Origin of the sequence: Bacteroides sp. NSJ-48, from assembly GCF_014287405.1 — a bacterium.
Lineage (GTDB): Bacteria > Bacteroidota > Bacteroidia > Bacteroidales > Bacteroidaceae > Bacteroides > Bacteroides stercoris.
On record NZ_JACOOD010000001.1, the window covers coordinates 115,344 to 173,014 of the forward strand.

At 50.3% G+C, this 57,671-nt stretch carries 43 protein-coding genes and 2 riboswitches (1 of these 45 only partly in view); of the genes, 27 read left to right on the forward strand and 16 right to left on the reverse strand.

The window, feature by feature from the left end; all coding sequences use genetic code 11:
* Positions 1–117: 117 nt before the first annotated feature.
* Positions 118–1,116 carry a site-specific integrase gene (locus H8S52_RS00455; RefSeq protein ID WP_186909159.1) on the reverse strand — a complete coding sequence of 333 codons (999 nt, stop codon included), beginning with the start codon at positions 1,114–1,116 and terminating at the stop codon, positions 118–120.
* 101 nt (positions 1,117–1,217) lie between these two features.
* Here H8S52_RS00455 and H8S52_RS00460 point away from each other — a divergent pair, with 101 nt between their 5' ends.
* The 3 genes from H8S52_RS00460 to H8S52_RS00470 all read left to right on the forward strand — a co-directional run bounded on the left by H8S52_RS00460 (position 1,218) and on the right by H8S52_RS00470 (position 6,290).
* Positions 1,218–2,627 carry a TolC family protein gene (locus H8S52_RS00460; protein ID WP_186909160.1) on the forward strand — a complete coding sequence of 470 codons (1,410 nt, stop codon included), beginning with the start codon at positions 1,218–1,220 and terminating at the stop codon, positions 2,625–2,627.
* Entirely contained in the window at positions 2,624–3,610 is a 987-nt protein-coding gene (locus H8S52_RS00465) for an HlyD family secretion protein (protein ID WP_117984272.1), read from the forward strand. The genes H8S52_RS00460 and H8S52_RS00465 overlap by 4 nt, the downstream gene beginning before the upstream one ends.
* 214 nt (positions 3,611–3,824) lie before the next feature.
* Complete coding sequence (locus tag H8S52_RS00470; RefSeq protein WP_186909161.1) at positions 3,825–6,290, forward strand: ABC transporter permease; 2,466 nt, start codon at positions 3,825–3,827, stop codon at positions 6,288–6,290.
* A 190-nt stretch (positions 6,291–6,480) separates the two neighbouring features.
* On the opposite strand, the gene H8S52_RS00475 is transcribed toward H8S52_RS00470, so the two are convergent.
* Both H8S52_RS00475 and H8S52_RS00480 read right to left on the reverse strand, forming a co-directional pair.
* Positions 6,481–7,050, reverse strand: a complete 570-nt coding sequence (locus H8S52_RS00475; RefSeq protein ID WP_117984274.1) for a cob(I)yrinic acid a,c-diamide adenosyltransferase — start codon at positions 7,048–7,050, stop codon at positions 6,481–6,483.
* A gap of 14 nt (positions 7,051–7,064) precedes the next feature.
* Positions 7,065–8,441, reverse strand: coding sequence for a cobyrinate a,c-diamide synthase (locus H8S52_RS00480; protein ID WP_117984275.1), 1,377 nt, complete (start codon positions 8,439–8,441; stop codon positions 7,065–7,067).
* Between the two features lie 113 nt (positions 8,442–8,554).
* Here H8S52_RS00480 and H8S52_RS00485 point away from each other — a divergent pair, with 113 nt between their 5' ends.
* The 11 genes from H8S52_RS00485 to H8S52_RS00535 all read left to right on the forward strand — a co-directional run bounded on the left by H8S52_RS00485 (position 8,555) and on the right by H8S52_RS00535 (position 25,749).
* Positions 8,555–9,985: an RNase adapter RapZ gene (locus tag H8S52_RS00485; RefSeq protein WP_117984276.1), complete on the forward strand. Its 1,431-nt coding sequence runs from the start codon at positions 8,555–8,557 to the stop codon at positions 9,983–9,985.
* 24 nt (positions 9,986–10,009) lie between these two features.
* Positions 10,010–10,744 (forward strand): nucleotidyltransferase family protein, encoded by a 735-nt coding sequence (locus H8S52_RS00490; protein ID WP_117906421.1) that lies wholly within the window; start codon positions 10,010–10,012, stop codon positions 10,742–10,744.
* A 67-nt stretch (positions 10,745–10,811) separates the two neighbouring features.
* Positions 10,812–11,016: riboswitch (cobalamin riboswitch) on the forward strand.
* A gap of 135 nt (positions 11,017–11,151) precedes the next feature.
* Positions 11,152–13,224, forward strand: coding sequence for a TonB-dependent siderophore receptor (locus tag H8S52_RS00495; RefSeq protein ID WP_186909162.1), 2,073 nt, complete (start codon positions 11,152–11,154; stop codon positions 13,222–13,224).
* Positions 13,225–13,264: 40 nt separating this feature from the next.
* Positions 13,265–14,464, forward strand: a complete 1,200-nt coding sequence (locus tag H8S52_RS00500; protein ID WP_186909163.1) for a sirohydrochlorin cobaltochelatase — start codon at positions 13,265–13,267, stop codon at positions 14,462–14,464.
* Between the two features lie 419 nt (positions 14,465–14,883).
* Positions 14,884–15,170, forward strand: a riboswitch (cobalamin riboswitch).
* Between the two features lie 51 nt (positions 15,171–15,221).
* Complete coding sequence (locus tag H8S52_RS00505) at positions 15,222–17,456, forward strand: TonB-dependent receptor (RefSeq protein WP_186909164.1); 2,235 nt, start codon at positions 15,222–15,224, stop codon at positions 17,454–17,456.
* Positions 17,457–17,499: 43 nt separating this feature from the next.
* The gene (locus tag H8S52_RS00510; RefSeq protein ID WP_186909165.1) at positions 17,500–18,450 is read left to right on the forward strand and encodes a sirohydrochlorin cobaltochelatase; all 951 of its coding nucleotides are present in this window, start codon (positions 17,500–17,502) and stop codon (positions 18,448–18,450) included.
* 110 nt (positions 18,451–18,560) lie between these two features.
* Entirely contained in the window at positions 18,561–19,985 is a 1,425-nt protein-coding gene (gene cobJ, locus H8S52_RS00515; protein WP_186909166.1) for a precorrin-3B C(17)-methyltransferase, read from the forward strand.
* A 42-nt stretch (positions 19,986–20,027) separates the two neighbouring features.
* Positions 20,028–21,260, forward strand: coding sequence for a precorrin-6y C5,15-methyltransferase (decarboxylating) subunit CbiE (gene cbiE, locus H8S52_RS00520; RefSeq protein WP_186909167.1), 1,233 nt, complete (start codon positions 20,028–20,030; stop codon positions 21,258–21,260).
* 65 nt (positions 21,261–21,325) lie between these two features.
* Complete coding sequence (cobM, locus tag H8S52_RS00525; RefSeq protein ID WP_186909189.1) at positions 21,326–23,179, forward strand: precorrin-4 C(11)-methyltransferase; 1,854 nt, start codon at positions 21,326–21,328, stop codon at positions 23,177–23,179.
* A 3-nt stretch (positions 23,180–23,182) separates the two neighbouring features.
* Positions 23,183–25,078, forward strand: a complete 1,896-nt coding sequence (gene cbiD / locus H8S52_RS00530) for a cobalt-precorrin-5B (C(1))-methyltransferase CbiD (protein WP_186909168.1) — start codon at positions 23,183–23,185, stop codon at positions 25,076–25,078.
* On the forward strand, positions 25,075–25,749 hold the full coding sequence (locus H8S52_RS00535) for an outer membrane beta-barrel protein (RefSeq protein WP_117941365.1): 675 nt from the start codon (positions 25,075–25,077) through the stop codon (positions 25,747–25,749). Before cbiD ends, H8S52_RS00535 begins: the two co-directional genes overlap by 4 nt.
* Positions 25,750–25,790: 41 nt before the next feature.
* Here the strand turns inward: H8S52_RS00535 and H8S52_RS00540 are convergent, their stop codons facing one another.
* From H8S52_RS00540 to H8S52_RS00565, 6 genes are all read right to left on the reverse strand, one after another.
* The gene (locus tag H8S52_RS00540; RefSeq protein ID WP_117984285.1) at positions 25,791–26,807 is read right to left on the reverse strand and encodes an ABC transporter ATP-binding protein; all 1,017 of its coding nucleotides are present in this window, start codon (positions 26,805–26,807) and stop codon (positions 25,791–25,793) included.
* A 38-nt stretch (positions 26,808–26,845) separates the two neighbouring features.
* Positions 26,846–27,910 carry an iron ABC transporter permease gene (locus H8S52_RS00545; protein ID WP_022104796.1) on the reverse strand — a complete coding sequence of 355 codons (1,065 nt, stop codon included), beginning with the start codon at positions 27,908–27,910 and terminating at the stop codon, positions 26,846–26,848.
* A complete protein-coding gene (locus tag H8S52_RS00550) occupies positions 27,910–29,076 on the reverse strand; it encodes an ABC transporter substrate-binding protein (RefSeq protein WP_060385983.1) in 1,167 nt (388 codons plus the stop codon). Before H8S52_RS00550 ends, H8S52_RS00545 begins: the two co-directional genes overlap by 1 nt.
* An 89-nt stretch (positions 29,077–29,165) precedes the next feature.
* On the reverse strand, positions 29,166–30,521 hold the full coding sequence (locus H8S52_RS00555) for an FAD-dependent oxidoreductase (protein ID WP_118939647.1): 1,356 nt from the start codon (positions 30,519–30,521) through the stop codon (positions 29,166–29,168).
* Between the two features lie 4 nt (positions 30,522–30,525).
* Positions 30,526–31,116, reverse strand: coding sequence for a DUF417 family protein (locus tag H8S52_RS00560; RefSeq protein WP_005653317.1), 591 nt, complete (start codon positions 31,114–31,116; stop codon positions 30,526–30,528).
* A gap of 88 nt (positions 31,117–31,204) precedes the next feature.
* The gene (locus H8S52_RS00565) at positions 31,205–32,062 is read right to left on the reverse strand and encodes a helix-turn-helix domain-containing protein (RefSeq protein WP_117984291.1); all 858 of its coding nucleotides are present in this window, start codon (positions 32,060–32,062) and stop codon (positions 31,205–31,207) included.
* Between the two features lie 90 nt (positions 32,063–32,152).
* Here H8S52_RS00565 and H8S52_RS00570 point away from each other — a divergent pair, with 90 nt between their 5' ends.
* The 8 genes from H8S52_RS00570 (at position 32,153) to nudC (ending at position 42,152) form a co-directional block, all read left to right on the forward strand.
* Complete coding sequence (locus H8S52_RS00570; RefSeq protein ID WP_117984293.1) at positions 32,153–32,860, forward strand: precorrin-2 C(20)-methyltransferase; 708 nt, start codon at positions 32,153–32,155, stop codon at positions 32,858–32,860.
* Between the two features lie 91 nt (positions 32,861–32,951).
* Entirely contained in the window at positions 32,952–33,347 is a 396-nt protein-coding gene (locus tag H8S52_RS00575; RefSeq protein ID WP_016662096.1) for a DUF1573 domain-containing protein, read from the forward strand.
* 117 nt (positions 33,348–33,464) lie between these two features.
* Positions 33,465–35,456 (forward strand): OPT family oligopeptide transporter, encoded by a 1,992-nt coding sequence (locus H8S52_RS00580; RefSeq protein ID WP_060385986.1) that lies wholly within the window; start codon positions 33,465–33,467, stop codon positions 35,454–35,456.
* Positions 35,457–35,505: 49 nt separating this feature from the next.
* Positions 35,506–36,375: an alpha/beta hydrolase gene (locus H8S52_RS00585; protein ID WP_117984295.1), complete on the forward strand. Its 870-nt coding sequence runs from the start codon at positions 35,506–35,508 to the stop codon at positions 36,373–36,375.
* Positions 36,376–36,440: 65 nt separating this feature from the next.
* Positions 36,441–39,656, forward strand: coding sequence for a glycoside hydrolase family 2 TIM barrel-domain containing protein (locus H8S52_RS00590; RefSeq protein WP_117984297.1), 3,216 nt, complete (start codon positions 36,441–36,443; stop codon positions 39,654–39,656).
* Positions 39,657–39,668: 12 nt separating this feature from the next.
* Complete coding sequence (locus H8S52_RS00595) at positions 39,669–40,496, forward strand: N-acetylmuramoyl-L-alanine amidase-like domain-containing protein (RefSeq protein ID WP_255469941.1); 828 nt, start codon at positions 39,669–39,671, stop codon at positions 40,494–40,496.
* Between the two features lie 224 nt (positions 40,497–40,720).
* Positions 40,721–41,341, forward strand: coding sequence for an HU family DNA-binding protein (locus H8S52_RS00600; protein WP_117665388.1), 621 nt, complete (start codon positions 40,721–40,723; stop codon positions 41,339–41,341).
* Positions 41,342–41,348: 7 nt separating this feature from the next.
* On the forward strand, positions 41,349–42,152 hold the full coding sequence (nudC, locus tag H8S52_RS00605) for an NAD(+) diphosphatase (protein ID WP_005653326.1): 804 nt from the start codon (positions 41,349–41,351) through the stop codon (positions 42,150–42,152).
* Positions 42,153–42,476: 324 nt separating this feature from the next.
* Here nudC and H8S52_RS00610 read toward each other — a convergent pair whose 3' ends face one another.
* The 3 genes from H8S52_RS00610 to H8S52_RS00620 form a co-directional block, all read right to left on the reverse strand.
* A complete protein-coding gene (locus H8S52_RS00610; protein WP_117984299.1) occupies positions 42,477–44,219 on the reverse strand; it encodes a phospho-sugar mutase in 1,743 nt (580 codons plus the stop codon).
* Between the two features lie 82 nt (positions 44,220–44,301).
* Positions 44,302–45,939: a C69 family dipeptidase gene (locus tag H8S52_RS00615; RefSeq protein ID WP_117984301.1), complete on the reverse strand. Its 1,638-nt coding sequence runs from the start codon at positions 45,937–45,939 to the stop codon at positions 44,302–44,304.
* Between the two features lie 51 nt (positions 45,940–45,990).
* The gene (locus H8S52_RS00620) at positions 45,991–47,694 is read right to left on the reverse strand and encodes a M23 family metallopeptidase (RefSeq protein WP_117984303.1); all 1,704 of its coding nucleotides are present in this window, start codon (positions 47,692–47,694) and stop codon (positions 45,991–45,993) included.
* A 187-nt stretch (positions 47,695–47,881) separates the two neighbouring features.
* Here H8S52_RS00620 and ald point away from each other — a divergent pair, with 187 nt between their 5' ends.
* A complete protein-coding gene (ald, locus tag H8S52_RS00625) occupies positions 47,882–48,988 on the forward strand; it encodes an alanine dehydrogenase (RefSeq protein ID WP_117984305.1) in 1,107 nt (368 codons plus the stop codon).
* A gap of 112 nt (positions 48,989–49,100) precedes the next feature.
* On the opposite strand, the gene H8S52_RS00630 is transcribed toward ald, so the two are convergent.
* A complete protein-coding gene (locus tag H8S52_RS00630) occupies positions 49,101–50,318 on the reverse strand; it encodes an MFS transporter (protein WP_117984307.1) in 1,218 nt (405 codons plus the stop codon).
* Positions 50,319–50,554: 236 nt separating this feature from the next.
* On the opposite strand from H8S52_RS00630, the gene H8S52_RS00635 reads away from it, so the two are divergent.
* The 4 genes from H8S52_RS00635 (at position 50,555) to gadC (ending at position 55,670) form a co-directional block, all read left to right on the forward strand.
* On the forward strand, positions 50,555–51,991 hold the full coding sequence (locus H8S52_RS00635; RefSeq protein WP_005653335.1) for a glutamate decarboxylase: 1,437 nt from the start codon (positions 50,555–50,557) through the stop codon (positions 51,989–51,991).
* A gap of 137 nt (positions 51,992–52,128) precedes the next feature.
* On the forward strand, positions 52,129–53,094 hold the full coding sequence (gene glsA, locus H8S52_RS00640) for a glutaminase A (RefSeq protein WP_117955082.1): 966 nt from the start codon (positions 52,129–52,131) through the stop codon (positions 53,092–53,094).
* Between the two features lie 119 nt (positions 53,095–53,213).
* Entirely contained in the window at positions 53,214–53,951 is a 738-nt protein-coding gene (locus H8S52_RS00645) for a potassium channel family protein (protein WP_186909169.1), read from the forward strand.
* Between the two features lie 102 nt (positions 53,952–54,053).
* On the forward strand, positions 54,054–55,670 hold the full coding sequence (gene gadC / locus H8S52_RS00650; protein WP_186909170.1) for a putative glutamine/gamma-aminobutyrate antiporter GadC: 1,617 nt from the start codon (positions 54,054–54,056) through the stop codon (positions 55,668–55,670).
* A gap of 100 nt (positions 55,671–55,770) precedes the next feature.
* Here gadC and H8S52_RS00655 read toward each other — a convergent pair whose 3' ends face one another.
* The 3 genes from H8S52_RS00655 to H8S52_RS00665 all read right to left on the reverse strand — a co-directional run.
* A complete protein-coding gene (locus tag H8S52_RS00655) occupies positions 55,771–56,736 on the reverse strand; it encodes a nitronate monooxygenase family protein (protein ID WP_186909171.1) in 966 nt (321 codons plus the stop codon).
* A gap of 78 nt (positions 56,737–56,814) precedes the next feature.
* On the reverse strand, positions 56,815–57,486 hold the full coding sequence (locus H8S52_RS00660; protein ID WP_186909172.1) for a DUF4858 domain-containing protein: 672 nt from the start codon (positions 57,484–57,486) through the stop codon (positions 56,815–56,817).
* 38 nt (positions 57,487–57,524) lie between these two features.
* On the reverse strand, positions 57,525–57,671 hold the final stretch of the coding sequence (locus tag H8S52_RS00665; protein ID WP_287710773.1) for a DUF4943 family protein. Its footprint extends 351 nt past the window's final position; 147 of the gene's 498 nt are visible here — the last part of the coding sequence; its start codon lies beyond the right edge, outside the window; the stop codon is at positions 57,525–57,527.

Sequence of the window (57,671 nt, forward strand, 5' to 3'; positions counted from 1 at the left end):
TTTCGGGACTAAATACAAGATTTAATTAAACTTTCTCTAACAATTGATTGGCATTTGGTAAAAATTAGCATATATTTACGACGTAAACGATACCGTTACTTGATAAGTAATTCCGGCTTATAATCCTGCCCTATACCCTGTTTCATTTTTCCATTTACATTTTCTAACGGAAGCTATCAGTTGCCTGTTTGCCTTATCGACCAGCTCATTGCCGAAAGGCTTGAGATAGGTTTCCGTCACCCGCAGGGACGAATGCCCCAAAGCCTGACTAATAATTCCTACCGGTTGTCCGCTATGGAAAGCAAGTGTAGCCCATGTGTGTCGGGCCGTGTATGAGCTGACCCGTACACCGGGCAGCAAACGGCTCATCACCTGCTCCAGTTTGCGATTGAAATGCCGAAGGGCATCCTGATAATTGCGGTACGACAGCCAGCCGTCCCGTATCCCCGCATCGAGTATTGGGAAAAGGTAGGGCGAAGCGGAATGCCTGTCGGCGTACTTCGCTATCAGCGCAAGAGCCTCACGGGGAATGCGTACCGTTATCGGCTTGTCCGTCTTATGGCGGCTATAGGTTATCCTGCCATCCTGCATATCGCGCTTGCGCAAATGGGCAAGGTCTATGAAAGGCATGCCGCGGAGCAAGAACATCAGCAGGAAATAAGCAAGTACCGCCTGCTGCTGCGGAGAAAGACCGGAAAGGTCGGCTGCCAGCAACTGTTCCATCTGGCGGGCAGTGAGCGCACGCTTGGTCTGCGACACCACACCGGTATAGACATCATCGAAGAGTCGCGGATTGTGTTCCGCCGTGCCGGGCGGCATCCAACGGTTGTAAACGGCACGCAAAGTACGCATGTAGGTGGATATGGTGTTCTGCGTCAGTTTACGGAACAGCATCCACTGTTCGTACTCTTTCAGGCGACCGGGTGTGAAGACTTCCTCCATCAGCATGGAGCACTCCTCCTCCCCGCTGCAGGAGAAGCGGATGAAGGAACGGAGCGTACAGGCATAAATATGTACTGCCGGCGGCTTCCTGTCACGCCTTAGTTCTTCAATCACTCTCATCATGTAGGCAGACAAATCCGTTGTGCCCACATCTTTTGTTTCTACTTCATTCATAAATCTGCTTTATTAGTTTTTTACGCAATATACGAACGAACAATCTTTCGCAAAGAGTGTTTGAAAGACTATTATTCCAACCTAAACGAAAAACTTAATATATGAAACAAATCTTACTCATCATCTTCTTGGGAGCAAGTGTTTCCGCAACAGCGCAAATCCTCTCCCTGAGCTTCGATGATGCCCTTCGGCAGATGCAGCAGGGAAACCGCAGCCTGAAGATAGCCGACAAGGGCATCGAAGCCGCACGGACGGAACGTGACAAGCTAAACGCCCTTTGGTATCCGAGCCTGCAAGGTGCGGGCACATTCGTACACCTGTCCGAAAAGATAGAAGTGAAGCAACCGCTCTCGCAATTTACCGACCCTGCCAAAGACTTTGTCCACAACCTCGTACCGGACGACCAATTTATCAGCAGTATCCTCGACCAGATAGGCAGCCACACCCTCGCCTTTCCGCTCGCACCCCGCAACCTCAGCACGGTAGGCCTGACCGCCGAATGGATTGTGTTTTCCGGCGGAAAGCGCATCCGTGCCGGCAAGATAGGAAATGCAATGATTGACATCGCCCGCGAGAACCGCGAACAGACAGACGCCACGCAGCGTGTCCTCTTGGCGGAAAGCTATTTCGGACTGCGCCTGGCACAAGAAGTGGTGCGTGTACGCCAAGACACCTACAACAGCCTGAAACGTCATTATGAAAATGCCTTGAAACTGGAAGCCGCCGGAATGATAGACAAAGCCGGACGCCTCTTTGCGCAAGTGAACATGGACGAAGCGCAACGCTCGCTGGAAGCCTCACAAAAGGAAGCAGCCGTTCTGCAAAACGCTTTGCGAACATTGCTCAACATAAGGGATACTTGCAGCATACAACCCGTTTCCCCGCTTTTCATAAACGCCGTGCTACCTGCAAAAGAGGAGTTCCTGCAAACCATGCAAACCGAGAACTATACCGTCAACCAATTGCAGTTGCAATCGCATATAGCCAAACAACAGCTCCGTATCGAACAGAGCGGCTACCTGCCGGACATCGCCGTATTCGGCAAGCAGACGCTATATGCCCACGGCATCCAAAGCAACCTCATCCCCCGCACCATGATAGGAGTAGGATTCACCTGGAATCTCTTTGACGGTCTGGCACGGGAGAAACGGATACGCCAATCCAAGATAGCCCAACAGACCCTCTCCATAGGGCAGGAAAAAGCCAAAGACGATTTAAGTATGGGTATCGACAAACTCTACACGCAGATGCAGAAAGCACAAGATAACGTTCGTGCCCTGAACACAACCATCGAACTGAGCGAAGAGTTAGTGCGCATCCGCAAGAAATCGTTCACCGAGGGCATGGCAACAAGTACCGAAGTAATAGATTCAGAAACGATGCTGGCAACCGTACGCGTGGCCCGACTGGCAGCCTATTACGAGTATGACGTGGCGTTGATGAATCTGCTGGCGCTTTGCGGCACACCGGAAGAATTCGGAAAACTTAGTAAATTGAGAATTAAAAAATGAATATCAGCAACAAAAACATCAGCATCGCATTCATCGTCGTATTAATCGTTACCGTAGGAGTATCGGTTATCGGAATGTCACTTATGAGCCGGCAGCCAATGGTGCTGCAAGGGCAGGTAGAAGCCACGGAGATACGCATCAGCGGAAAACTGCCGGGGCGTGTAGATTCTTTCCTCGTACAAGAGGGAGATTGGGTAAAAGCGGGTGACACGCTCGTTGTCATCAACAGTCCCACTATCGAAGCCAAATACCGTCAGGTAAATGCTTTGGAACAAGTGGCGCAGGAACAGAACAAAAAGATTGATGCCGGAACGCGCAGGCAGATTATCGCCACAGCCTTGCAGCTTTGGAATAAGACGCAAAGCGACCTGACGCTTGCCCAAACCACCTATCAGCGCATCCTCACCCTTTATAAGGACAGCGTAGTTACTTCGCAACGAAAGGACGAAGTAGAAGCCATGTACAAAGCCGCACAAGCTGCCGAACGCGCGGCATACCAGCAATATCAAATGGCTGTGGACGGCGCGCAAAGCGAAGACCGCGCAGCCGCACGTAGCCTTGTAGATGCCGCACGCAGCACGGTGGATGAAGTTTCCGCCCTTCTTGTGGACTCCAGGCTCACTGCTCCCGAAGACGGACAGATAGCCACTATCTTCCCCAAGCGCGGCGAGCTGGTGGCTCCGGGCACGCCTATCATGAGCCTGGTGGTGATGAGCGATGCACACGTAGTCCTGAACATCCGGGAAGACCTGATGCCACAGTTCAAAATGGGCGGCACTTTCAAAGCGGACATTCCTGCCCTCGGCAAGAAAGACATAGAGTTCCGCATCTATTACATCAGTCCGCTGGGAAGTTTCGCCACTTGGAAATCGACCAAGCAGACAGGCAGTTACGATATGCAGACGTTCGAGATACATGCACGACCTGTACAAGCGGTGGAAGGGCTTAGACCGGGAATGTCGGCAATCGTAAATAAAGTATAAAAAGGAAAGAAGGGAAACCGGACATTTTTTTTTAGACATAAGAACAAAAGAACATATTCTTGATTATAACATATGCTAATGTTTTCTTATTTGTTCTTTTGTTCTTATGTCTAAAAAATCCGTCATCACCCTATTTGAAAAAAGTCTGTCATTACCCAAATAGATACCGTTCAGAGTTGAAGTGCCAATCATCTCACCATACAAATTTCCTATTATGAATTTATTATATAATGTCCTTTTCCGCGAATATCACCGTATCACCTCACGCCGTCTCTATTTCGGCGTGTGCATCCTCCTGCCCTTGTTCTGCCTGTTCTTTATGGCTACCATTTTCGGAAACGGACAGATGGAGAATATTCCTATCGGCATTGTAGACCAAGATAATACGGCAGCCTCACGTACCATAGCACGGCGCATTGCCGCCACACCTACTTTCCGGGTTACGGAGCACTTTACGGACGAAGCCTCTGCACGGCAGGCATTGCAACGGAAGGAGATATACGGCTACTTGTCCATCCCGCCGCAGTTTGAGCAGAAAACAGTCAGCGGGACGGGTGCAACGCTGACTTACTATTACCATTACGCCCTTCTTTCGGTAGGAAGCGAACTGATGGCAGCATTTGAAACCACACTCGCCCCCGTAGCACTGTCGCCCATCGTTGTACAGGCTGAAGCATTGGGTGTGGGGCAGGAACAGATACAGACGTTCCTTCTTCCGGTGGAAGCCAATACGCATCCGCTTTATAATCCGGATATGGATTACTCTATCTATCTGAGCCAGCCGTTTTTCTTCGTTCTGTTCCAGATACTGATTCTACTTGTAACGGTGTATGCCATAGGCAGCGAATTCAAGTTCGGGACAACGCAAGAATGGATGGGAGCTGCCACACCCGCAGGAAAAGACCCGGCCAATCTGCGGAATGCCGATATGCTGACTGCCGTCGCAGGAAAGCTGTTACCCTACACCGTTATGTTCTCCGTTATAGGCATACTGGCAAACTACGTGTTGTTCGGACTGATGAACATACCGTTTCAAGGCAGCTTGTGGCTGATGAACATCGTAACGATACTGTTTATCATGGCTACGCAGGCATTGGCGGTGCTGATATTCTCTATCTTTCCCAAGATAGCCTATATCATCAGCGTGGTGTCAATGGTAGGCTCTTTGGGAGCTACACTGTCGGGAGTGACATTTCCGGTAACAGCAATGTATGCACCGATGCATGCGGCGTCCTACCTGTTTCCGGTACGGCACTTCACCGAAGCGGCACAGGCTATGATTTATTTCGATGCGGGGTTTGCTTATTTCTGGCAATCGGTGGCTGTACTACTGGTATTCCTGCTGCTGGCCATACTGATTCTGCCTTTATTGAAGTGGTGGATACTGAGGATGAAGGAAAGCGAAGAAACTCTCCATATCGGAGACAAAGCATTGTCCGGCATTGCAGCGACCGATATACAGTCCGGTATATCATCCGGTACATCGCCCGGCACGGAAGCATCCCTGAGCAATGTCATCCGCCACGAATGGAAAGCCATTGCCACCAATCCCGCCATCCTGTTGGTGCTGGCAGGAGGAATCTTCCTTTATGGCTTACTCTACAACTATATGTATGCTCCCAACCTGGTACGCAAAGCACCAGTTGCCGTAGTAGACCTCTCCCACTCCGCACTCAGCCGGGAGTACGTACGATGGCTGGATGCCGCCCCGCAGACTTCGGTCTATGCCCAAACGCCCAATATCCTCGAAGCCCGCAAGTGGATGAAAAAAGGCGAGGTTACCGGTATACTCTACATCCCTTCCGACTTCGAGACGCGTGTAGCGCGCGGCGAGACTTCCGTATTCACCCTGTATGCCGCCACGGACGCATTCCTCAACTTCAAGGGATTGCAAGAAGCAAGCTCGCGCGTGATGCTTGCCGTAAACGATGCCCACCGGCGTGCCGGAACAGTATTCCTGCCGCCGCAAGGTCTGTTGGCCGTTGCGTCGTCCACTCCCGTCAGCGTATCGGGAACGGCCCTTTACAATTATACCGAAGGATACGGTTCTTACCTGATTCCCGCCGTAATGATTGTCATCATCTTCCAGACAATGCTGATGGTGATTGCCATGCTTACCGGTGAAGAAGCGGAACAGCGGCGGAAAGGCATTTACAGCATGAGAGCCCGTTCCCTGAAAAATATGCTGTGCATCGTATCGGGAAGAACCTTCGTATATGTAATGCTGTATGTTGTGTTCTCCATGTTCCTATTGGGACTGCTGCCGCATATTTTCAGCATTCCCAATATAGGAAGCGGTTGGGACATTGTCACTATGATGATTCCTTTCCTGCTTGCCACGAGTTTCTTTGCACTTGCCGTGTCCCGCTGGTTTACCGACTCCGAAGCCCCACTGCTGATGATAGCCTTCTTTTCTGTGGGTTACATCTTCCTTTCCGGCGTGTCTTACCCGCTGGAACTGATGCCCTGGTACTGGCAAGCGGCGCATTACGTCTTCCCTGTGGCCCCCGCAGTACTCGCTTTCGTAAAATTAAATTCAATGGGCGGCAGCCTTGCCGACATCTGGCCTCAGATGCTGACGCTGTGGATACAAGTAATCATATACGGTGCGTGGGCGGTGTACACTACAAGGAGAGTCTATAAACGAAGTAACATAAAGACAGGTGATATAGAGGCATAAAAAAAGGCTATCTATCCCAGACAGCCAATCTTCTTGTTAACCTTAAATCTAATACTATGAAAAACACATTGCAAATATACGGACATTTCGGGAATCTCCAAATTATCGGAGGGCTGTAGTCCTACTTATAACATGGTTTAATAGGAATACGCTGTTGTTAACAAATCAGCACCCGGGAATTAAGAAAAACTTACAGTCTTTTCCTCTTATAAGTAAATTCCTGCCATTTCTCTTCCGGCCAATCCTGCCGCTGCATCTCCGTACGCGCCATGACAAAGAAGAGATCTGACAGACGGTTCACAAAACGCAAAATATCCTCATTCAGCAGAGCTTGGCGATGCAACGTCCATAAGCGTCGCTCGGCACGCCTTGCCACTGTGCGGGCAAAATGCAGTTGCGCAGAAACAGGCGTACCGCCCGGCAGAAGAAAATAGCCGTTCTCCTTCAGTCCGGCAGTCATGGCATCCATTTCCTGTTCGCAGCGTACGGTCAGTTCGGCAGCAGAAAGAAAATTGGGGTTCAACACGCCATCGGGCGTAGCTACATGGCTCATCACTACCATCAGTTCTCTTTGAATGGTATGCAGCAGTTCCTGCCAATTGTCTTCGGCAGGAAGCATGGAACGTACGATTCCTATTACGGCATTCAGTTCGTCCAGACAGCCGTTTGCCTCGATGCGAATATCATCTTTGGGAACACGCGCTCCGCCATGAATGCCGGTGGTTCCTTTGTCTCCCATACGGGTATATACTTTTTTCATCTTTCAGCGTATGCTTATTCAAATAACCTCATTATATCCGTTTCACCCCAATAAAGATGCGTGTAACTTGCTATCGTATTCTTGTAGCGGAATACGGGCGTGTTCACCGGTTGCCCTTTGGCATTATACACCTGCACGACGGTAGGCGGCATATACAGCTCTTTCTTACTGTCATCGGGAGCCGTCCCCGACTTGCCGAACTGCGTATAATGAAACTCGTGCCCCCGCAAACGCTGCCCCTTATAGTCGAAGCTGCGATACCCCAATGTCAGTTTTCGATATTCACTCTCATTGGAGATATAAAAAGGAAACACACCCGCCATTCTGTCGAACCCGCTGCCGCCACTCTCATGCTCCCGTTTGTCATAACCTATGGCATACGATAGGTAAATCATCCCGCCGCACTCCGCCAGCGTCTTTCCGCCGCGCTCTATATACTCCCGAACGGATTCTTTTACCTGACGGGCTCCGGCAAGCGTCACGGAATGTTTTTCTGGATACCCGCCCGGCAAGTACAACAAATCGGTGTCCTGCGCTATGGGGACATCCTTTTCCGGATCGAAGAAAGAGACATTGCCCATTCCGCGCAACATCTCCAGATGTTCTTCATAAATGAAAGAGAAAGACTCCTCGTTACGTGCCACCAAGATACGCAGGTTGCCCGGTTTCCTACCGCCGACAAACTCCTTATCCCTTTCCCGCGTTTCCCGCAACGGAACCGCCGTCTTCGCCAGCAGCAGTTTCCAATCCACGCATTGCTCCAATAACCTTGTCAGAGTACCGATGGCATCCGTGCCTTTGGATCGACTGAAATCAAGTCCCAAATAACGTGATTCCTGCTCCAGCACTTTCTCCTTTGGAAGATACCCCAGACAGGTTATGCCTATCTCGGCACACACTTCCCTGAGCATTTCATAATGGCGGGGCGACCCTACACGATTGAATATCACCCCCGCAATCCGTACATCCGGACGAAAATGGATGAATCCCGACAGCAAAGGAGCCATTGAATAAGCGGCAGACTTGGCATCCACCACCAGCACGACTGGAAGTTGCAACAACTGAGCTATCTCCGCCGAAGAGCCCCGGTCGCGATCATATCCGTCAAACATTCCCATCATCCCTTCCACAATGCAGACATCCGCAGAAACGGCATGACGTGCATAGAGTTCACACACATGTTCACCGGAAGCCATAAATGTATCCAGATTAATGGATGCACGTCCGCATACAGCCGCATGATATTTGGTATCGATATAATCCGGACCGCATTTAAAAGGCTGTACCGCCAATCCTTTTTGTGTCAGCAAAGCCATTAGTCCGCGGCTTACGGTGGTCTTTCCACTACCCGATGTGGGGGCTGCTATGAGAAACTGAGAAACGTGACGCATGTTATTTAGGTATAAGGTATGAAGTATAAAAGGGTTGTTATGGATTTTGTCGGACAAAGGTAATAATATATCCGGTAAAAGTCTTATCTTAGCTGCCAAATATAAAAAACGCTATGATAACCGAAGAACTTAAAAAACTTTACATCACACATACCGGGCACGAACCCGAATCCATCGACGAACTTCCCTCTTCCGGCTCAAACCGCCGCTATTTCCGCCTCAAAGGTACGCCTACGCTGATAGGGGTAAGCGGCGAATCCGTTGAGGAAAACCGTGCCTTTCTCTATATGGCAGAGCATTTCCGCGGAAAAGGATTGCCCGTGCCCGAAGTGTTTATCCGTTCCGAAGACGATATTTACTATTTGCAGGAAGATTTGGGAGATACGCTTCTGTTCAACGCCATCGAAAAAGGACGCAAGACAAGCGTATTCGATGAAGAGGAGAAGCAATTGCTTCGTAAGACCATGCGCCTGCTACCCGCCGTGCAATTTGCCGGAGCCGACGGCATGGACTTCTCCTACTGCTACCCGCAGGCTGAGTTCAACAGCCGTAGCATTCTGTGGGATTTGAACTACTTCAAGTATTGTTTCCTCAAGGCAACGGGCATGGACTTTCAGGAAGACCGCCTGGAAGATGATTTCCAGAAAATGGCAGACGTGCTTCTCCGCAGCAGTTCCGCTACTTTCATGTATCGCGACTTCCAAAGCCGCAACGTGATGATTAAGGATGGCGAACCCTGGCTTATCGACTTTCAGGGCGGACGTAAAGGGCCTGTCTACTACGACGTGGCTTCGTTCCTGTGGCAAGCCAAGGCCAATTATCCCGACAGCCTGCGCCAAGAACTTCTGAAAGAATACATCGAAGCCCTGCGCAAATACCAGCCGGTGGATGAGAGCTATTTCTATGCCCAACTCCGTCATTTCGTACTGTTCCGCACCATGCAGGTATTGGGCGCATACGGCTTCCGCGGTTACTTCGAGAAGAAGCCCCACTTCATCCAAAGCGTGCCTTTCGCCATTGAAAACCTGCGCCAGCTGTTGCAGGAGCCTTACCCCGAATATCCGTATCTCTGTAAAGTTCTGCACAGGCTGACCGAACTGAAACAATTCACCGACGACCTGCAAAAGCGTCGTCTGGTAGTAAAAGTCACCAGTTTCGCCTATAAAAAAGGTATCCCCGAAGATTCTTCCGGCAACGGCGGCGGTTTCGTATTCGACTGCCGTGCCGTAAACAACCCTGGCAAATACGAACGTTACAAGCCTTTCACCGGCCTCGACGAGCCCGTTGTCCGCTTCCTTGAAGAGGATGGGGAAATCGCCGTATTCCTCGAACACGTATATGGTCTGGTAGATGCATCCGTGAAACGGTATATGGAACGGGGATTTACCAACCTGTCCGTATGTTTCGGCTGTACAGGCGGCCAACACCGCTCCGTATATTCGGCCCAACACCTTGCCGAACACCTCAACAAGAAGTTCGGCGTACAAGTGAACCTGATACACAGAGAACAGAACATAGAACAGAATTTTAGCGCGAAACAGTAATACCGCCCGTCATCCTATTATTTTATGAAAGCAATGATATTTGCCGCCGGACTGGGAACCCGCCTTCGTCCGCTGACAGACCACACCCCCAAAGCACTCATCTCCGTAGCCGGAAAACCGATGCTGGAACGGGTGATTTTACGGCTGAAAGAAGCCGGATTCAATGACATTACGGTCAATATCCACCACTTTGGAGAACAGATTATCGAGTTTCTCCGCGCCAATAACGATTTCGGCATCACTATCCACCTCAGTGACGAACGGGATATGCTGCTCGACACCGGTGGCGGGATAAAGAAAGCGCGTCCGTTCCTGGACGGCAACGAACCGTTCCTGGTGCACAATGCCGACATCCTTTCCGACATCAATCTTGCAGAGCTTTACCGGCATCATCGGGAAAGCAATGCAGAGGCTACACTGCTCGTCAGTCAACGGCAGACATCACGCTACCTGCTGCTGGACGATGCCAACCGCCTGCACGGCTGGATAAACAAATCCACCGGTGAAACCAAGCCCGAAGGATTCTCTTTCCAAGAAAGGCAATACAAGGAAATGGCTTTCGGTGGCATTCACGTCATATCCCCTTCCCTTTTCCGCTATATGGAAAGGGGACAATGGGAAGGGAAGTTCTCCATTATTCCTTTTTATCTATCCGTGTGCGAAACGGTCTGCATACAGGGCTATCCGCTTCAGGACCTCCGTTGGTTCGACATCGGCAAGCCGGAAACACTTGCAAAAGCAGAGGAATACTACCGATAGAAAGACAAAATGAAGAAAAAAGAAAATAATCAAGAAGAAAAAGCTGAATAATATATAAAAAGTATTTATCTTTATCCCCGGAATTGGCAATCGGGAAGGCATATCTGCCTGCCGATGCAAGGGAATCCGGTGCAAAACCGGAGCTGTACCTGCAGCTGTAATCCTCAATAAAAGATGTTTGTATCCGCAAAAGCCACTGTCGCGGCAACGCGATGGGAAGGCAATACAAGCAGAGGAGAGCCAGAATACCTACCAACTTCCATAACTTGAGCACTGAGCTTCCAGGATTAGAAGCGATGTCCCCTATACTGATACGATAGGATTCCTATTTTACTCTTTCGGGCCATTACCTTTCGCACACAGAAGCGAAGTGCCGTTTTGTTTTATCAACGAAAAATCGGTAGACGATGAAGCACAAGTATTGGCTTGAAACGGTACTGCTGTGCGGTGTGATGCAATCCGCCCCGGCACAAAGTATCCTTAAAAACAAAGATGAGAAAGAACTCTCGTTACTGCTCAACGAAGTAGTGGTAACAGGTACGGGAACCGAGCACTACCTGAAAGACGCCCCCGTACAGACAGAGGTGCTCATGGGAAAAGCGCTGGAGCAATATCAGGCGCGCAACATAGACGACCTTCTCAGCGGGCTCAGCCCTTCCCTCACCTTCCATGACGGCGACATGGGCAGCCATATCCAGCTCAACGGGCTGAACAACGACTATATCCTCATCATGATAAACGGCAAGCGCATGAACGGGGACATCGGCGGACAAAACGACCTCAACCAACTGAATCCCGCCAACATAGAGCGCATCGAAATCGTGAAAGGCGCCGCTTCTTCGCTTTACGGCAGCGATGCCATTGCCGGAGTCATCAATATCATTACCAAACGGAGCAGAGAGAAAATGGAACTCACCAGCACCACCCGTGTGGGCGAGCATGGCGATGTACGGCAAAGCGCCAGCTTCGGCTTCGGCTACGGCAAACTGAAATCGGTGACCGGTATCAACTTCCGGCACACCGACGGCTGGCGCAATACGGATATGCAATGGGATCAGAACCAACTGAAGCCCGGTTCCACCATGCTTACCGTAAACCGTTCCAGCAACTACACTCTTTCCGAGAATCTGGAATGGCAGGTAAGCAGAAAACTGAACCTCACCGCCGAAGGAACGTACTACGAACGTTGGGTGATGCGTACGCACGGCCCGTGGAAGTACCTGCCCAACGACTTCTACTACCGCAACTATACTTTTGCCGCCGGAAGCAGGTACAAGCTGAACGGGCGCAACTACCTCACCGCCGACCTCTCTTACGGTCGCTACGGTTACTTCTACGACTATAAGTTGAAAGACATCACCGACTACTTCAAAGACGGCGACCGCATCACCTACTACCCCGGCCAGCGTATCAAGCAGAGCATACAGCAACAAGTGCTGGCGCAGGTAAAAGGTATCTTTTACTTCGGCGACCGGCACATCCTCAATACCGGCATAGAGTACCAATACAACCGTCTGGAATCGCCCCACCACATAGCAGGCGACATCGCTTCCGTCTATACGCTCGCCGCCTATGCGCAGGAAGAGTGGACTGCCACAAGCAACCTTATACTGACTGCCGGCGTACGCGGCACGCAACACAAGGAAACCGGACTGAACCTCAGCCCCAAAGTGTCCGCACTCTACAAAGCCGGCAACTTCAACCTGCGCGCTTCTTATGCCATGGGCTTCAAGGCGCCTACCATCAAAGAGCTTTATTATGAACACACAGGCAGCATCGGCGGCAGCTCCCTCACCGCCTATCATGGCAATACAGACCTCAAGGCGCAAACCTCACAATACACTTCTATCAGCGTGGAGTATGCAGGAAGCAGGTTCCAGGCGAGCCTGACTGGATATGCCAACTTCATCCGCAACATGATAGAGCTGGTAGAGATAAAAGTCACCCCCGAAGAAAAGCTCCTCGAAATAGAGAAAAGCAAGAAATACACCAACCTCACGAAAGCCCGCATCTATGGCATGGACTTCACCTTCAACTACCGCCCCACGAAAGACATCATGCTGGGCGGTGGGTACAGCTATGCCGATCCGAAAGCGCAGTATGCTGCCGATACGGGCGATAACTACATGAAGTACCTCTACATCGACGCCACATCCAACCATAATGCCACGCTCAACGCCACCTGGCAGCACACGTGGCGCTGTTACCGCCTCGGCTTGGGAGTGTACGGCCGATACCAGTCGACCCGCCACTACGTCAACGACAACGATGCCGACGGCTTCCAGACATGGCGCATCAACACCGCCCATACCCTGATGAAGATGCGGCACTGGACGCTGACAATGAACATAGGTGTAGACAACCTCTTCAACTACGTAGACCGCACTCCTTTCGGACGTAACCGGGCTACCAGCACGCCGGGAAGGAATTTCTACGCATCGGCGCTTATAAAGTTCAAGAACGGGGGCGGGGCAAAATAGAGAAAAACATCTTTTTTATTAATCAATTTACAAACAAAGTATGAAAAATTTCAAGTTTTATCTGGTGGCGGCTCTCGTAGCAGCCACAACTTGCACAGGATTCACCTCCTGTAGCGATGACGACGATGCGGAAAGTACCGTAAACCCTGCAACCAGGGTAGTAGCCGAAACCAAGAAGTATGACACCGCCATCCTACTCTGTACTTTCGGAAGCACTTATAATGAGTCATTGGACGTTTACAACGAAATCATCGCCGACTTCCGGAAGCAGTTCCCTCAAACAGACATCTATATGTCTTTCACCTCACGTACCTGCATCGGCCGTGCAGAGGCTTCTACCGGCGAAGCGCGCTACAAACTGGACCAATGGCTGAAAGCCATCGGCGATGCAGGATATACACGCGTAGCCGTACAGTCGCTTCACGTCATTCCCGGCGAGGAATACCTCTCTCTGATGAATACCGATATCAAGAAAAACTTTATGATTGACTGGTATCCGCACATCGATGTGCTGAAAGGCGCCAACCTGCTCTCTACCGATAATGATACGGACGAAGTGGCACAAGTTCTTTACAACCACTACAAAGACAAACTGGCCGAAAAGAAGAACATCGTTCTCCTGATGGGGCACGGTAACCCTGATGTGAACTACAATGCCAACACCAAATACTCCGAAGTCCAAACCGCCTTGCATGCTCTTGCCACAAACAAGAATATCTTCGTAGGTACTGTAGACTATGGAGAAATGCTTTTCTGGCCGAAAGAAGAGGAAGAGAAAGCGGCAGATCGCATCCCGGTAGTACCTGCCGCCCAAATGATAACCGACTATCCCGGCTGCATCTACTCGCAAGTGATGAAGTACTGCCAGGACAATAACCTGGAGCCGAATGAAGTAAACGTGTACCTCGCTCCTTTCATGTCCATCGCCGGCGACCATGCCCACAACGACCTATGGGGCATCGAAGCGATAGCCGAGAACAAAGGCTTGGATAAAGTGGAACTCAATACCAACGAGTACAGTTGGCGCGAACGTTTGGAGAAAGCAGGTTTCAAGGTAGACAGAACATTTGAAGCCCATCCCGTAGGCCAGGCCGATGCCGATCACGGTATCAAAGACGGCTGCGGTATCAAGGCTCTGGGCAGCTATCCCGAAATCCGCGCCATCTGGGTGAATCACCTGAAAGAGCAATGGGATGCCGATGCCTGGGAAAACGGTGAAGGGTATCAGCCCGAAGCGTAACATTTATCCTCCATTTTTTTAATTCAATAAAGGAACAAAGGAGAGGAAAGGCTGAGACAGAAAAAACATGCGGGTATTTCTCATTTTTCAGAAAGCTATTACATATTACACTAATAATTAAACTAAAAGCACAAAGAACACCCAAACATTTTAAGATTCATTTTAGGGGTCACTTCCTTATCGACCCCTAAAATGAATCTTTTACCTAAAGACATTCAGATAAAAATAACCGACAGTACACCTCTTGTTATCCGTCTTATAAGCTGGAAATATTCATCCCATGAGACCGGGCAAACCATTCCGCGAGATGAAAAAAATCCATCCCGCAAAACAAAGCAAATCCGTAATGCAAAGCAAATCACTCCGTAAGACCGGTTGCATTATCCCGCCCTTTCCTTTATCAATTAAAAATAAACCGCTATATTTGTCACCGCTTAGGTGATACACTCCGTTGTTCCAACGAGTTGTATAAAAGGGAATCCGGTGCGAAACCGGAACAGTGCCCGCTACTGTAAAGTCACTTTGCTCCGCCTGCTTGTTGCAGAAACGGAGCATACGGAAAACATTTTTCAAAACAATGCCACTGTCTTACAGACGGCTGTTGGTGAGAGCGAACATCAGTTTGAGCCATCGCAGACCGGAGACGGGAAGGTGTGGTTTTCCGCAGGGCTGAGTCAGGAAACCTGCCTGAGCAATTACACAGTCAACGCCTTCCCGGGGTCAGGAAGACAAGTATTAATCTTACATTTTTCAATAAATGAAAACCAACTATTTATTGGCAGCCATACTGTGCTGTCTGACACCCCTGCTCCATGCCCAAACCGCATTGAGCGGAAAGGTGGTGAGCGCCGACACGAACGAGCCTCTTGCAGGGGTAAATATCCGCGTAGACAACAGTCTGACGGGATGCACCACCAACGGAAAAGGAGAATTTATCATCGACAATCTGCCCGACGGACAACACACGCTGCGCTTCTCCTACATCGGCTTCACCCCCAAAAAATACACCGCGGACGGACAAGGAGAAAACATCCTTGTAAAGCTGAAAGAGAGTTACAGCAACCTCAGCCAGGTGGTAGTGACCGGAACCGGTACGCACCGCCGCATGACGGACAGCCCCGTTCCCGTATCCGTAATCACAGCCAAAGAAATAGGCAGCGCCAACGTATCTACGCTGGAAGAAGCGCTGGTGAAGCTAACGCCCAATATCTCTTCCTACACCAACGGCATGGGCACTACCATGAGCCTGAACGGCATCAACGAGGACTACATACTGATATTGGAAAACGGCAGACGTCTGGCCGGTGAAGACCGCTACACACGCATCAACGTGGCCAATATCAAGCGCATCGAGATACTGAACGGCGCGGCATCCGCCCTGTACGGAAGCGATGCCATAGGCGGTGTTATCAACATCATCACGGACGACGCCCGAAACACCGTGAACGTATCCAGCTACACTCACTACTCCGGTGAGGGACGACTGACGGAGAGCGTCAATGCCGATGTCAATGCAGGCAAGTTCTCCTCTTATACTTCCTACCAGCGCCGTCAGGCAGGAAGCTGGCAGAACAACAACATTGACGAGAACGGCTACGAAACGGGACGCCCTACTTCCGTAGGCTTCTACTCCAACACCGTAAACCAGCGTTTCGTATTCAATGCCACAGACAAACTGTCGTTCTACGCGCGCGGTACTTATTATGATAACAAAACCCGCCGTCCGCAGGACGCCACCTACTATGCCAAAAGCAAAGGCCAGTTCGTGCAGAAAGATGCCTATACCTACAATCTGAAACACGAGACCTATACCTATGGCGCCGGCATGAAGTACATGATAAACCGTTCGGCTTACATCGATGCAGAGTTCTATTCGGACAATTACTCGTCGGACTATATGTACTTCAAGAAGTCGGGCAGCTATCTGCCGGGCGACCGGGTGACCCGCAAACAAGTGCGATACTACAACGGAAACATCAAGGGTATTTTCCGTCTGGGCAGCCGCAACAAACTGTCTGCCGGCGTAGAATACGTAAACGAGGGGCTGGAGAGCGAATCGGACAACATCGACTCCCGCCACATGTACACCCTCGCTTTCTACGCACAGGATGAAATAAAGCTGCCCCTGAACCTGCAAGCCGTACTGGGCATACGCTACATCTACAACGAGAACTTCAAGAACTACGCCACCCCAAACGTGTCGCTGATGTACAAACTCGGCGGACTGAACCTGCGCGCCGCCTACGCGGCAGGCTTCCGCACGCCTACCTTGTCGCAACTTTACGCCACCGACGAATCCAAGACCAGCAACCGCTACACCACGGGTAACGCCGACTTGAAGCCTGAAAAGAACAACTTCTACTCACTGAATGCAGAATACAACTACCGCCGGATTTCCGTGTCCGTCACCGGATTCATTAACGACATCCGCGACATGATAAACTATCGCACCCTCTCCGACCAAGAGATACACGACATGGGGCTGGACGACAAGCACGCCGCTTTCGACGAGATACGCCAGCGCGACAACGTGGACAAAGCCAAAACCAAAGGCCTCAGTCTGAATGCGAGCCTGAATCTGGGTGCAGGCTTCAGGGCAGGCGGCGGATACACGTACATGAACACCGAAGCCAAGCAGTTGCAAGCCGACGGCAGCTACAAAGTGTCGCCCATAGACAAAAGCATCAGGCACATGGGAAACATCAACGGCCAGTGGGAACATACCTGGAGCTTCTACCGCTTGAACGTAAACGTACATGGACACCTGCAAGGCGAACGCTACTCGCAAACATACGGCTACGCCCCCAAATTCCAGCAATGGGACTTGAATACCCGCCACACCTTCAACCTGCAATCCGTGGTTCTGGAACCGGGCGTAGGTATCGAGAATATCTTCGACAAGAAAGATGACCGCCCCTGGAACAATAACTTCTCTACGCTCAGCCCGGGACGCTCGGTATACGTGAGTTTGTCGGTACGGTTTAAGAAATAAGAAAACAGCAATCATTTTTACAAAACAGTAATTACTTTTATTTATGAAAACATCTCTCCTTTCCCTGCTTCTTGCCATTTCTCTTTTCTGCTCCGCTCACGAAGGGGGAAACTTCGTGCCGAGCGATATGCTTGCAAGCATGAAACCTGGCGAAAAGGCCGCATTGCTTATGGTACACTTCGGCACGACGCACGATGATACACGCGCGCAGACAATTGACGCCATCAATGCCCAAGCACGCAAGACTTTTCCCGACCTGGAATTTCGCGAAGCTTATACTTCGCGCATCATTATACGCCGCCTTAAGGCGCGCGGCGTTGTCAAAAATACCCCGCTGGATGCGCTACTCCAACTACGTGGAGAGGGTTATACACACATTATCGTGCAAAGTACCAATATCATTGACGGTGTGGAAATGGAGTCGCTCCGCCGTGATGTGGAAAGCGTACTGCCTTTCTTCAAGGAGATACGCGTAGGTACTCCCCTACTCTATTCAGTGGAAGATGCGGAAAAAGTAACTGATATTTTAGGACAACGCCTCAATGCTTCGGTGCAGCAGAGTGCAAAGAAAAAGGGTAAAGAACACTTTGTATTGGTAGGGCATGGCACTTATACGCCTGGTACTGCTACATACAGTCAGATGGACTATATGCTGAAAGTAGCCGGATTCGGTAACTTCCATGTGGGGACCATCGAAGGCTATCCCACCTTTGAAACCATGTTGGCACAACTGAAAGCGGCCAAAGCAAAGAGTGTGACACTCGTTCCTTTTATGTTTGTAGCCGGTGACCACGCCAAAAACGATATTGCCGGAGAATGGCGGGAGATGCTTGAAAAAGAAGGTTATACCGTTCATGTGCGCATGGAAGGTTTAGGGCAAATCCCTGAAATACAAAAGATATTCGTAGACCATATCCGTTTCGGACTGAAGCACCGCACACAGGGCATCATGGAAAAGAAAGCGGCATATGCGGCAGGGGAAAAAAACGAGTGAGAAAGTCACCTTTTCATGCCATAATGTGATAAATAGAATGTATCTTTGTGAACTGCAAGCGTAACACTTACCATGCTCTGCAGAACAGACAGCAATAAGTCAGATAGCGAATGAAACAACCCAAAATAATCGTCGCCGGCATCGGTCCGGGCAATGAGCAAGACATAACACCCGCTGTTGTTGCCGCTTTACAGGAAGCGGATGCAGTGGTGGGCTATAAATACTATTTCCGCTTTGTCACTCCGTACCTGCGCCCCGGTACGGAATGTATAGATACAGGGATGAAACGCGAACGTATCCGCGCCGAGCAAGCTTTCGAGCTGGCGGAGCAGGGAAAAACGGTGTGCGTCATCAGTTCGGGCGATGCAGGGATTTACGGTATGACGCCGCTTGTGTATGAAATGAAGCGGGAGCGGAACAGCAACGCAGAGATTATTTCCCTACCCGGTATCAGCGCATTCCAGAAAGCGGCTTCCCTGCTGGGAGCTCCTGTGGGACATGACTTCTGCGTTATCTCCCTCTCAGACCTGATGACCCCGTGGGAACGTATCGAGAAACGTATCATTGCCGCAGCCGCAGCCGATTTCGTGACAGCCGTCTACAATCCCAAAAGTGAAGGCCGTTATTGGCAACTTTACCGGCTGAAAGAGTTGTTCCTGCAAGAAGGACGTTCACCACAGACCCCCGTAGGCTATGTACGCCAGGCAGGGCGTCCCGAACAGGAAGTGCACATAACGACGCTGGAAGAGTTCGACCCCGAAAAGACGGATATGTTTACCGTAGTACTGATAGGCAACTCGCAATCGTACGAATGGAACGGTACGATGATTACTCCGCGGGGATATTACCGGGAAGAGGTTGCGACCGGGAATACCCAGTATGGAGCTAGTAAAGGGCAGGACATCATGATACGGAGCTTCCGCACCATCGAGAAAGAGCTCAGGAACCGGGACATTCCCCTCGACCATAAATGGGCGTTGCTACACGCCATCCACACCACCGCAGATTTTGAAATGGAAAAGCTGTTGCACACAGACGAAAAAGCAGTGGAAACACTATATCAAGGTATCATCGGGAAACGCATACGGACCATCGTTACAGACGTGACAATGGCTGCCAGCGGCATTCGTAAAGGAGCTTTGGAACGTTTGGGCGTAAAGGTGAAATGCTATCTCGGCGATCCCCGTACCGCAGCAATGGCAACGGAGAAAGGCATCACCCGCACACAAGCGGGCACACGCCTTGCCGTTGAAGACCATCCAGACGCCCTTTTTGTATTCGGCAACGCTCCGACAGCGTTAATGGAACTATGCGATCTTATACGCAAAGGGAAAGCGCATCCGGCTGGGATTATCGCCGCTCCGGTGGGCTTCGTACACGTACAGGAGTCCAAGCATATGACAAAGCCTTTCACCGCCATCCCGAAAATAATTGTAGAAGGACGCAAAGGCGGAAGCAACCTTGCTGCAACATTAGTAAACGCCGTTTTGTGCTACAATGATGCGGAACAGTTACGACCGGGACGGGACGTGTGAAACAACGATTAAGAATTAACGATTAGTGGTAAGCGAATGGTTATGCAACGAAAATTTATCATTATAGGAACGGACGATAACCGGACGCCTTTCTTTCCGCCGGAAGTGTTGGAACACATACGGCACGGGAAAGTATTTTCGGGGGGAGTGCGGCACAAAGAGATTGTCGGAAACTTGTTGCCGGATGATGCGGAATGGATTTCCATTACCGTACCATTGAACAACGTATTCTCACAATATGAGAAAGTGTTCAGCAGTGACGGATACGGACAAACGGATACCGTCCCCCGGCAAATTATCGTTTTCGCTTCGGGCGACCCGCTGTTCTTCGGCTTTGCCAATACGGTGAAACGGAAATTGCCGGATGCTGAAATCAAGCTATACCCCTCTTTCAATTCTCTCCAAACATTAGCACACCGCCTCGTAATGCCTTATGACGATATGCGAACCGTTTCGCTGACGGGACGTCCCTGGCATGAATTCGACCGCGCCCTGATTGAACGCGCTCCCAAGATAGGCATCCTTACCGACCGGGAACATACGCCCGCCACAATCGCAGCCCGCATGCTGGAATACGGATACGACTGTTACACCATGTATGTAGGCGAGCATCTCGGCAACCCCGAAAAAGAACGCATCCGCCACATGACACTACAGGAAGCAACGCAAGGCGGATTCGAGCATCCCAACAATCTGTTGCTTTGCGCCACCTCTTTTCCCGAAGCCCGCCCTTTTGGTATCCCCGACGAACAATTCGCACATTTGGACGGACGTACCCGTATGATAACCAAAGCACCTATCCGCCTGCTTACGTTACAAGCGCTGGAATTGAACCGCCGCCGTGTATTCTGGGATATCGGTTTCTGCACCGGGTCGGTTTCCATTGAAGCCCGGCTGCAATTCCCTCACCTCACGGTCGTTTCCTTTGAGGTACGTGCCGAGGGCGAAGAACTGATGAACATCAACAGCCGCCGCTTCGGTACGCCGGGCATTACGGCAATCACAGGCGATTTCCTGCAAACGGCTACCGATACTCTCCCCCGTCCCGATGCCGTCTTCATAGGCGGGCACGGCGGACATCTGCCGGAAATGCTGATGAAGATAAAGGAAGCGTTACAACCCGGCGGCTGTATCGTTTTTAACTCCGTATCGGCAGACAGTAAAAAAGCATTCATGGAAGGAGCCGGAGCAGCCGGCCTGATACTGCATCCGTCAGCACACATCGCACTGAATGATTATAACCCTATTGAAATCATGAAAGCAACACTTTCATAAAATAGCAAGACAAGATATATCCATTATAAAAACAAATAACCTGTATGAAAACAGAAACGTCCCACATAAAGACGGCCATCATGCTCGTTTCGGAAACCGGAATGGCTTCCGCCCGGCTGTTGCTCAAAGAATTTCCCGAAGCGGAGATTTTCACTCCCCGCTATGAAAGCGGATGTATGCACATCGAATCGACCGGCAGTTTCACTGTCAAGAATTTCAATCGTTACGACGCGTTTATCTTTATCGGAGCCTTGGGCATCTGCGTACGCTCCATCGCCCCTTGCGTGAAGGACAAGTACACAGACCCTGCCGTAATTTGCGTGGACAGCATAGGTAAGCATGCCATTTCCGTCCTTTCCGGACATATCGGCGAAGCCAACGAACTGACCGAAGCAGTGGCCGGTGCATTGGGAGCTGAGCCCGTGATAACCACTCAAAGCGACCTTACCGGACTGTGGGCATTGGACAAACTGCCCCAACGCTTCGACTGGTCTCCGACCATCTGTGTGAGCCCTTCCACCCACCTGCTGGCAGGGCTTACCCAAACTCCCGATGACCAGATGAAGACGTGCATGAACGAGGCTATCAGCCTTTTTGTTACCGGACAGCCCACCGCATTGCTATTGGAAATCCGCGACAAAGGAACCGACTGGATGGAAGCGAACCTTCCCCCTCACGTAGAGGTGTTCTATCAGATGAAAGACATCAAATTATCCCGCTTCAAGCTGGTACTGATCGTCTCTCCGCGGATACATTACATAAAGGACATACCATCCATCTGCTATGTGCCGCGCGTGGTGCACGTCGGCATCGGACTTGCCCGGCAGGCAAGCCCCACGAGAAAAGTTGTAAAAGGCATTATAGAAAAGCTGGAAGAGTACAACATCTCCCCGCAATCCATCATAACCATATCTACGATTAACGTCAAGCGTGACGAACCGGTAGTGAAATCGCTCCAAAAGGAATACGAAGTCTTCTTTTATACGGCCGAAGAACTGGCGACAATGGATGTGCCCCACCCCAGCAAAACAGTGATGAAGCACATGGGTACGCCCAGTGTAAGTGAGGCAGCCGCATTGCTGTCCTCCGGAAATAACCAACTGATAATGCCGAAACGCAAAGGCGAGAACTATACGGTAGCCGCCACCCTGGACATCTGCGCCCAGCGCCGGGGGCACATCGAGATTGTAGGTGCAGGTCCCGGCGACCCTGACCTTATCTCCGTGCGAGGACGGGCGATGCTGGAAAAGGCAGACCTCATCCTCTATGCAGGCAGCCTCGTGCCCCGCGAACTGACACTTTGCGCCAAACCGGGCGCAACAGTCCGCAGCTCCGCTTCCATGGATTTGGAAGAACAGTTTGCACTGATGAAAGAGTTCTACGACCAAGGAAAGTTCATCGTACGCCTGCATACGGGTGACCCCTGCATCTATGGTGCGATACAGGAACAGATGAACTACTTCGACCGATACGGCATGAGTTATCATATCACTCCGGGCATATCTTCTTTCCAGGCAGCAGCGGCGGCTTTAAAGTCGCAGTTCACCATCCCGGAGAAAGTACAGAGCATCATACTGACCCGCGGTGAAGGACGGACACCCATGCCCGAACGGGAAAAATTACATCTCATGGCACGCTCGCAAAGCACCATGTGCATCTTCCTTAGCGCAAGCATTGCAGAACAAGTGCAGGCGGAACTTCTGCAGGAGTATCCCGAAACAACCCCCGTAGCCGTATGCTATCACCTCACCTGGCCGGACGAACGCATCTTCCGGGGAGAGCTGAAAGACCTTGCACGGATAGTAAAAGAAAATAACCTGACCCTGACAACCATGATTGTCGTAGGCGAGGCTATCGGCAATCGCAAAGGACTGTCGCGACTGTATGCACACGAATTCAAACACTTATTCAGAAAATAAAAAATGATATTAGTATTAGGCGGTACAACCGAAGGACGCATAGCCGTCCAAACACTTGAGGAAGCTGGAAAGCCCTTCTATTATTCAACCAAGGGCAATGAACAAGAAGTTCCTCTGCATAACGGCATCCGCCTGCAAGGTGGCATGGATAAAGATAGTCTGGAGTCTTTCTGCCGTAAAGAGAACATCTCGCTGCTGATAGACGCAGCGCACCCTTTTGCCGAAGAGCTGCACAGGAACGTCAGTGAAACTGCTGACATACTTCAGATTCCGGTCATCCGTTATGAACGCATTTACCCCCGTATAGAGAATAATGAAGGCATTGTATGGTGCGACAATTATGAAGACGCTATCCGCCAAATTAAAAAGGAAGAAGTCTATATAATACTGGCACTGACGGGAGTAAACAGCATAAGCAAACTGAAAGCGCTATGGATGGAAAGCAGCCGTTGCTATTTCCGTATTCTCGACCGTGAAAGTTCGCGCGAATCAGCGAGAAACCAGGGATTCCCCGAAGAATATTTACGTTACTACCATACCGGAGAAGACGAACGCCTATTGATGCAGCAAATACGCCCCGAAGCTGTCATCCTCAAAGAGAGCGGTGCTTCCGGCGGATTTTCCGAAAAACTAAAAGCAGCTCAGGAACTGGGCATTCGCATCTTTGTAATAAAGCGCCCGCCGCTTCACCCCAACTTCTTGTCCGTAAACGGGAAATACGGCCTACGTAGAACGGTAGAGCAATACTATCCCGGCTTCTACCCCCTGCGCAGCGGACTCACTACGGGAACATGCGCAGCAGCCGCAGCTGCGGCTGCGATATGGGATATATTCAACATTCAGGGAACTCCCCGTCCCCCGGAGTTTGCAGTAATCCTACCCAACGGAGAATTGATAGATGTTCCTGTAGAGCCGCAGCAGAGATATCCCCGTTCCAGTTCCATAAACAACAATTGGATAGTGGAGTCGGAAGCCAGCGTCATAAAAGACGCCGGAGATGACCCCGACATTACCAATGGAATGCGGATAAAGGCGGATATCATTCTTCCGATCGATATAGATGAAAACAACGATGAAACATCGCAAAAAGATTTTAATATCATCATTGCCGGCGGAGAAGGAATAGGCATCGTCACCATGCCGGGATTAGGATTGGAATTGGGAGCGCCTGCCATTAACCCCACGCCACGCAAGATGATAGAAGACAATGTAAGGATGTACCTCGACTACGTCGGCATGCCTAAAATGAGCGACCCCATTGTTGTGACCATCTCCGTACCCGGCGGAGAGGAAATAGCCAAGCGTACTTTCAATCCGCGTCTGGGCATAGAAGGGGGAATATCCATCATCGGCACATCAGGCATTGTAAAGCCGTTTTCCAGCGAAGCTTTTATAAGTTCCATCCGAAAGTCGATGGAAGTGGCATGCGCCACAGGCAGCCCGCGTATAGTTATCAGCTCCGGAGCAAAGAGCGAACGGTACATCAAGGCTTATTATCCCGAACTGCCAGCACAGGCCTTTGTCCATTACGGCAACTTCATCGGCGAAACGCTGAAGATTGCCGATAAGCTGAAACTACCCCGTGTCACGCTGGGAGTAATGATAGGCAAAGCCGTGAAACTGGCGGAAGGTCACCTCGATACCCATAGCAAGAAAGTGACGATGAACAAGGAGTTCATTCAGGACATAGCGCACCGGACAGGATGCAACGAAGATGTATTGACCGCTATCCGGAATATGAATCTGGCACGGGAACTATGGGATATTATCCCTGTGGAAAAACTGGAGACATTCTCCAAACTGCTGACAGAGCATTGCAAACAATGCTGCGCTCCCCTGCTGCCCGATGGAGAACTTACGATTTTATTAATCAGCGAAGACGGAAAAATATATGTATGAAAAAGGCATTGATGATAATGTACATGGCGGTTGCCGCATCGACCGCACAAGCACAATCTCCTCTCTCCTTTTATGCAGAGGCGGGAATCGGAACTTCCCGCCTCTACGGAAAGCACTCTTGCTGTGATACGCGAATAGCCTGCAAAGCGGGAATAGGCGCGAAATACGCACTGAACAAGACCTGGGTCTTACAATCTGCTTTAGAGTTTGTATCCATAGGCGGCAAGGATGATATGGACTATGTGAAGAACGCCAAGATGAACGAGCTATACTTGCAGATACCTGTCAGAATAGCTGCAAGGTTGCCGTTGGGAAAAGATTACCATGCCTCGCTGAATGCTGGTCCGTACATTGCATGCGGCGTGGGCGGGAAGACATCCGGCAGCATCCCGTATTATCACGACACCGGTTCTTCCGACGGGAACCGGCTTTTCAAGATAGATACTTTCGGCAACATATTGGAGAATAATGCCGGAAACAGGCGGCTGGACGGCGGTATCATCGTGGGAATCGCATTCGAATACCGCAGGCTCATTATCGGTGCAGAGGCACAAGTGGGATTGGTAAAGATCAACCAGCAACTAAGGCAGGTAATAGACACGGAAGAATTCCATAATTACCTGCCACGAAACTTTGCTTCATTCTTCACCGTAGGATATAAGTTCCGATAAAGGAATGCTGCCCGTAGGGTTCGTGCCCGACACTTTCTTACTCAAAATGAGATTGCGTGGAGCTTCGCCAATAAATCCCCGATGCTGGTGAGACATATCGGTTCTTCACCGGGACGATGCAGGACAAAAGCGCCGCCGCCTTTCAAATCGCCCGTTTCGATGTAGGTTTCCGACTCCACGTTGCGGTTGGCAAGGATGCCGTTACGCTGCAATGCCTTACGCACCATGGCGTATCTCTGCCCATGCCCTGACAAACGTATCTGCGTGGTATATTCATTATCTACACGGAACAATCCGGTTTCCAAATCAAACACGATACCTTTACGGGCGAAAAAGCTGCTAAGGCTGCCGTTCAGAGCAAGGTCCTCGGGAGTACCGATGGTGACGCCGTTCGCCTTGTCCATGAGCCAGATTTTGTCGGCTATCTGCAAAGCCAGTTCGAGGTCGTGCGTAGAGAGGAAAATGGTCTTGTCCGTCTGGCGGCTGAGGTGGTGCAGCAGTTGCATCATTTCCACTTTGCTGGGAAAATCGAGAAAGGCCGTAGGTTCATCCAGATAAATCACGGGGGTTTCCTGGGCAAGCGCTTTGGCTATCATGACTTTCTGGCGCTCACCGTCACTTAACGTATGTACCATCCGATGCGCAAGGTGAGGAATACCTACCAGAGCAACGGCTCGCTCCACCACCTGCCTGTCCTCTTTGGTAAGCGTACCCCAAAAGCCCGTATAGGGACTGCGTCCCAATCCTATCAATTCCGTAACGGACATATTGCGGATGTCGCATTTCTCTGTCAGCACTACGCTGATAACGCGCGACAGTTGCTTGTCGGTATAGGACTCAATCTCTTTGCCTTGAATACGTATCTCTCCGCCCAGTTTGGGTTGGAAAGCGGACAGGGTGCGGAGCAGTGTGGACTTACCCACTCCGTTAGCACCCAGCAGGCAGGTCAACTCGCCACTGTTGATGCCTGCACAGATGCCGTCCGCCACTACCTTCACATCACTCTTACCGGGATAGCCGATAGAAAGATTCTCGATATGTATAGTCTCGTTCTTCAATGTTATATGTAATATTAGAGTTCAATATACTTGATATTTTATTCGTTCAACTCCCCTTTTCTCTTTCTGAAAAGCACGGATGCAACCACCGGCGCACCTACCAGCGCAGTCACCGAATTAACGGGCAACGCTCCTTCGAATCCCGGCATGCGGGCTATCAGGTTACACACCAACGCCAAGGCTGCACCTACCAGCAAGGTAGCGGGCATCAATATGCGATGGTCGGATGTGTGAAAGATGGCACGACATAAATGAGGCACTGCCAACCCGATAAACATAATAGGGCCGCAGTAGGCGGTAACAATGGCCACCAGCACTCCGGAACAGGATATGACGAGCAGGCGCGCCCGTTTGATATTCAATCCTAAGTTACGTGCATAACCGTCGCCCAACAACAACAGGTTCATGGTCTTTATCAGCAGGAACGACAAGGGCAGCAACACCGCCATGATACAGACAAACAGCAGCATCTGGTCACCGGAGACACGTGCAAAACTGCCCAGCCCCCAGATAACGTACGCCCGTATATCCTCTTCCACACTGAAATATTTCAATACGCCGATAACGGCACTTGCCACATAACCTATCATCACACCGATAATGAGCAGCGTTACATTCCCCTTTACTTTTTGGGAGACGTAGACAATCAGCGCCATGACCGACAATGCCCCGATAATGGCAGCCACGGACAACGCCACCTCTCCCATATACCCCAAACGGCTCAGTGCCACACCGCCCATAGCACCGGACAGCAGTACCACACAAGCCACTCCCAGGCTCGCTCCCGAACTGATGCCCAGCACCGAAGGTCCTGCCAGCGGATTACGGAACACCGTCTGCATCTGCAAACCGCTGACCGAAAGCCCCGCTCCCGCCACCAATGCCGTCAAGGCCTGCGGCACACGGCTTTTCCAAAGGATATTGCTCCAGATAACTTCCTGGTTGCTCATCGTATCGGGATTGGAAGCCGCTCCTGTCCCCCACAGCAATTCCCATATCTTGCCAAACGGGATATGGACGGAACCCAGCAGCAGGTTCAGCAAAAAGAGCAGGAAGATGGATGCCAGTATAAGGAGCATCAACGGCAATGCAGGTCTTTTCATTAGTTCAGTCGCTCGTAATAAGTGGGTTTATAATCGGGCAGCAGGTCGGGATGAAAAGCATGAATCAAATCTTCCAATACTACCTCAGGCTGCATGGGCATACTCTCATAGAAGGGTTTCTCACGCATATTGCAATAGATTACCCCTTTCTCGCGAAAAGCGCGAAAGTCGGCATAACGAGGGTCCAAAGACTTCAAGGCATCGTAAGAGAATGTTCCGTCGTAACTGTTGACGATGCGCCAATAGTCGGCACTCTCCGCCCTACTGTACACCGTCTCGAAATCCAGTGTCACACCGCCCGAACGCGGATCGTCTTTCAGGAAATAGTCTGCACCGGCATCCCGGAACAGTTCGGCAAGGAAACTCTTTCCGCCTACCGCATACCAGTTGCCGCCACGCATTTCACCGCTGAACACCACAGGACGCTTTTTTACACCGGCAGCCAGTTCTTTCAGCTCGTTATACCGCTTCTCTATCCCGGCAAAACGGGCATTCGCCTCTGCTTCCCGACCGATGAACATACCGATGAACTTTATCCATTCAGCCTGCCCCAACGGAGTCATTTCCTTATATCCCAAGTGCGGCACCAGCGGAATGCCTGTTTCGCGCATGGCGTCATATCCGCCCCGTTTGAAAGGAGAGATAAAGATAACATCGGGATTAATGCTCATAATCACCTCGTTATCGAAGTTCCCCTCAATCCCGATTTTGGATGTCTTGCCCGCCTTCAGACGCCCGTTCATCTCCTTATTGAAAAGATGGCGGGTACTGGTAATGCCCACCACATAATCGCAGGCATCCAACCGGATGAAGTTGGACAGTTGCAGGGAAGTCATGCAGATAACATGCTTCACCGGAGTTTCTATCACGGTATAATCGGCAGGAATACCGGCAGGCTTCGTACCCCTCGGAACCAAAGCATACCGAAAGGTATTCCCCTCTTCTTTTTGAGGGTCGTGTATGTCCACCAGACGCACATTCCCCGGCAGATGTTTCACTGCATAGCCTTTGGCGTAGACGGGAATAACGGCTGTTGCGGTATCCGCAACGGAAACCGCAACAGCCGCAGTATCGGAATTGCCGGATGCTTGCCGGGACTTTGTACCGCACGAAGTCATAGACACTGCACACGCAAATACAAGACCCATGAGAGGTAATCTGATCATGATTGTTCGGTTTTATATTTCAGGGCACAATATTCGGCAATTTTGAGGAGATACGCAAACTCTTCCCGAACAAATCGTTATAAAAGAAACTACAAGTTCATCAAATCGTTCAATGCCTCGCTCATGCTAGGATGTGTGAAGATGAAATCACGCAGGAAAGTATACTCCTGCCTCATCTTCATAGCCATCGCCACCAAATTAATTACTTCACTCGACTCCGGGCCAAACAGAGTGCAACCCACTATTTTATCGGTATCGGCATCCACTATCACCTTGAACAACCCGTCCGTATTGCCCAATGTACGGGCACGGGGAATGGCGGAGACGGGGAGTTTGTTTACCTTAATGTTCAAACCTTTCTCACGTGCTTCGGTCTCACTCATACCGATACGTGAAAGCGGCGGATCTATAAACACCGAATAGCTCACCGGCTCACGGTCGGACACCTTACGCTCTCCCGCTCCAAACAGGTCTTCGCGGAGAATACGGTAATCGTCCAACGAAATATAAGTAAATTGCAGTCCGCCTTTCACATCACCGATAGCACGGATATTGGGATTGGTAGTCTGCAAATGCTCGTTCACGATAATAGCACCACGTTCGTTCACCTCTACTCCTGCCTCAGGCAGATTCAATCCCGCAGTATTGGGACGACGTCCGGTAGCCAAAAGAATAGCATCCGCGTCCAATTGCAGAATCTTGCCTGTCACGGCATCCTGATAGACAACCACCATACCTTCCACGGACTGCACACGGGCATTCAGGCAGAAAGTGATGCCTTTCTTTTCCAACACTTCCTGCACGCTGGCAGCAATGTCACGGTCTTCACGGGCTATCAGTTCGGAATAGCTTTCCAACACTGTCACCTGCGATCCGAAAGAAGCGTACATCGAAGCGAACTCCAAGCCGATATACCCGCCGCCTACGATAACAAGATGCTTAGGAAGTTCCGCCAGTTCCATAATGGAAGTGCTGGTGTATACTTTCGGATTGTCCTTTACTCCCCCGATAGGCGGAATGATGGTTTCAGCTCCCGTATTGACAAATATCTGCTGGGCTTGAAGCTGAATCGTTTCTTCCGCCATACGTACTTCCACCACATCAGGACCGACAAAAGAACCTGTACCCGTATATACCGTTATATTAGGATTGTCTGACAGATTGCGGTAATTCTTCTGACGCAGGAAAGAAGTAACTTCCTCTTTCCGTGCAACAGACTGGCGGTAGTATGCCTGCTTCTGTTCCCAGGACGCACTCGTATCTGCCAACTCTGCCGAATGTATCAGTGTCTTGGTCGGAATACATCCGATATTGATACACGTACCGCCGTACATCTTATCCGAACGTTCTATCATAGCAACAGTAAAGTTCCGTTCGGCCAGCCCGGCAGCGAGTGTCTTGCCTCCTTTTCCAAAGCCGATAATAATAGCATCATACTTTTTCATAGTCTTATTTTTCCAATTGGTTCAATACCCTTTTTGCACTGTCCGCCAGCACCACGATAGCTCCGGCAAGGATGGCGGTATCCTTTATCACCAGTCGTCCGGCCCCTGTCAGCAAAGGGAAGCCATGCTCTCCGCTTCCCAAATCGGGAACCCACACTTCAGGAGTAGTGACAAGGAACGAAAGCGTACCGACAGTCATTATGACGGCCAGTGCAGCCCCTGCCAATCCGATTTTCGGAAAGAATATCCCCAGAAAAGTAAGGATGCCGATTGCCATAATCAGTATGCCAAGACCGCGGGAGAAGCCGTAGGTATTGTTCTCTACATGCCACCGGTGCTTGGCTTCGTCAAACTCTCCCTCTTTCAGCTTGTATTCCTTGTATTCCGGTGCAGGCTTATCGTAGAAGAAACTCATAAAAGGACTGTTTGCCACGAACGGAACGATTCCTTCGGCTTCGTAGTTCCAGAATTTCAAGCCGCCTATCCATACAAATATCACAAGAATGGCCACGCGGATGAGGTTGATACCCAACTTTTGGGAAGAAGCGGCCAGCGTCAGTGCCGCAAGGAACAGTTTTTGCAATTTCGTTTTCATATTTTTGTTGTTTTAGGTTCACCGCAGAGACACTCGGGTGAAATGTTTTTGCAAAGATCCCTGTTTCCTGCCGGTTGTGGAATGGCAATTATTCCGTAACAGTTGGCAATTCTTCCCGATGTGCTTGTTTCCGATACTCCGACACACTCTCTCCCGTCACTTTCTTGAAGAAGCGGCTGAATGCAGCCAAGTCCTCAAAGCCCAGAATGGCGCTGATTTCCTTAGCGCTCTTCCGTGTGTACAGCAGCAGGCGTCTGGCTTCCGCACCTATCCGTTCGTGAATGATGCGAAGCGGAGAAGGCAGTCCGCAGGCAGAAAACAAGTTGGAAAGCGTCTTAGGCGAACGGCAAAGCATATCGGCATAGTCCTGCACCTGTTTCTTTTCACGGAAATACTGGTCTACCAGCACATAGAACCGACGGACAACATCGAAAGTCCTCTCATTCTCCTGCCCCACACCAAACCTTGCACGTGCTATGCGCGTACAGGTGATGATGAAACGTTTCAGTACAATCCGCAACATCTCTTCCTGAAGATTGTCATTAATGGCGGACTCCTGACGGAAGATGCGGACTATATCATGCAGGTTGGACGATTGCTCCTCGGACAGCTTCAGCCGCATCACCCGGGACGAACCGTAGAACAGAAAGCCGTTGCAGGACACCTCATTGTCATGTCCGTAGATGCAGTAGAAGTTACTGTTGAAAACAAAGGTCAGGAACTCACCTGCCACCTCTTTGATAGTCAGATGATGCAGCGGGGTAAGCGTGACAATCTCGTCTTTCGCCAGCTTCATGGGTATATGGTCTACCTCGATGGCGAGCGTGCCGCTCTGTACCCAGAGAAACTTATACAGAGTCTTGTCGCGTTGCAGCGGCTTGTTTTCGTGAAAGCGGGATGTCATTGCGATATTGCCGTTCAAACGCGTATTCAGTTGGTAGTCCATAGGCTTCCATTATTTGTAAGGGTAACAAAGATAGCGAATATCTTGCTTACTATTGATTATTTCCCGATTTTTGCACATAAAAAAAACAGAATGTCCCCTATTCAATTCGTATCCCTCGGCCCCGGTGAAGCCGAACTCATCACCCTGAAAGGACTGAAAGCCCTGCAAAATGCCGACTGTATCTTCTGTCCCGAAACACCCGTCCGCGACGGTCATTCCCTGTCACGCGCCGCCGACATCATGCTTCGGCTCGACATACCCGCCAACCGTATCCGCCGCTTCTCCCTGCCCATGAGCAAGCAACGGACCGATGCCCTCAACGCCTACGACCAAGTGTATGCCGCCGCCCTTTCCCTGCATCACGCCGGCAAGAAAGTGGCTATCGTGGCAGAGGGCGATGCAGGCTTCTACTCCTCTGTACATTATATATATGAGAAACTGCAAGCCGCCGGCATCCCCGTAGAACAGATTGCCGGCATCCCCGCTTTCATCGCTGCCGGAGCACGGGGCGGATTGCACATCGCCAGCCAGGAAGAGAGGCTGACCGTAATTCCCGGCATCACCACCGTCGAAGAGATAGAACGGCTGATACAATCGCAGAACACGGTAGTCATCATGAAACTGTCGCAGTGCACCGATGAAGTGCACCGTTGCATCCGCCTTCATCCCGAATACGATTACCGCTATTTCGAGAACGTAGGCACTCCGCAGGAAAAATACATCAGTGACGGGCAGCAGCTTGAAACACTCCGCTTCCCTTATTTCTCCCTGCTTATCATCCGTCACAATGGCTTCTGACGCCGATTTAATACAATTTCGCACAGAGTACGAGTGATTTTTGCAGAAATGGCTTACCTTTGCACCTTGTGTAATTAAAAAAGATAAAGACATGAAGAAACTTGCTTTTTATATGTTGATGCTGGTTATGAGCATCGGTTATGCCTATGCACAAGGCGGGGCAGACATTAAATTCGACAAGACCACCCATAACTTCGGAACATTCTCCGAAAACAATCCGGTGGTAAGCTGCACGTTTACATTCACCAATGTGGGAGACGCTCCGCTGGTAATCCACCAGGCAGTGGCATCTTGCGGATGCACAGTGCCCGAATACACGCAAGAGCCGGTGATGCCCGGAAAGACCGGAACCATCAAAATTACCTACAACGGTACAGGCAAATACCCCGGACACTTCAAGAAGTCCATTACGCTGCGCACCAACGCCAAGACCGAAATGATGCGTCTGTTCGTTGAAGGCGACATGACTGCCAAAGACGCCAAATAAACGTTTTTATGATACAGAAAAAAGGAGAATTTTTCAATTCTCCTTTTTTTTTGCTTTCTTTGAAGTCTATAATGGAATACATATCGCAATCATAACAATAAAAATAAAACAGCTATTATGAAACAAGAAGAAGAGAAAGCAATCGGCGTACCGGAAAACGCGTTCCGCGAACTGAAGCCGGGAGAGGTCTACAATCCCCTGATGAGTCCCGACAAGAAATACCCCGAAGTAAACCTGTGGTCGGTACTGTGGGGTATCGCCATGGCGGTACTGTTTTCGGCAGCGGCAGCCTATCTGGGGCTGAAAGTGGGACAGGTATTCGAAGCCGCCATCCCCATCGCCATTATCGCTGTCGGCGTGTCCGGTGCAGCCAAGCGTAAAAACGCTCTGGGCGAAAACGTCATCATCCAGTCCATCGGAGCCAGCTCCGGAGTAATTGTGGCAGGCGCAATCTTTACCCTGCCCGCACTGTATATCCTACAGGAAAGCTATCCGCAGGAAATCACCGTAACATTTGCACAAGTATTCATCAGTTCGCTGCTGGGCGGCGTACTGGGTATCCTTTTCCTTATCCCGTTCCGTAAATATTTTGTAAGTGACATGCACGGCAAATATCCTTTCCCCGAGGCCACCGCAACGACGCAGGTGCTTGTATCGGGAGAAAAAGGCGGCAGTCAGGCAAAACCGTTGCTGACGGCGGGTATTATCGGCGGTCTGTACGACTTCATCGTTGCCACTTTCGGTTGGTGGAACGAAAACTTCACCACCCGTGTATGCGGCTTCGGCGAAATGCTGGCAGAAAAAGCCAAGCTGGTGTTCAAGGTAAACACCGGAGCTGCCGTACTGGGTCTGGGCTATATCGTCGGACTGAAATACGCCTCTATCATCTGTGCCGGCTCGCTTGCCGTATGGTGGATTATCATCCCCGGCATGTCCCTTATCTGGGGCGACAGCGTGCTGAACCAATGGAATCCGGAGATTACCGCCACCGTAGGTGCCATGTCTCCCGAAGAAATCTTCAAGTACTATGCCAAGAGCATCGGTATCGGCGGCATTGCAATGGCGGGTATCATCGGCATCATCAAGTCATGGGGCATCATCAAGAGTGCCGTAGGGCTGGCTGCCAAGGAAATGGGCGGCAAGGCTGATGCGGAAACCAACGTGAAGCGTACACAACGCGACCTTTCCATGAAGATTATCGCTATCGGTTCTATCGTGACGCTGATACTGGTTACGCTGTTCTTCTACTTCGATGTGATGCAGGGCAACCTGATGCACACGGTAGTGGCTATCCTGCTCGTTGCGGGCATCTCGTTCCTCTTCACCACCGTAGCAGCCAATGCCATTGCCATTGTGGGAACCAATCCGGTATCGGGCATGACGCTGATGACGCTTATCCTTGCATCGGTAGTAATGGTGGCGGTAGGCCTGAAAGGTCCCGGCGGAATGGTGGCAGCGCTGGTTATGGGCGGTGTGGTTTGTACGGCACTGTCCATGGCGGGCGGTTTCATCACCGACCTTAAGATTGGTTACTGGCTGGGAAGCACTCCCGTGAAACAGGAGACGTGGAAGTTCCTCGGAACAATCGTTTCGGCAGCTACCGTAGGCGGTGTGATGATTATCCTGAACAAGACATACGGATTTACCAGCGGACAACTGGCTGCTCCGCAGGCCAACGCAATGGCGGCGGTTATCGAACCGCTGATGAACGGTGTAGGTGCACCGTGGCTGCTTTACGGCATCGGTGCGGTGCTGGCCATCGTGCTGAATGCCTGCAAGATTCCTGCACTGGCTTTTGCACTGGGCATGTTCATCCCGTTGGAGCTGAACGTTCCGCTGGTAGTGGGCGGTGCCGTAAACTGGTACGTAACCAGCCGCAGTAAAGATGCAGCTCTCAATGCCGAACGTGGCGAGAAAGGTACGCTGCTGGCGTCCGGCTTCATTGCCGGCGGTGCGCTGATGGGTGTGGTAAGCGCGGCAATGCGCTTCGGCGGTGTCAATATGGTGAACGACGCATGGCTCAGCAATACATGGTCTGAAGTGCTGGCGCTGGGCGCTTATGCCATCCTGATATTCTACCTCGTAAAGGCTTCGATGAAAACGAAATAAGCTGCGGGGACACTGAAACAAATTCAGATAATACAAAACAATATTCACCATGAGAAAGATTCTATTTCTATCCCTTCTGTTTGCCGCAACGATGTTGTCCGCACAGAGTCCCGTCGAACTGCCGTTGTGGCCCGACGGAGCTCCCAATACAAACGGGCTGACCGGTGAGCAGGAAGATTTGAAAGGCGGCCGCGTTGCCAACGTGACCCATCCTTCCATAACCGTTTACCGTCCGGCAAAGCCCAACGGTATGGCTGTCATTATGTGCCCCGGCGGCGGATACGCCCGTCTTGCCATGAACCACGAAGGGCACGACATGGCGGCCTGGTTCACGACGCAAGGCATCACGTATGCGGTACTGAAGTACCGCATGCCGAACGGGCACAACGAGGTTCCCCTGTCGGATGCCGAGCAAGCCATCCGCCTGGTACGCAAACATGCCGGAGAATGGGGTGTCAACCCCGGCCGTATCGGTATCATGGGAGCATCCGCAGGCGGACATCTGGCAGCTTCCCTTGCCACGTTATACGGCAGCGACGCTACCCGTCCCGACTTCCAGATACTGTTCTATCCCGTCATCTCCATGCTGAAAGGCGTGACCCACAGCGGTTCCCGCCAAAACCTTATCGGAGAGACTCCTTCGGCCGAACTGGAACAGAAATACTCGCTCGAAAGGCAGGTATCTCCCAAAACGCCGCAGGCCTTCATCATGCTGTCGGCAGATGACGCAACCGTACTGCCCATCAACGGCATCGGTTACTTCCTCGCCCTGCGCGAACAGAAAGTGCCTGCCACACTGCACGTCTATCCCACCGGCGGTCATGGCTGGGGCTTCCGCGACAGCTTCACCTACAAGCGCCAATGGACCGGCGAGCTGGAAAAATGGCTGAGAGAAGGGCTGACCTTTCCGGAGAAGTAACACTTCCGTAGCAGCTATTTACACCAATCATCATTAACCCGTTCAAACCTTAAAACTTACTTACCATGAAAATACACGGACTATTGCTTGCCGCTGCCTTTCTTCCTGTCGCCCTTGCGGCGCAGGAAGACCGGTATGCGCAAATTACCAATCCCAAACTCACAAGTATCAACAAAGAGCAGCCCCGCAGCACCTTCACTTCTTACACAAACGAGGCGGATGCCGTTGTCAACGACCGTAAGAACGGAACATTCCGCATCTCCCTCAACGGCAAGTGGAAATTCAACTATGTGGAGAACTTCGCCGACCGTCCTACCGACTTTATGGATGCCCGTACGGACGTAGGCAAATGGCCGGACATCAACGTTCCCGGCAATTGGGAGCTGCAAGGTTTCGGCACGCCTATCTACGTCAACCAGCCGTACGAGTTCTGCTCTCCCGGCTATGCCCCCTATTGGGACAAACCCAACCCGCCCTACGTTCCCAAAGAGTGGAATCCTACGGGAACCTACCGCCGTACCTTCACCCTGCCTGCCGACTGGGACAACAAAGAAGTCTTCCTGAGCGCCGACGGAGTGCGCGGAGCGGCATTCTACTACCTCAACGGCAAGTTTGCAGGCATGAGCAAAGATTCCAAGACTCCCGCACGCTTCAACGTCACTTCCCTTGCCCGCAGAGGCGAGAACGTGATTGCCATACAGGTGCACCGCTTCTCCGACGGCAATTATCTGGAGTGCCAGGACTTCTGGCGCATCAGTGGCATCGAACGGGACATCTACATGTATGCCCAGCCGCAAATACACTTGACGGACTTCAAGGCGGAGACTCCCCTGGACGGAGATTACCGCAACGGAATCCTGAAGCTGAAAGTGAAGTTTGCCAACGAAACCGGCAAAGAGACTCCGTTCCTCGTAAGCTATCGTTTGCTGGACAGCAAAGACAAGCAGATTGCCCAATCCTCGACCCGTATAAGCTACGGTCAGACGGAAGTGGAATTCACCCCAAAGACAATCAAAGAACCGTTGCAGTGGACAGCCGAGACGCCTAACCTCTACACGCTCGTCATCAGCCTGAAACATACCAACGGTGACGTTATCGAGGCCACCGGTTGCAAAGTAGGGTTCCGCACCGTAGAGATAAAAGACAAGCAACTGATGGTAAACGGCAGGCCTATCCTCGTAAAAGGCGTCAACTATCACGAGCATAATGAATACACCGGCCATTACGTTCCCGAAGAGCTTATGCTGAAAGATTTCGAACTTTGGAAGCGGTACAACATAAACACTATCCGTACCTGCCACTACCCGCAGCAGGAACGTTTCTATGAGCTGTGCGACCAATATGGCTTCTACGTCATAGACGAAGCCAATATCGAGAGCCACGGAATGGGCTACAACCTGAACGTAGGCGGCACGCTGGGTAATAACCCGCTGTTTACAAAAGCGCATATGGACCGTACCATGAACATGTACGAGCGCGACAAGAACCATCCCTGCATCATCACCTGGTCGCTTGGCAACGAAGCGGGAAACGGCCTGAACTTCTACGTCACCTACAATACGCTGAAAGCATTGGACAGCCGTCCCGTACAATACGAACGCGCCCTGCTGGAATGGAATACGGACATCTTCTGCCCCATGTACCACAGTCCCGCCCGTATCGAGAAATACGCACAGAACCCCGAAATGACCCGCCCGCTCATCCTCTGCGAATATGCCCATGCCATGGGCAACAGCCTCGGCAATTTCCAGGATTACTGGAACATCATCGAGAAATACCCCATCCTGCAAGGCGGTTGTATTTGGGACTGGGTAGACCAGGGACTTGCCGCCAAGACCGCTGACGGCCGTAAATACTGGGCATACGGTGGCGACTACGGCGAGTACGGCACCCCGTCCGACGGCGACTTCTGTATCAACGGCATAGTATATCCCGACCGCAGCGTCAAGCCGCAGACCGAGGAAATGGGAAAGGTGTATCAGAACATCAAGTTCTTCGATTTCGACCCGGCAGCCTCTGTCGTAAAGATACGCAATGATTTCTCCTTCACCAATCTCGACAAATACGACTTCCATTACATCATCCGCCATCACGGCAAAGAGGTTTACAAAGGCCAAATCAAAGACATCAAGGCCGAACCGGGACAGACCGTCACCAGTCCGTTCCTCAACGGCATTCCCGCCACCAACAGTTCGACCGGAGACGTACGCATAGAGTTCTATGCCGCTATCCGTACTCCCGAACCGTTCCTTCCGGCGGGTACGGTCATTGCCCGTGAGCAGACCTATGTGCATACTTTCCATAAGGAAGATGCCCCGAAACAGGCATTCGCCGGTTCGGAAGAAGACGACCGGCAAGTTGTTTTCTCCGGTCCGCACTTCAAGGCAACCTTCGACAAGCAAAGCGGCCTGCTGGTATCTTACCGATACAAGAAGCAGGAGTACATCCATAACGGGCAAGGTCCCCGCCCCTTCTTCTGGCGCGCCCCCACCGACAATGACTACGGAGCCAAATTTCCTGTACGTTTGAAAGCGTGGAAAGAGGCCAGCTATCAGGAGCCGAAAGCCGAAAGCTTCAACGTAGTGCGTGACAAAGATACTACGGCGGTAAAAGTGACCTACCGCTTCCCGCAGACCGATGCCCGCTGGGATATAACGTATAAGGTATACAGCAACGGCATTATCAAGGTAGACAACCATTTCGTTGCAGAGAACACCCAAACACCGATGATACCGCGTGTGGGACTGCGTATGCAGCTACCCGCCCGCATCACCTCGCTGACCTACTACGGCCGGGGTCCTAAAGAGAATTACCGCGACCGCCGCACCTCACAGTTCATCGGCGAATACACATCGGGTATCCAAGATATGTACGAGCCTTATGTCCGTCCGCAAGAAAACAACCACCGCACGGACATCTATTGGTGCACCCTCACCAGCAAAGCAAAAGAAGGTCTGCTGTTTGTTGCCGACCGCACTTTCGAAATGAACGTATCCAACTATCCGCTGGAAAGCCTGGATAGCGGTGACTCTATCGAGAACGGCTCTCCCCGTACCGAAAAGACCAATCACCGCCATCTCACCGACCCGCAACCGGAACCCTCCGTAGACCTCTTCATAGACTACCGCATGATGGGCGTAGGCGGTGACGACAGTTGGGGAGCTTTGGCGCACGAACCTTATCTGATACGCCCCGGCAAGCAGAATGCCATCAGCTACGGTTTCGCGATTGTACCGTTCGACAAGGGAACGGATTTCAAGAGTTTGATATATAGATATTAAAGCTGTCCAGCTATGAAGACTTTACCCGGCATACCCCAGATTTTATTTAACAGGTTCTACAGTATATTCCGTACTTTACCTTGTATCTTCTGTACTTTGGCAATGGCATCGTCCGTTTCCGCACAGGAAACGGACAATGCCATGCTGAAATACGGTTTGAATTTCCTCAAGACTCCCTACGTGGCACATACGCTGGAAGTAAATGAAGAAGAGAAACTCGTAGTCAACTTCGACGAAGTGGATTGCACCACTTTTGTGGAGTATGTGCTCGCCCTGGCACTTTCTCCCGTCAAGAATGGCACGATAGACAATGCCGACTACGCACGCACCCTGCAAAGCATCCGCTATCGCGACGGCAAAATCAACGGTTACACTTCCCGCCTGCACTACATTGCCGATTGGGTGAACAACGGTGTCAGACATGGTTTCATGGAAGACATAACCGCTGCCAACAGCCCCGATACGGTAAGGCTGTCCCTCAACTTCATGTCTACGCACCCCAAAGCATACAAACACCTGGAGTCTTCTCCCGAAAACATCAGCAAGATTGAAGAAATAGAAAAGTCACTCTCCGGACAACTGTTCCATTATATCCCCAAAAACAAACTGCCCGATGAAGGATTCGGGTGGATAAAGGATGGCGATATCATAGCCATTACCACCAACATTCCCGGGCTGGATGTTGTCCACCTGGGACTTGCCTGCTATGAAAAGGGAGTATTGAAACTGCTCCATGCCTCCTCTACGCAGAAAATGGTAGTCGTCTCCCAAGAGCCATTGGCACAGATGCTGAAAAGGAATAAGAAGTTTACAGGAATCAGAGTGTTAAGAATAAAATAATACTCTCCCAATAACTGTTATCCTATCATTAAAAACTATATCTTTGCATAGTAAGGACTTTCCGTCCGACATCTGTCTTTCTTTCGTCCGACAGATGTCGGACGAAAATTACACACCTGTCGGACGAAAGAGAAACTGCTATCGGACGATTACTTCTTAGTAAGAAAAAAACAACTCATTGCAGGGATGGAAATTATTCATTGCAGTGGCAAAACAATTTATTCATGAGTGCATACTATGACCTTTACGAAACTCCCTCTCCTAACGGAAGCGAGGAAAAAAAATCTCTCCATGCCCGTATATGTCCTAAAGAAACTTATACCCAAAAAGAGTTTGTAGAACACGTTGCTATGTTTCAGCATCTGCCCAAAAACATTATAGGGGCGGCACTGGACGCTTGCATCGACGAACTGTGCGACCTGCTTGCCAACGGCAACATTGTAGAACTCGGAGAGTTGGGATTTTTCAGCACTTCATTGAAATGCACTCAGGATACCGATGATGAGAAAAAGAAAATCAGGTCCGAATCTGTCCGTTTTCAAAACGTGCATTTGCGTATCAGCAACACATTCCGCAAGAAAATCAGACAGAGAATGAAACTGGAAAGGACACATTCTCCGACTAAGAAATCGAAGAAAACGGAAACGACAGAAGAAACAAGGAAAGAAAGGCTGATGCTGTTCCTGCAGGAGAATGTTTGCATCACCAAAAACGAATATATTCACCTGACCGGGCTGACAAGGCATGCAGCCATCGATGAACTGAACAAATTCATCCGGCAAGGTATCCTGCGGCGCCGGGGCATAAGCCGCTCCACAGTTTATATAAATAATATTCAGCATTAACAGAAGAATGGAAACTACGGAAATGGAACAATCCATGCAGTGGTTCGTCTTTTTCAAAGACCAACTGCTGCTGAAGAAAGAGTACACAACAAACGGAGAGAACAAATACGGTATACCTTATGGAGTAACCCCTCCTGTAACACCCGCAGCGGGATGCAAAATACACGAGGTAACTCTGACCGGCGGAAAGAAAGTAAAGGCTTGCGCACTTGGACAGCCTGTACCCGAAACCGAAGAATGGGTAATGACAGGCTTGCGCGCTTCTTACGACTACCTGCCATTGGCAGATTATCAGGCAGCGGGAAAAGCATTCCAAATACTCTATTGGGACAGCCACAGCCGTTTCTGTCCCGTATGCGGCACTCCTATGGAACAGCAGACTCCTATCATGAAGAAATGCCCGGAGTGCGGCAATGAGATGTATCCTCCCGTTTCTACGGCTATCATCGTGCTGATACGGAAAGGCAAAGAAATATTGCTGGTACATGCGCGCAACTTCCGCGGCACGTTCCACGGGCTGGTAGCCGGCTTCCTCGAAACGGGCGAAACATTGGAACAATGCGTAGAGCGGGAAGTTATGGAAGAAACGGGGCTAAGGGTGAAAAACATCACTTATTTCGGCAGCCAGCCCTGGCCTTATCCCAGCGGATTAATGGTAGGATTCATAGCCGACTATGAAAGCGGGGAAATCAAACTGCAAGCCGATGAACTCAGCTCCGGCGCATTCTATTCCAAAGACAACCTGCCGGAAATACCCCGGAAACTAAGCATTGCAAGAAAACTGATTGACTGGTGGCTGGAGAATAATTGAAAGGACGGATTAATAATTAAAGGAAAAGACAAAAAAACAGATTGCGGAAAACACGCACTCGCAAACGAACAACTACGAATGAAACGACTCTCATTCACATCAACCAATCGGCGTGCAACCGCAATCTGTAGTACTATCTGTTAACTGTAGGCTACTGTTGCATATAAGAACAGCATTTAACGGGAATTGATTTGCCAACCGGTATAAAGAATATAAAAGAAACTTAATACATTCCGGCATATCACCTACTTACTGCTACAAAAATAAAAGGTGCAAGCAGCATCCTGCCACCCGCACCTTTCCATATATGAAAATCAAACAGTCTTAGATACCGAGTGATTTGCGCACTGCCTCCACTTTCTTTTCAGCCTCGGCATTTGCGCTGGCATAGCACTTAGGACATCCCATTTCGCCTTTCACCTCGATATAGAACTTAATTTTAGGTTCCGTACCCGAGGGACGAACGGAAATCTTCGTACCGTCTTCCGTAAAGTACTGAAGCACGTTGGATGTTTCGGGCATATCCAAAGCGGTTACATTGCCTTTGGCATCGGTAGCCTTCAGCGTTTTGTAGTCCTTAGTCAAAGAAACGGCAGAGCCACCGATTTCTTTCGGCGGGTTGGCGCGGAAATTATCCATCATAGCCTTGATTTCATCGGCGCCGCTCTTACCCGGCTTCACTACGTTGACGGTAGTTTCTTTGGAGAAACCGTACTCTACGTAGATGTCCATCAGGATGTCATACAGCGTCTTGCCCTGGTCTTTGGCCCATGCACAGATTTCCGCCAACAATGAACAAGCGGAAACGGCATCTTTATCGCGAACGAAGTCTTCGGCAAGGAAGCCGTAGCTTTCTTCACCGCCGCCGATGTATTGTTGCTTGCCTTCGCGCAGACGGATTTCACGTGCAATCCACTTGAAACCGGTATAGCAGTCGAGCATCTCAATCTTGTTCTTATCGGCAACGGCCTTGATAAGTTCGGTAGTCACAATGGTCTTTACGATAAAGTCCGTAGGCTGCATCTTGCCGGTTGCGATACGGTTCTTGATAATATAGTACAGGAAGAGCAGGCAAGTCTGGTTACCGTTAATCAGCACCCATTCGCCTTTGTCGTCCTTGCAAGCCATACCTACGCGGTCGGCATCCGGGTCGCTTGCCATCACGATGTCGGCGTCTATCTTCTTGGCAAGTTCGATTGCCATGGAAAGCGCTTCCGCGTTTTCGGGATTCGGAGAAACCACTGTCGGGAAGTCACCGCTCTTCACCATCTGTTCGGGCACGCAGTGTATATTCTCAAAGCCCCATTCTTTCAGAGAAGCGGGGATGAGCGTTCTGCCCGCGCCGTGAAGCGGAGTGTAAACGATGCTGAGGTCTTTCTGACGCTTGATTACTTCCGGGTCGATAGAAAGGGTATGAACCTTATCCAGATATACCTTGTCTACATCTTCACCGATAATCTGAATCAAATCTTTGTTGCCCTTGAACTTGATGTCCTCAACGGTAACCTTGTTTACTTCATCAATAATGGCTGTGTCGTGCGGAGCAAGTACCTGTGCACCATCATCCCAATAAGCCTTGTAGCCGTTGTATTCTTTCGGGTTGTGGCTTGCAGTCAGGTTGATACCGCTTTGGCAACCGAAGTGGCGGATAGCGAAGGAAACTTCCGGAGTAGGACGCAAATCGTCGAAGAGATAAACCTTGATACCGTTTGCCGAGAAAATATCGGCAGAGATTTCGGCGAACTTGCGGCTGTTGTTACGGCAGTCGTGACCCACCACAACGGAGATTTGCCCTTTGTCCTTGAAGCATTTGTTCAGATAGTTTGCCAATCCCTGGGTAGCCGCACCTACCGTATAGATATTCATGCGGTTGCTGCCTGCGCCCATGATACCGCGCAGACCACCCGTTCCGAATTCCAGGTCTTTATAAAAGCACTCTATCAGTTCGGTTTTATCTGGATTTTCCAACATTCGTTTCACTTCAGCCTGAGTTTCGGCATCGTATGCCGGGGTAAGCCATTTTTCGGCTTTCTCAGTCACCTGTTTAATCAGCTCTTGATTTTCCATAAGACTTTTTTTATATATTAAAGGTTAATACTTCATTTTCTGTTCTGTCACAAATGTAAAAGAATAAGTTTGAATATCCTAATCAATCGGGCATTTTATAGCGGTCGCCCGTTTGTTTTACATATTCTTCCAGAAATTCCTTCGGATAACCCGGACGTTCCACGCCGGCAGGCTGGCCTATGGCATTGCGCTCAAACTTTCCGTCTTTCATCTTGCGGACAACCCCGTCGTTGTATTTCACGATGATGAACTCGCCCAAACGTTTCCAGGTGTCGAAAGTACTCTGCGCCGTCATATTGGTATAGTTTGTCAGGAATGCTTTCGCTTTGGCAGGGTCTTTCTCCAAAAGTTTGGCGGCGGCAGACTCGATACCTTCCTGCGCATCGTTGAAAGTGTTTTCGAGTTCGGCCTGCGTGGCACGCACATCGCCAATCATAAGGTCGTAACGGGGATATACCATGTTGGCAACCCAGTTGAAAATCCAGAAAGAAGAGTTCCAGGAGAATGTGATGTAGTCCGCACCGTCTGCACGCGAATAGCATACGGGAACCTTATCCGTACAGCAGTATACGGGAGTGAACACGGTCATGTTGGCATCGTCCGTACCGAACCACAGTACGCCGCCTATGGCATCGGGCAAGGTGGAGCGCATCTGCGCCACGAACACGAAACCGCTCTGCTGGGTGGAAATGGGGCGTTCGTTGAAATATTCCTTGTCGCCTACCTTGAAGGAAAGGGGCGAAAGGCGGTAAGGGGTGTGATACGGTCCGGCGCCGAAATCTTTGCTGATGTCGAGAGGAGTACCTTCGTAATGGTCGCGCATGGCATTCTTTACATCCTGTACGGAGATTTTACGGTCGGGCTTCACGAAAAGCGGCATCGGTGTATCGGTATCGCCTAATATATAAGGTAAGAACTCGTTGCCTCGGGCGGTAAACATATTGAAATAGCTCCATACGCGGGCTTCGCAATAACGGCGAGCGCCAAAATCAAGCGGCGCATAGGCCTTAGCAAAGCTGAAGTCCTTGTTTACTCCGTCGAAATAACCTTTCTCGCGGGCAAAGGAAATGACATCGGGAGAGTACATGCAGTTGTTCTTGTCGCTCATATCGAACTGGTGGATACGGCTTTGGTTGGCATGTGCGGAGATGCAATCATCGGGCACGCGGACAGCCACCCACACAGCGCCACGCACACCGGGACCCTTGCCTATCATCTCCATAATCCAGATTTCGTTGGGATCGGCAATCGTGAAAGACTCGCCGCTGCTGTAATAACCGTATTCCTGTACGAGTTCCGTCATTATCTTGATGGCTTCGCGGGCGGTACGGGAACGTTGCAGACCGAGATAAATAAGACTTCCGTAATCGATGATGCCGGTAGTATCCACCAGTTCGGGACGGCCGCCGAAGGTTGTCTCACCGATAGTAAGCTGGAATTCATTCATATTACCGATGACGTTGTAGGTCTGGCGCGCCTGTTCTATCCGGCCAAGGTACTTGCCGGTGTCCCACTCGTGCACATCAATCCATGTACCCTTTTTGTGCATGCCTGCGGGATAATGATATAACTCGCCGAACAATCCATAGGAGTCGGCAGAATAGGAAACAATTGTAGAACCGTCTGCAGAAGCGTTCTTGCCCACAATGAGGTTGGTACAGGCAAATGCGTTTACCACAGTTGCCACCGCTAACGCGACGGAGAGAGTTAATCTTTTCATACTTCTGTTATTATATGGTTTATTTGATAATGCAATGTCACAGGTGAAAAGTTACCATACAAAATGAAACTCTTCGGTAGTCCGGTTGCCACGGCCGTCGGTTACGGTCATTTCCACAGTGTGCCTGCCACCTTTCTTTACATGCTTCGGGTCGAGTTCGCAGACCAGATTGCCACTGATGGAATTGGGCTTGCCGAACAGAGCGTATTTCCCGTCTATCGTTCCGCGGTAACTGTTTATTCCGGTTTCTTTATCCTTGGCCTTGAGGGTGATACGGCCCGTACGCCCCCACTGTCCGGGGTTGAGCGGAATTATCTCCGGCGGCACGGTATCTACCGCTACCGTATAAGTGCCCAGGTCGCGGATACGGACTTTCATGAAACCGTCCTCGTAAGTGCCGCCTATACTGTATTTTCCGCCCCGCGCCGTAACGCCGGCTACATAATACTTCGATTTATCTTCCAGACGGTCGCGCCGCAAGCCGATGCGCATCTCGCACGCTCCGTGCAGAGGGACACGCTTATTGTGCAACTGATAAGTAAAAGCCACATCCCCGCTATCGGCACGTACGGAATAGTCCAGCCAAACGTCATCGTACAACATTCCACGCGGTACAACCAATTCCAGGCCGGGTTCCTGCAGATAGTTGGTCCTGTCCCACTTAAAAGCATACTTCTCGCGATGTTCCACAGGGTGAATTTCGGTGTTCTTTCCTTGTACGGTGAAACGGACTTTCGAGGTGTTGCCTAACGCATCGCTTAGCGTATATACAAATCGGTAAGGACGCTCTTCGTTGATTTCCACCAGTCCCCGATTGCCGTTGGAAGCATGCAGCATGCGCAGACGGTTGCCGGGTTCGATGAACGACTTCATGTACTGTCCGTGCGTCCATGAATTGATATAGCGGTTTTCTTCGTAAGCAAAGCGGTCTACCACACTGCGGAACACCTCTTCACCATCCACTTCGAGAATAACGGTATGCACGCCGTAGCGGTTGCCCACTCCGTCCATATGGTCATAGGCACAGATTCCTGCACCTATCAGTCCCCAGGCAGTAATAGGCTGGGTAGGATTTACAGGGAAAGTCCGGTGTATCTGCTTTCCGTTCACCACGCCTTTGCCCGGTTGGGGAAACAAAATGATGCCTTCGGCACGGGGAGCGATATTGTCCTTCACCTTCTCCATAAAAAAAGGCAGCGGGTCGACATAATCTCCTGTTGCCGACTCAATCATATCCAGATGCAGGTGAGGGCCGAAAGAGTAACCCGTGTTGCCGCTAAGGGCTATCACCTGCCCCGCCTTTACCGGATATTCCCCCGGTTCGGGGGTAATCTCCACTTCCCAACTTTCCTGTTCATACTGCAAGTCTTTCACCCTTCGGGCTATATCGCCCACAAATGCGCTGAGGTGGCGGTTGATAGTGGAATAACCGTTATCGTAGTCCACATCGAGCACATATCCCGAACCGTGCGTCACACGGATGCGCGAGATATGCCCGTCTGCCAAAGCATGTACAGGCTTGCCTATGGCCCCGCCGGTCTTGAAGTCCAACCCACCGTGAAAGTGATTGGAGCGTATCTCGCCGAAGTTACCGGAAAAGACAATCGGAAAATCGAAAGGGGGCGTGAAAGATGCCTGCTCTATGTCCGGTCCGGTTTCCACCTCGGACGCTTCTTGCGCATATCCATCTTGTATGCTGCCTGCAAAAAACAAAAAAGAGAAAAGTATCGGGTATTTTATATTCTTACAGTTCATATCCTATTTTTTAATGCATGCAAATATAAAAAGAATAGTTCTCTCCGCCTAACCAAAAAAGAATAATCCTGCCGTCACACACGAGAAAAAAGCAGGCGTTTTCTGTTGTAAAACACGCTGTGCAAAATGACAATGAGAAAGATAAATCACTATCTTGCAACATGTTTAACCATTAACAGATGACATTATGATTATCGGAGTACCCAAAGAAATCAAGAACAACGAGAACCGTGTAGGAATGACCCCTGCCGGAGTAGCCGAGTTGGTGAAGAAAGGTCATACGGTGTATGTGCAGGCAACGGCCGGCGCAAACAGCGGGTTCTCTGACGATGATTACATCGCCGTAGGTGCGCAAATCCTACCTGCCATTGAAGACGTTTATGCCATAGCCGACATGATTGTCAAAGTGAAGGAGCCTATTGCACCTGAGTACAAACTGATTAAAAAGGGACAAGTGGTATTTACCTATTTCCACTTTGCAGCCGATAAATTACTGACCGAAGCCATGATTGAGAGCGGTGCCGTATGTATCGCCTATGAAACCGTAGAGAAGGATGACCATTCCTTGCCACTGCTTACTCCCATGAGTGAAGTGGCAGGACGTATGGCTACCCAGGTGGGAGCCCGCTTTTTAGAAAAGCCGCAAGGCGGAAAGGGCAAACTAATGGGTGGCGTACCGGGTGTCCGCCCTGCGCGTGTGCTTATTTTAGGTGGTGGCGTAGTCGGTACCAACGCCGCACAAATGGCTGCGGGAATGGGTGCGGAAGTGATGATTACGGATGTCAACCTGACGCGTCTGCGTTATCTCAGCGAGGTATTGCCCAAGAATGTAAAAACACTCTATTCCTCGCTTCACAATATTAAAATGGAACTGCCTACCATGGATTTGGTGATAGGTTCGGTACTTATCCCCGGCGATAAAGCGCCGCATCTGATTACGAGGGAGATGCTGAAAATGATGAAGCCCGGAACCGTACTTGTGGATGTCGCCATTGACCAGGGCGGTTGTTTTGAAACGTCCCATCCCACTACCCACAGCGAACCGACGTATGTCGTGGATGGCATTGTGCACTATGCGGTGGCCAATATTCCCGGTGCCGTACCGTTTACTTCCACTATGGCATTGACAAATGCAACGCTGCCTTATACCGTGGCATTAGCTTGCAAAGGTTGGAAACAGGCTTGTAAAGATGATCCGGCATTGGCATTGGGACTGAATGTGGTAGAAGGGAAAGTGACGTACAAGGCAGTGGCAGATGTCTTCGGAATGAGGTATGAGGAGATAGAATTATAAGTGATAAGTGATAAGTGATAAGCGATAAGTGATTAGGGGTTAGTGATGAATTACGATGCAGCATAACTTATCACTCATCGCTTATCACTAACCACTAACCCCTAATCGCTAATCACTTATCACTAAACAGGAATTCTTCTTTCTTTGCATACGCCCAATACATAATCAATATTGTTATGCACAGATTGAAGATAAACGGAAATTCTTGCGAACCGGTATGGAATATCCATTGGAAAAAGTCTGTGATGAAGGGAGAAAGCAGTATGGCAAGGTAATTCATCACCATTACAAAGGCAAGGGCAAGCGTTGTCTTCTGAGGGATAGCAGTATCAACTGTCTTATCGTAAATCAGAGGCTGGATGATGCCATAGCCCAAACCTACTAAAATACATCCCGGCACAATGAGCCATTCCGTAGGCGAAATCCATATCAACAGTAATCCGATGGCAATAGCCAAAAGGCTGTAAAGTTTTGTTTTATTCCCCAAAAGCTTCACCAAACTATCCAATATAAATCCGGGAGCCATAATGGCAAGGAAAAACAGAGAAATCATCAGTCCGGAATTACCACTTGAAAAGTGATGCGCTTCCATCAAGAAAGGTAAGTTAAAAGTAACCGCAAGAACTACGTAAGTAACCAACCCGTAGAATAACATTAACTGAACAAGATGGCGTATGTGTATGCCATATTTACCGGAGATTACAGGCGTAGATTGAATGGGAGGAATGATAGCCGCCGCCTGCTTGATTGTTACCGAAGCCGTATCCTTCTTCAAATAGGCCGAAAGAACTAAAGAAATCAACGGCAACAGATAAACGGCAAAAGGCAAACGCCAGTGCACCTCCGCCAGATAACCCGTTACAGCCGTAGCCACCACCAGCGTCATATTGGTTATGGCAGAACTATAACCAAACTGCCTGACGCGATACTCTCCCGTAAAATACCGTGAAATCAATCCCGTAGAAAGCGGAATAATCAATCCAGCCCCGATACCGAGCAAAGCGCTGACAGCCATTAGCTGCCACATCCTGGAAGAAAACAAATAAAGTACCCCGCTCGCTGCAAACAGCCAAAGCCCCACCCGCAGCAAACGGATAAAATCGCGTTTCTCCGCCAATTTACCTGCCAATAGTACAAAAGGGATAATCAGCAAGGAAGGCAAAGAAGTCAACATCTGTATATCCAACTCCGTGGCATGGGGAAAAATCGTAGAAAGTTCTCCCAAAATAGGCGAAACAGCCAAGCCCGGCAATGAGGTCAGTGCAGAAACAGACCAGATACCTATAAGCGTAATAAGAGGAATGGTTCCTTGTCCGGTATTAATCTTCATAATTTAAAAAGCGGATTAGTTAGTGGAAGGACAACAAGCGATGCAACAGAATGTTCGGATAGAATAAGCGATAATTAAAAAGCAACAGCCGGTAGAGCGCCAGGATTTCCGCCCCGCCCTTTTAATAAACGCCAAATAATGTAAAACGGCGGAACTTTCTTTCGCGGGGGTCGTTGTTGTGGAAAATTCGACGGGGAAAGTCCCCGCCGCCTAAACCTTTAAAAACTTACAGTTATATGGAAGATTTGAATTTCAGAAAAGGAGATGCCAAGACAGATGTATTCGGCTCAAACCGTATGTTGCAACCCTCACCGGTAGAAAAAATACCAGACGGACCTACTACTCCCGAAATCGCTTACCAGATGGTGAAGGATGAGACCTTCGCCCAAACACAGCCCCGTCTGAACCTGGCTACATTCGTCACCACCTATATGGACGAATACGCAACCAAGCTGATGAACGAAGCCATCAACATCAACTACATCGACGAAACCGAGTATCCCCGCATCGCCGTAATGAACGGTAAATGTATCAACATCGTCGCCAACTTGTGGAACTCTCCGGAAAAAGATACCTGGAAAACAGGCGCGCTCGCCATCGGTTCTTCCGAAGCGTGTATGCTGGGCGGTGTAGCTGCATGGCTGCGCTGGCGCAAGAAACGTCAGGCGCAAGGCAAACCGTTCGATAAGCCGAACTTCGTTATCTCCACCGGTTTCCAGGTGGTATGGGAAAAGTTTGCCCAACTGTGGCAGATTGAAATGCGCGAAGTGCCCCTGACTCTTGACAAAACCACACTCGACCCTGAAGAAGCCCTGAAAATGTGTGACGAGAACACCATCTGTATCGTACCTATCCAGGGGGTTACATGGACAGGACTGAATGACGATGTTGAAGCGCTCGACAAAGCGCTCGACGCATACAATGCCAAGACCGGCTACGACATTCCCATCCACGTAGACGCTGCCAGCGGCGGTTTCATCCTCCCGTTCCTGTATCCGGAGAAAAAGTGGGACTTCCGTTTGAAATGGGTGCTTTCCATCAGTGTCAGCGGTCACAAGTTCGGCTTGGTCTATCCGGGTCTGGGCTGGGTTTGCTGGAAAGGCAAAGAGTATCTGCCCGAAGAGATGTCATTCAGCGTAAATTACCTCGGCGCCAATATCACACAAGTCGGTTTGAACTTCTCCCGTCCTGCCGCACAGATTTTAGGACAGTATTACCAGTTTATCCGTTTAGGATTTCAGGGATACAAAGAAGTACAGTACAATTCGCTCACAATCGCCAAGTATATCCACGACGAAATCGGAAAAATGGCTCCGTTCGTGAATTATTCCGATGAAGTAGTGAACCCGTTGTTCATCTGGTACTTGAAACCGGAGTATGCAAAGACCGCCAAATGGACACTGTATGACTTGCAGGATAAACTCTCGCAACAGGGTTGGATGGTTCCCGCCTATACACTGCCTTCCAAACTGGAAGATTATGTAGTAATGCGTGTCGTTGTCCGACAGGGATTCAGCCGCGACATGGCAGATATGCTGCTGGGCGACATCAAAAACGCCATTGTCGAACTGGAGAAACTGGATTACCCCACTCCCACCCGCATGGCACAGGATAAGAACCTGCCGGTAGAAAGCAAAATCTTCAATCACGGTGGAAGACACCACAAAAAATAATAAAGCAAAAACCAGCTTACCGCTCTACTGCTTTATTGCTTTAATACATTAAACAAAATATGTCGAATAAGGCTTTAGGAGACTGAAACTCCAATCTCCTATTCCTTATTCCATATAAACTCTCTATTATATAGATTATGGAAAAGAAAATATCAATCTCTCAAATCAAGGAAGTTGCCCGGGAAGCCTACAATGAGGTGAAAGAACAAACAGGCGGCAAGAATGCGGATTATATTCCGTACCTTGCCAACATAGACTCCAAGCTGTTTGGCCTCAGCATCTGCCTGATGAACGGACAGACCATCAATATCGGAGATACAGACTACCGCTTCGGTATAGAATCCGTATCAAAAGTGCATACCGCCATACTTATCCTGCGCCAATACGGTGCACAGAAAGTGCTGGATATGATTGGCGCCGATGCAACAGGACTGCCGTTCAACTCTATCATTGCCATTTTGCTGGAAAACGACCATCCCTCTACACCGTTGGTAAATGCAGGCGCTATCTCTGCCTGCTCCATGGTACAGCCGGTGGGCAACTCGGACAAGAAGTGGGATGCCATTGTACAGAATATCACAGAACTGTGCGGCTCTGCTCCACAACTCATCGACGAACTGTACAAATCGGAAACGGCTACGAACTTCAACAACCGCTCCATTGCCTGGTTATTGAAGAATTACAACCGTATCTACGACGATCCGGATGTGGCGCTCGACCTTTATACCCGCCAATGCTCGCTGGGTATCACAGCCGAACAATTGGGCATTGCAGCCGGAACGATTGCCAACAACGGCGTCAATCCCGTTACCAGACAAAGCGTATTCGATGCGGGGCTCGCACCGAAAATCACTTCAATGATTTCTACCGTGGGCTTCTACGAGCATTCGGGCGACTGGATGTACACTGCCGGCATACCTGCCAAGAGCGGCGTAGGCGGTGGCGTAATGGCCGTATTGCCCGGTGTAATGGGCGTTTCCGCTTTCGCTCCACCGTTGGACGAAGCCGGTAACTCCGTCAAGGCGCAACTGGCCGTCAAGTTCATCATGAACAAGCTCGGTCTGGGCGTATTCAACGGCGACAATGTGACAATTACAGAATAATCTCTCGTACTCTTTTTTCCAAGGTTGCTCCGAAAGCGTTACAGACGCTGAGGGGCAACCTCTTTAATGATGAATTACGGGTTGCCGACGGCAATTCCGTAACCAAACAGACCTTCATTATGAAAATGGCTCTATCGGAATTCGTTTTGCGAAAAAAAGGGATATACGGCATATTGCATGTCATCATCCTGCTGCTTTCGCTGTTCCTGGTTATCAGCATCTCCATCGATACGTTCAAAGGCATCCCCTTCTACGAGCAATCGGTGTACATGGAAGTGCAGCTATGGATTTGCGCATTGTTCCTGGCAGACTTTGTACTAGAATGGTTTCTGGCAACAGACAAGAAGCGTTATATCGCCACCCATTTCATCTTTCTGCTGGTAGCTATTCCCTATCAGAATATCATAGCCTATATGGGCTGGACTTTCTCACCCGAAGTCACCTATATGCTGCGTTTCATCCCGCTGGTACGGGGCGGCTATGCCATGGCCATCGTGGTGGGCTGGCTGACGTACAACCGCGCATCGGGCTTGTTTGTATCTTACCTGACGATGCTGCTGGCTACCGTCTATTTCTCAAGCCTTGCATTCTACGTCATGGAGCATGGGAGCAACCCTCTGGTAAAGGGGTATGGCGATGCCTTGTGGTGGGCGTTCATGGATGTGACCACGGTAGGCTCCAATATAATAGCAGTCACCGTCACAGGGCGGGTACTGTCTGTGCTGCTGGCAGCGTTGGGCATGATGATGTTCCCCATTTTCACAGTATATGTAACGAGCCTGGTAGAGCGGCGCAACAAGGAAAAGCAAGACTATTACAAAAAGATAGAACAGGAACCTGCAAAGAACACTCCTTAACTGTTAAAGCCGGGATTTTCCTCTACCCGCCGGGAACAACTGCTCCCAAGGGTTGTTATAAACGCTGATTTCGAATATATTTTTCACCAAAAACCTTAACTTATGGCAAATATTAAACAAACAGTAAAGCTGGGAGTATTTACCCTGGCAATTATGAATGTAACGGCTGTAGTATCCCTGCGTGGACTGCCCGCCGAGGCCGTATACGGAATGAGTTCGGCCTTCTATTACTTATTTGCAGCCATCGTCTTTCTTATCCCGACGTCACTCGTGGCAGCGGAACTGGCTGCTATGTTTCAGGACAAGCAAGGCGGTGTGTTCCGCTGGGTGGGTGAAGCCTACGGCAAGAAACTCGGCTTCCTCGCCATCTGGGTGCAGTGGATTGAAAGTACAATCTGGTATCCTACGGTGCTGACGTTCGGTGCTGTGTCCATCGCTTTCATCGGCATGAACGACGTACACGACATGTCGCTGGCAAACAACAAGTACTACACGCTGGCCGTGGTGCTCGTTATCTACTGGCTGGCAACTTTCATCTCCCTGAAAGGTATGAGCTGGGTAGGAAAGGTAGCCAAAGTCGGCGGTCTGGTAGGTACGATTATCCCTGCCGGATTACTGATTGTCCTCGGCATTATCTACCTCGCCACAGGCGGACATTCCAATATGGACTTCCACAGCAGCTTTTTCCCCGACCTGACGAACTTTGACAATGTGGTGCTTGCCGCAAGTATCTTCCTCTTTTATGCAGGTATGGAGATGGGCGGTATCCACGTGAAGGATGTAAACAATCCGTCCAAAAACTATCCGAAGGCTGTGTTTATCGGCGCACTGATTACGGTACTTATCTTCGTGTTGGGTACATTCGCTCTGGGTGTCATTATTCCGGCCAAGGACATCAGCCTTACACAAAGCCTGCTGGTAGGTTTCGACAATTACTTCCGTTATATCCATGCTTCCTGGCTGTCGCCGGTTATAGCCGTTGCACTGGCGTTCGGCGTGCTGGCAGGTGTGCTGACATGGGTTGCCGGTCCGTCCAAAGGTATCTTTGCCGTGGGCAAGGCAGGTTATATGCCCCCATTCTTCCAGAAAACAAACAAGCTGGGTGTACAAAAGAACATTCTGTTCGTACAAGGTGGCGCTGTAACCGTATTAAGCCTTCTGTTCGTGGTGATGCCTTCGGTACAGAGTTTCTACCAGATTCTTTCACAGTTGACGGTGGTGCTTTATCTCATCATGTATATGCTGATGTTCTCCGGAGCCATCGTATTGCGCTATAAGATGAAGAAACTGAACCGTCCGTTCCGTATCGGTAAAGGCGGTAACGGCCTGATGTGGCTTGTAGGCGGTCTCGGCTTCTGCGGCTCACTGCTTGCATTCGTACTGAGCTTCATCCCGCCCAGCCAGATTTCTACCGGCAGCAATACCGTATGGTTCTCCGTACTTATCATCGGCGCACTTATCGTGGTGATTGCTCCGTTCATCATCTACGCTTCCAAGAAGCCGAGCTGGGTTGACCCTAACAGCACTTTCGAACCGTTCCATTGGGAAGAACAACCGGCTGCACAAGTTGCAGGCAAAACCGCCACGGCTACGGCAACTGCCGGAACAGCCGCTTCGGCCACTGCAAACGAAAGCGTTGCGTCTCCCACGGGCAATGCTCCGTCAGCAAACAACAGCAACAACAGCGGTAAAGCTCCGAACATTCCCCCTAAAGGATAAAGGCAGGCTTGCTGTCATATAATTTTGCCTATAGTGGAAATCCGGTACAATGTACATCAAAAGGATTTTTCACTATAGGCAAAATCGTTTATATCAACTGTCAAACGTCCCAACGCTCGCAAACATTGGCGGCAAGCGTTTCGCATGCCCGCTGATAACCTGTTACCAGTTCGTCCATCACTTCTGCTACCGTCTGTATTCCTTTCTCATTGAGCAAGGCGGAAGCCTGACCTATTTCAAGTTCGCCCTCTTCAAGGTCTCCTTCAAAAATACCGCGTTTGGCACGTCCTCTCGACAAAAGGATACGTAAATCCTCTTCCGTAGCCCCCGCAGCTTCGGCAGCCGCCACTGCCTGCTGAAAATTACCGCGGGCCAGACGTACCGGAGACAGTTTCTTCAATAATAAACGGGTATCCCCCTCTTTCAGATGCAGGCAATATTCTTTAAACACTTCGCTGGCTGAGCTTTCTTCGGTCAAAGCAAACCGCGTACCCACCTGAACACCCTCGGCCCCCAAAGCACGCATGGCAAGAATCGCCTCACCGGTAGCAATGCCGCCGGCAGCAATCAAAGGTAGTGAGGTAACTGCACGTACAGCAGGTATCAGGCAAAGCGTAGTTGTCTCTTCGCGCCCGTTATGCCCGCCGGCTTCAAATCCTTCGGCCACAATGGCATCTACACCGGCAGCCTCGGCTTTCATGGCAAAACTCGATGACGAAACAACATGCACCACTGTAATGCCATGCTGCTTCAGCCAACCGGTCCATGTCTTGGGGTTTCCGGCAGAAGTAAACACGATACGCACCCCCTCATCTACCACTATCTGCATGATTTCCTCTATCTGGGGATACATTAAAGGAATGTTCACTCCAAATGAATGATGCGTAGCCGCACGGCACTTCCGTATATGCTCACGTAATGTTTCGGGGTGCATGGAACCTGCTCCCAACAAGCCTAAACCACCGGCATTACTTACTGCCGACGCCAACCGCCAGCCACTGCACCACACCATACCGCCTTGGATGACGGGATATTTTATTCCAAACAAAGAAGTTATTCTATTCATTAATTTATCCTTTAAAGGTTTATTTTTATGAAAACAAGAAGCGGAGAAATAAAGTTCAATACTCAAAGCGGAATATCCCTATTTGATAATCGTCTCTTTACGATGGGCAGTTATGGAATCGCCGTAGGTTCTTAATACTTCCAAAGTACGTGCACGGCGTCTGGCAGCTTTCCTGTTCCAGAAATCTTTTGTAAAAGGACGCATGAAATCACCTGCAATGCCACCGCCACCGACACTTCGCCAACTCCCCACTGCCATATTGTTGGCACGTTCGGTCACCATATAGCGCAAACCGGTAGCTTCTATCTGTTCGATACTCTCACGCGGCCCGGCATCCAACGGACGCTTTGCCCAGTCTGTATAGATTTTGAGTCTGGTCAGTTCGTAGAACGGATTGCCCCGCCATGTATTCTTGTTCACCGTAATCTTCTTCTGATAGACGGGATCCCAGTTGTATTTGGTGTTTGCGGTATAAGGCCGTAAGGTAAGCACTACCTTTTTCTCCGGCATCCGAGGCATTGCGGGTAAGGAAGCATCAAAGTCCATCCACGTCTTACTTACATCAGCCTTTGGAGAGCCCAAAGGAGCATCAATGCCCATTTCCTTCAATACATCCGGATTCAGCTTCATCTCTCCCCCGTCATTCAGCAACCGGTGCAGGCGCAAAGAGTCTTGCGGCGTCCACTCTTGAGCGTAAAGAGGAAAGGCTACCGCACAAAGCAACCCAAAAAAGAGAATAGAATACTTCACCCGATTGTTTTTTTATACCTTACACTTTATACCTAATCTCACCACCACATATAGCTGCTTCCGCAAAGCGGCTCGTCGTAGCAAGGGTCTATAGTCCACATGGTACGCGGATATTTCCTGCCTTCCCACCAACGGCGGTAACGGGCGGCTGCATCGAGCACCTCCTCATCGGTCAGGAAGTAGAT

Coding starts and splice junctions, on each gene's coding strand:
- H8S52_RS00535 (WP_117941365.1), top strand. CDS start 25,075: ATGAAAAAGGCATTGATGATAATGTACATGGCGGTTGCCGCATCGACC.
- H8S52_RS00635 (WP_005653335.1), top strand. CDS start 50,555: ATGGAAGATTTGAATTTCAGAAAAGGAGATGCCAAGACAGATGTATTC.
- H8S52_RS00575 (WP_016662096.1), top strand. CDS start 32,952: ATGAAGAAACTTGCTTTTTATATGTTGATGCTGGTTATGAGCATCGGT.
- cbiE (WP_186909167.1), top strand. CDS start 20,028: ATGCAACGAAAATTTATCATTATAGGAACGGACGATAACCGGACGCCT.
- H8S52_RS00615 (WP_117984301.1), bottom strand. CDS start 45,939: ATGAAAAGATTAACTCTCTCCGTCGCGTTAGCGGTGGCAACTGTGGTA.
- H8S52_RS00545 (WP_022104796.1), bottom strand. CDS start 27,910: ATGAAAAGACCTGCATTGCCGTTGATGCTCCTTATACTGGCATCCATC.
- H8S52_RS00585 (WP_117984295.1), top strand. CDS start 35,506: ATGAGAAAGATTCTATTTCTATCCCTTCTGTTTGCCGCAACGATGTTG.
- H8S52_RS00465 (WP_117984272.1), top strand. CDS start 2,624: ATGAATATCAGCAACAAAAACATCAGCATCGCATTCATCGTCGTATTA.
- nudC (WP_005653326.1), top strand. CDS start 41,349: ATGGAAACTACGGAAATGGAACAATCCATGCAGTGGTTCGTCTTTTTC.
- H8S52_RS00630 (WP_117984307.1), bottom strand. CDS start 50,318: ATGAAGATTAATACCGGACAAGGAACCATTCCTCTTATTACGCTTATA.
- H8S52_RS00560 (WP_005653317.1), bottom strand. CDS start 31,116: ATGAAAACGAAATTGCAAAAACTGTTCCTTGCGGCACTGACGCTGGCC.
- H8S52_RS00645 (WP_186909169.1), top strand. CDS start 53,214: ATGAAAATGGCTCTATCGGAATTCGTTTTGCGAAAAAAAGGGATATAC.
- H8S52_RS00490 (WP_117906421.1), top strand. CDS start 10,010: ATGAAAGCAATGATATTTGCCGCCGGACTGGGAACCCGCCTTCGTCCG.
- H8S52_RS00495 (WP_186909162.1), top strand. CDS start 11,152: ATGAAGCACAAGTATTGGCTTGAAACGGTACTGCTGTGCGGTGTGATG.
- H8S52_RS00565 (WP_117984291.1), bottom strand. CDS start 32,062: ATGGACTACCAACTGAATACGCGTTTGAACGGCAATATCGCAATGACA.
- H8S52_RS00510 (WP_186909165.1), top strand. CDS start 17,500: ATGAAAACATCTCTCCTTTCCCTGCTTCTTGCCATTTCTCTTTTCTGC.
- cobJ (WP_186909166.1), top strand. CDS start 18,561: ATGAAACAACCCAAAATAATCGTCGCCGGCATCGGTCCGGGCAATGAG.
- H8S52_RS00500 (WP_186909163.1), top strand. CDS start 13,265: ATGAAAAATTTCAAGTTTTATCTGGTGGCGGCTCTCGTAGCAGCCACA.
- H8S52_RS00480 (WP_117984275.1), bottom strand. CDS start 8,441: ATGCGTCACGTTTCTCAGTTTCTCATAGCAGCCCCCACATCGGGTAGT.
- H8S52_RS00460 (WP_186909160.1), top strand. CDS start 1,218: ATGAAACAAATCTTACTCATCATCTTCTTGGGAGCAAGTGTTTCCGCA.
- ald (WP_117984305.1), top strand. CDS start 47,882: ATGATTATCGGAGTACCCAAAGAAATCAAGAACAACGAGAACCGTGTA.
- gadC (WP_186909170.1), top strand. CDS start 54,054: ATGGCAAATATTAAACAAACAGTAAAGCTGGGAGTATTTACCCTGGCA.
- H8S52_RS00590 (WP_117984297.1), top strand. CDS start 36,441: ATGAAAATACACGGACTATTGCTTGCCGCTGCCTTTCTTCCTGTCGCC.
- glsA (WP_117955082.1), top strand. CDS start 52,129: ATGGAAAAGAAAATATCAATCTCTCAAATCAAGGAAGTTGCCCGGGAA.
- H8S52_RS00485 (WP_117984276.1), top strand. CDS start 8,555: ATGATAACCGAAGAACTTAAAAAACTTTACATCACACATACCGGGCAC.
- H8S52_RS00455 (WP_186909159.1), bottom strand. CDS start 1,116: ATGAATGAAGTAGAAACAAAAGATGTGGGCACAACGGATTTGTCTGCC.
- cbiD (WP_186909168.1), top strand. CDS start 23,183: ATGATATTAGTATTAGGCGGTACAACCGAAGGACGCATAGCCGTCCAA.
- H8S52_RS00470 (WP_186909161.1), top strand. CDS start 3,825: ATGAATTTATTATATAATGTCCTTTTCCGCGAATATCACCGTATCACC.
- H8S52_RS00505 (WP_186909164.1), top strand. CDS start 15,222: ATGAAAACCAACTATTTATTGGCAGCCATACTGTGCTGTCTGACACCC.
- H8S52_RS00610 (WP_117984299.1), bottom strand. CDS start 44,219: ATGGAAAATCAAGAGCTGATTAAACAGGTGACTGAGAAAGCCGAAAAA.
- H8S52_RS00595 (WP_255469941.1), top strand. CDS start 39,669: ATGAAGACTTTACCCGGCATACCCCAGATTTTATTTAACAGGTTCTAC.
- H8S52_RS00600 (WP_117665388.1), top strand. CDS start 40,721: ATGAGTGCATACTATGACCTTTACGAAACTCCCTCTCCTAACGGAAGC.
- H8S52_RS00580 (WP_060385986.1), top strand. CDS start 33,465: ATGAAACAAGAAGAAGAGAAAGCAATCGGCGTACCGGAAAACGCGTTC.
- H8S52_RS00555 (WP_118939647.1), bottom strand. CDS start 30,521: ATGAAAAAGTATGATGCTATTATTATCGGCTTTGGAAAAGGAGGCAAG.
- H8S52_RS00475 (WP_117984274.1), bottom strand. CDS start 7,050: ATGAAAAAAGTATATACCCGTATGGGAGACAAAGGAACCACCGGCATT.
- H8S52_RS00550 (WP_060385983.1), bottom strand. CDS start 29,076: ATGATCAGATTACCTCTCATGGGTCTTGTATTTGCGTGTGCAGTGTCT.
- H8S52_RS00655 (WP_186909171.1), bottom strand. CDS start 56,736: ATGAATAGAATAACTTCTTTGTTTGGAATAAAATATCCCGTCATCCAA.
- H8S52_RS00620 (WP_117984303.1), bottom strand. CDS start 47,694: ATGAACTGTAAGAATATAAAATACCCGATACTTTTCTCTTTTTTGTTT.
- H8S52_RS00570 (WP_117984293.1), top strand. CDS start 32,153: ATGTCCCCTATTCAATTCGTATCCCTCGGCCCCGGTGAAGCCGAACTC.